The sequence below is a fragment of the Nocardioides sp. NPDC000445 genome (genome assembly GCF_040300245.1).
GTDB lineage: Bacteria > Actinomycetota > Actinomycetes > Propionibacteriales > Nocardioidaceae > Nocardioides.
Map to the genome: position 1 here is coordinate 1 of NZ_JBEPDH010000025.1, position 57,671 is coordinate 57,671.

At 70.4% G+C, this 57,671-nt stretch carries 47 protein-coding genes (1 of these 47 running past the window's edge); 17 read left to right on the forward strand and 30 right to left on the reverse strand.

Translation table 11 applies throughout. The features are described 5' to 3' along the window. Positions 1–92 precede the first annotated feature (92 nt). The 4 genes from ABT304_RS26510 to ABT304_RS26525 form a co-directional block, all read right to left on the reverse strand. Positions 93–1,004, reverse strand: coding sequence for a glycosyltransferase family 2 protein (locus tag ABT304_RS26510; protein WP_350719805.1), 912 nt, complete (start codon positions 1,002–1,004; stop codon positions 93–95). Positions 1,005–1,014: 10 nt separating this feature from the next. Continuing rightward, positions 1,015–2,655, reverse strand: a complete 1,641-nt coding sequence (locus ABT304_RS26515) for a hypothetical protein (protein WP_350719807.1) — start codon at positions 2,653–2,655, stop codon at positions 1,015–1,017. A gap of 11 nt (positions 2,656–2,666) precedes the next feature. After that, entirely contained in the window at positions 2,667–3,287 is a 621-nt protein-coding gene (locus ABT304_RS26520; protein ID WP_350719809.1) for a hypothetical protein, read from the reverse strand. Between the two features lie 119 nt (positions 3,288–3,406). Further along, complete coding sequence (locus tag ABT304_RS26525) at positions 3,407–5,704, reverse strand: phage tail protein (RefSeq protein ID WP_350719811.1); 2,298 nt, start codon at positions 5,702–5,704, stop codon at positions 3,407–3,409. 179 nt (positions 5,705–5,883) lie between these two features. Here ABT304_RS26525 and ABT304_RS26530 point away from each other — a divergent pair, with 179 nt between their 5' ends. Further along, positions 5,884–7,038, forward strand: coding sequence for a right-handed parallel beta-helix repeat-containing protein (locus ABT304_RS26530; protein ID WP_350719813.1), 1,155 nt, complete (start codon positions 5,884–5,886; stop codon positions 7,036–7,038). Here the strand turns inward: ABT304_RS26530 and ABT304_RS26535 are convergent. Both ABT304_RS26535 and ABT304_RS26540 read right to left on the reverse strand, forming a co-directional pair. Continuing rightward, positions 7,025–8,509 (reverse strand): lipopolysaccharide biosynthesis protein, encoded by a 1,485-nt coding sequence (locus tag ABT304_RS26535; protein ID WP_350719815.1) that lies wholly within the window; start codon positions 8,507–8,509, stop codon positions 7,025–7,027. The two genes, ABT304_RS26530 and ABT304_RS26535, sit on opposite strands and share 14 nt — an antisense overlap. Then, entirely contained in the window at positions 8,506–9,627 is a 1,122-nt protein-coding gene (locus ABT304_RS26540) for a glycosyltransferase family 4 protein (RefSeq protein WP_350719817.1), read from the reverse strand. Before ABT304_RS26540 ends, ABT304_RS26535 begins: the two co-directional genes overlap by 4 nt. A gap of 170 nt (positions 9,628–9,797) precedes the next feature. Here ABT304_RS26540 and ABT304_RS26545 point away from each other — a divergent pair, with 170 nt between their 5' ends. Continuing rightward, positions 9,798–10,565: a CDP-alcohol phosphatidyltransferase family protein gene (locus tag ABT304_RS26545; protein WP_350719819.1), complete on the forward strand. Its 768-nt coding sequence runs from the start codon at positions 9,798–9,800 to the stop codon at positions 10,563–10,565. Next, positions 10,562–12,460, forward strand: coding sequence for a glycosyltransferase (locus ABT304_RS26550; protein WP_350719820.1), 1,899 nt, complete (start codon positions 10,562–10,564; stop codon positions 12,458–12,460). The genes ABT304_RS26545 and ABT304_RS26550 overlap by 4 nt, the downstream gene beginning before the upstream one ends. A gap of 659 nt (positions 12,461–13,119) precedes the next feature. On the opposite strand, the gene ABT304_RS26555 is transcribed toward ABT304_RS26550, so the two are convergent. After that, positions 13,120–14,394, reverse strand: coding sequence for an HNH endonuclease signature motif containing protein (locus ABT304_RS26555; RefSeq protein ID WP_350719821.1), 1,275 nt, complete (start codon positions 14,392–14,394; stop codon positions 13,120–13,122). 500 nt (positions 14,395–14,894) lie between these two features. Between ABT304_RS26555 and ABT304_RS26560 the strand changes: the two genes are divergently transcribed. After that, positions 14,895–16,085 (forward strand): MFS transporter, encoded by a 1,191-nt coding sequence (locus ABT304_RS26560; protein ID WP_350719823.1) that lies wholly within the window; start codon positions 14,895–14,897, stop codon positions 16,083–16,085. Here the strand turns inward: ABT304_RS26560 and ABT304_RS26565 are convergent. Both ABT304_RS26565 and ABT304_RS26570 read right to left on the reverse strand, forming a co-directional pair. Beyond that, positions 16,082–17,200: a DUF1972 domain-containing protein gene (locus ABT304_RS26565; RefSeq protein WP_350719825.1), complete on the reverse strand. Its 1,119-nt coding sequence runs from the start codon at positions 17,198–17,200 to the stop codon at positions 16,082–16,084. The two genes, ABT304_RS26560 and ABT304_RS26565, sit on opposite strands and share 4 nt — an antisense overlap. A 117-nt stretch (positions 17,201–17,317) precedes the next feature. Continuing rightward, positions 17,318–18,616, reverse strand: coding sequence for a glycosyltransferase family 4 protein (locus ABT304_RS26570; protein WP_350719827.1), 1,299 nt, complete (start codon positions 18,614–18,616; stop codon positions 17,318–17,320). 152 nt (positions 18,617–18,768) lie between these two features. Between ABT304_RS26570 and ABT304_RS26575 the strand changes: the two genes are divergently transcribed. Then, positions 18,769–20,151 carry an AMP-binding protein gene (locus ABT304_RS26575; protein WP_350719829.1) on the forward strand — a complete coding sequence of 461 codons (1,383 nt, stop codon included), beginning with the start codon at positions 18,769–18,771 and terminating at the stop codon, positions 20,149–20,151. 166 nt (positions 20,152–20,317) lie between these two features. Here the strand turns inward: ABT304_RS26575 and ABT304_RS26580 are convergent, their stop codons facing one another. From ABT304_RS26580 to ABT304_RS26595, 4 genes are read right to left on the reverse strand one after another with little or no spacing between them, the layout of a single operon-like run. Further along, positions 20,318–20,584: an acyl carrier protein gene (locus tag ABT304_RS26580; RefSeq protein WP_350719830.1), complete on the reverse strand. Its 267-nt coding sequence runs from the start codon at positions 20,582–20,584 to the stop codon at positions 20,318–20,320. Positions 20,585–20,617: 33 nt separating this feature from the next. Beyond that, positions 20,618–21,820: a pyridoxal-dependent decarboxylase, exosortase A system-associated gene (locus ABT304_RS26585; RefSeq protein WP_350719832.1), complete on the reverse strand. Its 1,203-nt coding sequence runs from the start codon at positions 21,818–21,820 to the stop codon at positions 20,618–20,620. Between the two features lies 1 nt (position 21,821). Next, entirely contained in the window at positions 21,822–22,673 is an 852-nt protein-coding gene (locus tag ABT304_RS26590; protein ID WP_350719834.1) for a GNAT family N-acetyltransferase, read from the reverse strand. Then, on the reverse strand, positions 22,670–23,608 hold the full coding sequence (locus ABT304_RS26595; protein WP_350719836.1) for a glycosyltransferase: 939 nt from the start codon (positions 23,606–23,608) through the stop codon (positions 22,670–22,672). Before ABT304_RS26595 ends, ABT304_RS26590 begins: the two co-directional genes overlap by 4 nt. 122 nt (positions 23,609–23,730) lie before the next feature. On the opposite strand from ABT304_RS26595, the gene ABT304_RS26600 reads away from it, so the two are divergent. From ABT304_RS26600 to ABT304_RS26610, 3 genes are all read left to right on the forward strand, one after another. After that, positions 23,731–24,396, forward strand: coding sequence for a polysaccharide deacetylase family protein (locus tag ABT304_RS26600; protein ID WP_350719838.1), 666 nt, complete (start codon positions 23,731–23,733; stop codon positions 24,394–24,396). A gap of 124 nt (positions 24,397–24,520) precedes the next feature. After that, on the forward strand, positions 24,521–25,579 hold the full coding sequence (locus ABT304_RS26605) for a hypothetical protein (RefSeq protein WP_350719840.1): 1,059 nt from the start codon (positions 24,521–24,523) through the stop codon (positions 25,577–25,579). A 113-nt stretch (positions 25,580–25,692) separates the two neighbouring features. Then, a complete protein-coding gene (locus tag ABT304_RS26610) occupies positions 25,693–27,270 on the forward strand; it encodes a DUF4082 domain-containing protein (RefSeq protein ID WP_350719842.1) in 1,578 nt (525 codons plus the stop codon). On the opposite strand, the gene ABT304_RS26615 is transcribed toward ABT304_RS26610, so the two are convergent. Together ABT304_RS26615 and ABT304_RS26620 are read right to left on the reverse strand one after the other, a co-directional pair. After that, complete coding sequence (locus ABT304_RS26615; RefSeq protein WP_350719844.1) at positions 27,205–28,530, reverse strand: O-antigen ligase family protein; 1,326 nt, start codon at positions 28,528–28,530, stop codon at positions 27,205–27,207. The genes ABT304_RS26610 and ABT304_RS26615 overlap by 66 nt on opposite strands. A gap of 10 nt (positions 28,531–28,540) precedes the next feature. After that, on the reverse strand, positions 28,541–29,278 hold the full coding sequence (locus ABT304_RS26620) for a YveK family protein (protein WP_350719845.1): 738 nt from the start codon (positions 29,276–29,278) through the stop codon (positions 28,541–28,543). A gap of 120 nt (positions 29,279–29,398) precedes the next feature. On the opposite strand from ABT304_RS26620, the gene ABT304_RS26625 reads away from it, so the two are divergent. Genes ABT304_RS26625 through ABT304_RS26635 form a run of 3 tightly spaced genes read left to right on the forward strand, consistent with a single transcriptional unit; the run spans position 29,399 to position 33,093 of the window. Beyond that, a complete protein-coding gene (locus ABT304_RS26625; RefSeq protein WP_350719847.1) occupies positions 29,399–30,073 on the forward strand; it encodes a hypothetical protein in 675 nt (224 codons plus the stop codon). Then, the gene (locus ABT304_RS26630) at positions 30,066–31,538 is read left to right on the forward strand and encodes an oligosaccharide flippase family protein (RefSeq protein WP_350719849.1); all 1,473 of its coding nucleotides are present in this window, start codon (positions 30,066–30,068) and stop codon (positions 31,536–31,538) included. Before ABT304_RS26625 ends, ABT304_RS26630 begins: the two co-directional genes overlap by 8 nt. Further along, entirely contained in the window at positions 31,531–33,093 is a 1,563-nt protein-coding gene (locus tag ABT304_RS26635) for a glycosyltransferase family protein (protein WP_350719851.1), read from the forward strand. The genes ABT304_RS26630 and ABT304_RS26635 overlap by 8 nt, the downstream gene beginning before the upstream one ends. Before the next feature lie 33 nt (positions 33,094–33,126). Here the strand turns inward: ABT304_RS26635 and ABT304_RS26640 are convergent, their stop codons facing one another. The 10 genes from ABT304_RS26640 to ABT304_RS26685 form a co-directional block, all read right to left on the reverse strand. Beyond that, a complete protein-coding gene (locus ABT304_RS26640) occupies positions 33,127–34,320 on the reverse strand; it encodes a glycosyltransferase (protein WP_350719853.1) in 1,194 nt (397 codons plus the stop codon). Next, entirely contained in the window at positions 34,313–35,422 is a 1,110-nt protein-coding gene (locus ABT304_RS26645) for a DegT/DnrJ/EryC1/StrS family aminotransferase (protein WP_350719855.1), read from the reverse strand. Before ABT304_RS26645 ends, ABT304_RS26640 begins: the two co-directional genes overlap by 8 nt. Beyond that, on the reverse strand, positions 35,419–36,072 hold the full coding sequence (locus ABT304_RS26650) for an LbetaH domain-containing protein (RefSeq protein ID WP_350719856.1): 654 nt from the start codon (positions 36,070–36,072) through the stop codon (positions 35,419–35,421). The genes ABT304_RS26645 and ABT304_RS26650 overlap by 4 nt, the downstream gene beginning before the upstream one ends. Beyond that, complete coding sequence (locus tag ABT304_RS26655; protein WP_350719857.1) at positions 36,069–37,202, reverse strand: DegT/DnrJ/EryC1/StrS family aminotransferase; 1,134 nt, start codon at positions 37,200–37,202, stop codon at positions 36,069–36,071. Before ABT304_RS26655 ends, ABT304_RS26650 begins: the two co-directional genes overlap by 4 nt. Further along, the gene (locus ABT304_RS26660; protein ID WP_350719859.1) at positions 37,199–38,215 is read right to left on the reverse strand and encodes an NAD-dependent epimerase/dehydratase family protein; all 1,017 of its coding nucleotides are present in this window, start codon (positions 38,213–38,215) and stop codon (positions 37,199–37,201) included. The genes ABT304_RS26655 and ABT304_RS26660 overlap by 4 nt, the downstream gene beginning before the upstream one ends. Next, positions 38,212–39,282 (reverse strand): Gfo/Idh/MocA family protein, encoded by a 1,071-nt coding sequence (locus tag ABT304_RS26665; protein WP_350719861.1) that lies wholly within the window; start codon positions 39,280–39,282, stop codon positions 38,212–38,214. Before ABT304_RS26665 ends, ABT304_RS26660 begins: the two co-directional genes overlap by 4 nt. Before the next feature lie 81 nt (positions 39,283–39,363). Then, the gene (locus ABT304_RS26670) at positions 39,364–44,118 is read right to left on the reverse strand and encodes a DUF4082 domain-containing protein (RefSeq protein ID WP_350719863.1); all 4,755 of its coding nucleotides are present in this window, start codon (positions 44,116–44,118) and stop codon (positions 39,364–39,366) included. Positions 44,119–44,137: 19 nt separating this feature from the next. After that, positions 44,138–44,980: a glycosyltransferase family 2 protein gene (locus ABT304_RS26675; RefSeq protein WP_350719864.1), complete on the reverse strand. Its 843-nt coding sequence runs from the start codon at positions 44,978–44,980 to the stop codon at positions 44,138–44,140. Beyond that, positions 44,977–45,708, reverse strand: a complete 732-nt coding sequence (locus ABT304_RS26680; RefSeq protein ID WP_350719866.1) for a serine O-acetyltransferase — start codon at positions 45,706–45,708, stop codon at positions 44,977–44,979. Before ABT304_RS26680 ends, ABT304_RS26675 begins: the two co-directional genes overlap by 4 nt. 10 nt (positions 45,709–45,718) lie before the next feature. Continuing rightward, entirely contained in the window at positions 45,719–45,994 is a 276-nt protein-coding gene (locus ABT304_RS26685) for an acyl carrier protein (RefSeq protein ID WP_160025076.1), read from the reverse strand. A 182-nt stretch (positions 45,995–46,176) separates the two neighbouring features. On the opposite strand from ABT304_RS26685, the gene asnB reads away from it, so the two are divergent. Genes asnB through ABT304_RS26705 form a run of 4 tightly spaced genes read left to right on the forward strand, consistent with a single transcriptional unit; the run spans position 46,177 to position 50,246 of the window. Then, positions 46,177–48,228, forward strand: a complete 2,052-nt coding sequence (asnB, locus tag ABT304_RS26690) for an asparagine synthase (glutamine-hydrolyzing) (RefSeq protein WP_350719868.1) — start codon at positions 46,177–46,179, stop codon at positions 48,226–48,228. Continuing rightward, positions 48,225–49,244, forward strand: a complete 1,020-nt coding sequence (gene nadE / locus ABT304_RS26695) for an NAD(+) synthase (protein ID WP_350719870.1) — start codon at positions 48,225–48,227, stop codon at positions 49,242–49,244. Before asnB ends, nadE begins: the two co-directional genes overlap by 4 nt. A 16-nt stretch (positions 49,245–49,260) precedes the next feature. After that, a complete protein-coding gene (locus tag ABT304_RS26700) occupies positions 49,261–49,905 on the forward strand; it encodes an SRPBCC family protein (RefSeq protein WP_350719872.1) in 645 nt (214 codons plus the stop codon). 5 nt (positions 49,906–49,910) lie between these two features. Beyond that, positions 49,911–50,246 (forward strand): ArsR/SmtB family transcription factor, encoded by a 336-nt coding sequence (locus ABT304_RS26705; RefSeq protein ID WP_350719874.1) that lies wholly within the window; start codon positions 49,911–49,913, stop codon positions 50,244–50,246. 921 nt (positions 50,247–51,167) lie between these two features. On the opposite strand, the gene ABT304_RS26710 is transcribed toward ABT304_RS26705, so the two are convergent. The 5 genes from ABT304_RS26710 to ABT304_RS26730 form a co-directional block, all read right to left on the reverse strand. Further along, positions 51,168–52,442, reverse strand: a complete 1,275-nt coding sequence (locus ABT304_RS26710; RefSeq protein ID WP_350719876.1) for an HNH endonuclease signature motif containing protein — start codon at positions 52,440–52,442, stop codon at positions 51,168–51,170. Positions 52,443–52,813: 371 nt separating this feature from the next. Continuing rightward, entirely contained in the window at positions 52,814–53,215 is a 402-nt protein-coding gene (locus tag ABT304_RS26715; protein ID WP_350719877.1) for a VOC family protein, read from the reverse strand. Then, on the reverse strand, positions 53,208–53,615 hold the full coding sequence (locus ABT304_RS26720; RefSeq protein ID WP_350719879.1) for a holo-ACP synthase: 408 nt from the start codon (positions 53,613–53,615) through the stop codon (positions 53,208–53,210). Before ABT304_RS26720 ends, ABT304_RS26715 begins: the two co-directional genes overlap by 8 nt. Positions 53,616–53,643: 28 nt before the next feature. After that, positions 53,644–54,519, reverse strand: coding sequence for an SGNH/GDSL hydrolase family protein (locus tag ABT304_RS26725; RefSeq protein WP_350719881.1), 876 nt, complete (start codon positions 54,517–54,519; stop codon positions 53,644–53,646). A 2-nt stretch (positions 54,520–54,521) separates the two neighbouring features. Beyond that, on the reverse strand, positions 54,522–56,093 hold the full coding sequence (locus ABT304_RS26730; RefSeq protein WP_350719883.1) for a class I adenylate-forming enzyme family protein: 1,572 nt from the start codon (positions 56,091–56,093) through the stop codon (positions 54,522–54,524). A 164-nt stretch (positions 56,094–56,257) separates the two neighbouring features. Between ABT304_RS26730 and ABT304_RS26735 the strand changes: the two genes are divergently transcribed. Together ABT304_RS26735 and ABT304_RS26740 are read left to right on the forward strand one after the other, a co-directional pair. After that, positions 56,258–56,920: a hypothetical protein gene (locus tag ABT304_RS26735; protein ID WP_350719885.1), complete on the forward strand. Its 663-nt coding sequence runs from the start codon at positions 56,258–56,260 to the stop codon at positions 56,918–56,920. A 4-nt stretch (positions 56,921–56,924) separates the two neighbouring features. After that, positions 56,925–57,671 carry the 5' portion of an MFS transporter gene (locus ABT304_RS26740; RefSeq protein ID WP_350719887.1) on the forward strand. It continues 495 nt past the right edge of the window, so only the first 747 of its 1,242 coding nucleotides appear in the window; the start codon lies at positions 56,925–56,927; its stop codon lies beyond the right edge, outside the window.

Here is a 57,671-nt window from a genome sequence, read left to right on the forward strand (position 1 = left end):
CGAGACCAACACGGTCCCATCGAGCGCGGATAGGACCGTGTTGGTCTCGACACGCCTCCGCCTAGCGGCTCCGGCGGCTCGACCAGCGAAGGCTAGCGGGCGTACTCGGCTACGTGGGAGCCCCAGGCGCCGCGGAGCATGCCCACGCCCCGGAGAAGAGTACGGGTGCCGCGGGCGTGGTGGGCCAACGAGCCGGTGAGGCGGCCGAGGACGATGCGGGAGGATCCGCCCAGAACTCGGATGAGACCGCGGGCAGTGGCGCGCAGCCTGGCGATCGGACGACGCCCGGGAGGCGCGAGATAGACCTGCACGCGGGAGTCGGAGTTGCCGATGCGGGACGCGCGGGCGCTCACCCAGGCCCGGGTCGCCCGGTCAGCAGGCACCAGGTCGCGGACGGGAGCCTCGTCGCACCACACGATCCGTCCACCGGCAGCTGACAGGGTGCGGGTGAAGACGGTGTCGGAGCCGCCCGACAGGCCGAAGCCGAGGTCGAAGCGGAGCGCGCCGACCTGAGCCATGTCGAGGAGCAGGTTGTTGGTCGCTGCGGTGGTGACGACGGTGCCGGTGGCGTGCCGCAGACGTACGAAGAAGCCACCCGCGGTGATCCAGGGATCAGGCTCTGCAGCGAAGGTGGAGAGAACCGGCCCGACGACGGCCGCGGCGCCCGTCTGCTCCCAGCACGCGAGCAGGGTCGCCAGCCACTTCTCCGAGGGCTGCTCGTCGTCGTCGATGAACACGACGACTGCGTCGGGACCGGCCTCATCAAGCGCCCGGTTGCGAGCGGCGGCGATGCCGGGGGTGGGCTCGTGCACATACCGCACACGTACGTCTCCCCCGGCCGCCTCGGCCACAGCACCAGACGCGCTCGGCTGCTCGTCGTTGTCGACCACGAGCAGCCGGGCACCAGGAACCAGATCGAGCTGGGCCCGGAGCATGCCGATGGCCTCGGCCAACCCCTCGGGGCGCCGATAGGTGAGCATGCATACCCAGACCGGCCTCGTCATTCCACTGACTTCACTTGATCGTGACCGTCACCCAGTCGGAGCGGGAGATGTTGCCGAGCGGGTCCACTGCCTCGATCTTGTACTTCTGCGCCGAGCCACTGGCGCGGCCGGTGTCGGTGAAGGTCATCGCGGTGTGCTTCCAGAACGGTGCGGAGACCTTCACGGTCTTGATCGGCGTGGAGTCGAGCGACCCGCGGTAGAGCTTGTAGGTGACGGTCGCGTTGTCCTTGTCGGGGTTGCCCGGCCACTTCAGCGTGGCCTTGCCCGCCGACGGCGAGGAGCCGGTCAGGGCCCACTTCGCGCCCTTCAGCGTCGGGCCGACCTTGTTGGGCGCGATGTCCTTGACGGCGAACCGCACCAGGCCCTGCTGGGCGACGCCGTTGACCTTGAGGAACTCACCGCCGTACAGCACGTAGCTGGCGTTCGCGGTCACGGTCCAGGTCGACTGCTTGGCGCTGGTGTAGGTGCCGTTGGTCCACTTGGGGTACCACTCCAGGAACTCCGGACGCGGGGTGCCGGGGTGGTCGGGGTAGCCGTACTTGTCGTCAGCGATGTTGGTGCCGCGTACGTCCTGGGTGGTGGCGGTGGCGTGGTACCAGGCCCGCGGCTTGGTCTCCGGGAAGCCACCGGAGGTGTCGCAGCCGTGCTTGTGGCTGGCCTGGTAGACGACAGCGGAGGTCGGCCAGACGGCGTAGGTGTCGCCGTGGCAGTCCTCGAGCCAGGTCAGCTTGCCGGTGGCCCAGCCGGCCTTGAAGGAGCCCTCGGAGTTGCCGCCGCTGCCGTAGTCGTAGCCGGTGCCGTAGAAGCTGGTGCCGTCGGACTCCAGGGAGAGGATCGCCGCCTCGGTGCCGCCGTTGCGGATCTCGGAGTTGACCGGCAGTGCCAGCGACTTGCCCGAGGAGACCTCGATCCGGGCCAGACCGTAGCCCGGGTTGGAGGAGCCGTTGACGCTGGTGAACGCTCCGCCGATCACGATCTTGGTGCCGTCGGAGGAGGCGACGATGTCGTTGACGTTGCCGCCGGCGAGCTTGGGGTTCATCGGCAGCAGGCCGGTGCCGGTGTCGCCGGGCTTGACGGCGGCCACCTTCGTCCGTGCCGTGTTGTCGGCGGAGGTGAACACGCCGCCGTAGAAGACCGCGCTGGAGGTGACCGCGACCGCGTTGGTGGTCGAGTTGAAGATCGGCCGGAAGCTGGTGACCTTCCCGGTCGCGAGGTCGATCGCCGCGCCCCGGTAGCGGTTGACGCCGTCGACCTGGGTGAAGCCGCCCGCGACGTAGAGGAGCTTCTTGTCGGGCGAGAGCGCCATGTCCTTGACCTGGCCGTTGAACTTCGGCGCGAAGGTGGTGATCAGCTTCCCGGTCGAGAGCCGGTAGGCGAGCATGTGGGACCGCGGTGACTCACTGGTGCCGGCCGCGGCTCCGGCCGGGCGCGCCGAGGTGAAGTTGCCGCCGACGTAGACGATGTCGCCGACGATCACCTGCTTCCAGGCGACGCCGTTGATCTGCACGGTGGGAAGTACGTCGGCAGCGACGGTCTTCGGCAGGTCGGGATCGGTCGGCGCGGTGTCCGCGGATGCGGAGGTCGTCGCCAGGGTCAGGCTCGTTGCCACGAGCGCCAGCACAGCCAGGATCGGCTTCATCACATCTCTCATCGTGGGGAGGGTTATCGCTGGGGACGGCCCTTGAAGACCACCACGTCGGCGCCGTTGCCCAGATCGAGCTCGACGCGTACGGGGCGGGCTTCCTCGGGGATCTGGAAGACGTAGACGCCCTTGGCGGACTCGCCGTCGGCGACCGAGGCCGGGAACGGCACCTCGCCGTCGGAGGCGACGCTGACCGCCGGGGTGCGCTCGGGCCCGTAGTAGGCGTTGACCACACCGAGCGCCAGGTCGAGCTTCTTCCCGGTCTGGTTCTTCACCTTCACGGTGATCGCAAGCGCAGGGCCGCCGATCTCGCCGGGCAGGCTCGCCGTGGCCTGGACCGAGTCGATCCTGGCCAGCCGCGCCGTCACGCCCGGGGCCGAGGTCGCCTCGGCCTTCAGGCCGACCGCGCGGTTGTCGCCCGACGGCTTTCCCGGCTCCGACTCCTCCGACTCCTCCGACTCGGAGGACTTCTCCGACGGGGTCGCCGTCGAGGAGGGCGCCGCGGCCACCGTCGAGTCCGACCCGGGGTCAGCCGGGCCGGACGGGTGACGCACGATGAGCACGACCGCGACGCTCACCAGGACGAGGGCAGCGACGGCTGCCGCGACGTACATCCTCGAGCGCGGGACTTGACTGAGCATGGGGGATCTTCCGCGGGCGGGTCGGACAAAGGCATCGATTCAAAGACGTTGGATTAAAGCCCAAGCCGGACGCCCGTGGGGGGATCCGGACGCCTACTCCCCAAGATCGGGTATGCCTCCTACGGCTCGATCACCTTCAGGTCGTCGTAGCCGACCAGGACCGGCGTCGTGCCGATCGTCGAGGCGCCGAAGCTGCGCAGCATGACCCCGCCGGCGACCTGGTTCGCGAGGGTCGAGTCGGAGAGCTCGTACGTCCAGCCCGACGGCTCCGCGGAGCCCGCCGGCCACACCTTGGTGCGCACGGTCGCCGGGGCGGTGCCGGTGACCTGGAGGCGGACCTTCAGCCGGTCGCCGGGCGCGACGCTCAGGCCCGGGACGACGTTGGCGCCGACGACCGGGGTGCCGCTGCGTACGAGATGGATGCCGACGGTGCCGTCCGGGTTGAACCGGAGCCGCGAGGCGTAGTGGTTGGTGCCGGAGACGCGGGCGCCGAGGATCGACCAGACGTAGCCCGCGTCGGGCAGCCGGGAGGCTCCGACGCTGACGGTCGCGTCGACGTCGGTCGCCGAGACCTCCTCGAGCCGGGACTCGGTTGTCCCACCCGGGGTGACCGAGTGCCAGCCGCGACCCTCGGAGACCGAGAAGTTGCCGGCGGTGCCGGTGGTGCGGGTCCAGGTGCCACCGGTCTCGGCCGTGCCCCAGCCGCTCGCCTCGGCACGTCCGAAGGTGTCCTCGGCCACGATGCCCTCGGCCGGAGGTGCCGGCTCGCCGGCGACGTCGACGGTGACCCACTCGGTGGGCGACTGGTTGCCGAAGGCGTCCTCGGCGATGACACGGTAGCTCTGGGTGGTGCCCGGCGGCGCCGCGGTGTCGAGGAAGCTCTGCGTGGTCTGCTTCCAGAACGCCGCGGTGACAGGCTTGGTGTGGATCGGGGCGACATCGGTCGAGCCGCGGTAGACCTTGTAGGTCACCGTCGCGTTGTCCATGTCGGCGTTGCCGGGCCAGGTCAGCTTGACCTGGCCGTCGGCCGGCGAGGTCGCGGTGAGCCCGAACTCCGCGCCGGACATGGCCGGACCGACGTCGTTGGGGGCGATCGTGTCGACCGCGAATCGCGCCAGACCCTGCTGGGCGATCCCGTTGATCTTGAGGAACTCGCCGCCGTAGACGACGTAGTCGGCGTTGGCCGTCACCGTCCAGGGCGCCTGGTTGGCACCGGTGAAGGTGCCGGGGGTCCACTTCGGGTACCACTCCAGGAACTCCGGGCGCGGCGTGCCGGGGTGGTCGGGGTAGCCGTAGATGTCGCGGGTGTTGGTGCCGCGTACGTCCTGGGTGACCGCGGTGGAGTGCTGGAAGCTGCGCGGGCTGGTCTCCGGGAAGCCGCCGGAGTTGCCGCAGTAGTGCTTGTGGCTGGCCTGGTAGACGACGTCTGCGGTCGGCCAGATCGAGTAGGTGTCGCCGTGGCAGTCCTCGAGCCAGGTCAGGCTGCCGGTGGCCCAGTCGGCCTTGAAGGTGCCCTCGGAGTTGCCGCCGCTGCCGTAGTGGTAGCCGCTGCCGTAGAAGCTGCTGCCGTCGCTCTCCAGCGAGAGGACCGCGGAGTTGCTGCCGGCGTCGCGGAACTCGGAGTTGACCGGCAGCGCCATCGAGGCACCGTTCGCGACCTTGATCCGGGCCAGGCCGTAGCCCGGGTTGGAGGATCCGTTGACCCGGGTGAAGTTGCCACCGATCACGATGTCGGCGCCGTCGGGCGAGACCACGATGTCCTGCACGGAACCGTTGGAGACCGTCGGGTTCATCGGCAGCAGCTGGGTGCCGGTGTCGCCGGGCCGGACCGCGGCCAGCTTCGTACGCGCGGTGTTGTCGGCCGAGGTGAACACGCCGCCGTAGTAGACCGCGTCGGCGGTCGCCGCGACCGCGTTGGTGGTCGAGTTGAAGATCGGGCGGAAGCTGGTCAGCGCCCCGGTGGCCAGGTTGATCGCCGCGCCGCGGTAGCGGTTGACGCCGTTCACCTGGGTGAAGCTGCCGGCGACGTAGAGCAGCGTCTTGTCGGGCGAGAGCGCCATGTCCTTGACCTGGCCGTTGAAGCTCGGCGCGAAGCCGGGGATCAGCTCGCCGGTCGAGAGCCGGTAGGCCAGCATGTTGGACCGCGGCGTCTCATCCGTCCCCGCCGCAGCGCCGGCCGGGCGAGCCGAGGTGAAGTTGCCGCCGACGTAGACGATGTCGCCGACGATCACCTGCTTCCAGGCGACCCCGTCGATCTGCACCGTCGGGAGTACGTCGGCCGAGACCGTCTCCGGCAGCTCCGGGTCGACCGGAGCCGTGTCCGCCGTCGCCCCTCCCGACATGACCAGGCTGCTCACCCCGAGAACAGCTGCGACTGCCCCCGCCGCCAGCAGACGCCACTCGTGAATCCGCGTCATCATCCATCCCTGCGCAAGGCGGCCACCTCGGCCGCGACACGGCAGTGTCGCGGACACACACGGTCATCCGCCCGTCAATCGCGCTTCTGATCCCCTGAATCGGGTATGTGTGGGGACGCAAGCACCCAACGCTCGCAAACTGCATGGTTCAGGGGGCAGACTCCCACACCATCAGTTGGATGCAGAGTCCACAGGAAGGCGTACGTCTCTTGGCTGTCCCGTCCCGGGTCCTCCTCCTCGGTATCTCCACGGTCGCCACCGTGGTCGCGCTGGGCTCGACCTACGCGCTGACCTCCGGCCCCGCCGAGGAGCCCACGCCGCGTGCGGAGAGGAACTACGGCGATCTGCCGCCCGACGACTTCGGCGGACCGGTGACGCTGACGCCATCCCCTTCGCCGTCGGTCTCTCCCTCTGCGTCCTCGACGCAGACGGCCAAGCCCTCGGAGGGCGCGGACCCGAAGAAGCGGCCCACGGACTCGGCGAAGCCGAACCGTTCCGGCGACCGCCCGGGCGAGCAGGGGCCACGCGAGGGCGAGCCGCTCAGCTCACCACCCGCGGGCGGCGCTCCGGCGTCCGGGGACACCGGCGTACCTCCGAAGAAGAAGCTGCGCGTCCACCGCGGCGACCTGATCATCAGGACCCCCGGGAAGGTGGTCGACGGCCTGGAGGTGCACGGCCGGGTCAGCGTCGAGGCGCCGAACGTGACGATCCGCAACACCAAGGTGATCGTGCCGACCGGCTCGGAGACCGCCGGGATCTCCAACAACAACGGCAACGGCGCCGGGATGCTGGTCAGCAACGTCGAGGTGCTGGCCGAGAGCGCCGCACCGGGCGTCAACGGCGTGGTCGGCCGCGACTTCACCCTGGAGGACTCGGAGATCCACCACGTCACCGACCAGGTCCACATCACCGGCAGCAACGTGACGGTGCGCGACAACTGGTTCCACGACAACTACCACTTCGAGCGCGATCCCTACCAGGGCGGCGGTGCCTCCCACGACGACTCGATCCAGATCATCGGCGGCAGCAACATCACGATCGCGGACAACCGCTTCACCGGCGCCTACAACGCCGGTGTGCAGATCACTCAGAGCATCGACGACGTCAACGGGGTCACGATCCGCGACAACCTCCTCGGCGGAGGCGGCTGCACCGTCAACATCGCCGAGAAGGGCCGGGGCCCGATCCGTGGCACGGTGATCCGCGACAACCGGTTCCTCAGCGACCAGCGCATCGACGGCTGCGCGATCATCCACCCGTCCTCGACGAAGATCACCCACTCCGGCAACGTCTGGGACGACTCCGGCCGCCCGGTGGCCCTCAGCCGCGGCTGACCTTCCGCGCCAGCGCGCCCCTCACGGTCACCACCAGCGACAGCACGTCGCGCCGGATCGGCGGGACGAGCAGAAGCAGTGCGTACGCCGCGGCCCCGGCCACCACGCAGACGGGCACCGTCACCGCGGGGTGCTGCCCGTGGAGGGCTTCGGCGGTGACGTACGCAGCGGCGGCGACCGACCCGGCGACGGTCAGGATGCGGGCGGCACCGAGGTAGAGCGGGCCGACGCGGAGGCGGGTGCGGCGGGAGATCCACCACAGCGACAGCGGCCACTCCAGGAGATGGGCGGTCGCGTAGCCGACCGCGACGCCGGTGATCCCGTACTGCACCCCGACGAGCACGCAGACGACCTTCAGGACGGAGGCCACCAGGGTGTAGTGGCGCAGCTCGGTGGTCAGCCCGTGGGCGAGATAGACCCAGTAGCCGACGTAGGCCAGCGTCTGGAACAGGCCGGCGCAGGCGAGCAGGGCGAAGACACCGGCGACGTCCCAGCCGGGTCCGAGGAAGAGAGCGCAGACCGGTGCGGCGGCGCCCGCGACCAGGCCGAGCCCGGCGCCGAGGCTGTAGCCGAGCGCGACCTGGCCGCGCTGCACGAACCGCTGGGTCAGCGCCGGGTTGTCGCGGATCCGGCTCAGCACCGGCAGCGCCACGGTCGTGGTGGGGCCGCGCAACTGGACCAGTGGGTTCATCAGCAGCTGCCACGCGCGGTTGTAGGAGCCGAGCTGGTCGGCACCCAGGCGGGTGCCGATGAGCACGGAGTCGATGTTGCTGGCGGCGTAGTTGATCAGCTGGGTTCCGGCCAGTGACCAGCCGAAACGCAGGAACCCGCCCATCTCCACGCCGCGCCGCGGGCGCCCGGGGAGCCAGCCGGCGAACGCCGCGACGGCGACCAGGGCGACCGCGCCCTGGACCAGCTGCTGGACGACGAGGGCCCAGTAGCCGGCGCCGTTGGCTGCTGCGTACGCCGCGATCCCGAGGGCCAGCAGCGGCGCCAGGGTGGTGGCCACGGCGAGCCTCGCGAAGAGCATCCGGCGGGTGAGGTCGGCGCGGTACTGCGCGCCCATGCCGTTGAGGACGAAGATCCCCGCCATCGCGGCGGTCAGGGCTGTCAGGGCCGGCTCGTCGTAGAGGGCGGCGACGAGCGGGGCGGCCGCGATGACGACGAGCGCGAGGCCGACGCCGAGGGCGGTGTTGAGCCACCACAGGTTCGACTGCTGCGCCCGGGTGAGCACCTTGGCCTGGATCGCGGCGGTCGAGAGCCCGAGGTCGCGGAAGATCTCGGCGACCGCGACGACCGCCAGCACCATCGCGACCAGGCCGTAGTCCCGAGGGCTGAGCAGCCGCGACAGCACCGCGACGGAGGCGACCTGGACCAGGATGCGTACGCCCTGGCCGCCGAGCACGACCATCCCGCCGCGCGCGGCGCTCCTGCCCAGGCCCCTCTGTGAGGTCTGCTCCTCCAGGCTCACCCGAGGACCTCGGCCGCGATCTCCTCGCGGTAGCGCTCGGCGCCGAAACGCTCCTCGGCGTCCTTGCGTCCGGCGGCGGCGAGCTCGGCGGCGAGAGCGGGATCGGTGGCGAGCCGCTGGATCGCGCCGGCGAGGTCGTTCGCGTCATCGGGGGTCACGAGGAGGCCGGTCTCGCCGTGGATCACGATCTCGGCCAGGCCCTGCACCCGGCTCGCGATCAGCGGGCGCTCGGCGAGCAGTGCCTCGACCGCGACGTTGCCGAAGGGCTCGACGCGCGAGGGCACCAGCACGACGTCGGCCTGCTCGAGCTCGCCCGCGGGCTCGGCGACGTAACCCAGGAACTCGACCGAGCCCACCAGATCGGCGTCGGCCGCCCGGTCGCGGAGCTCCTGTTCGAACCACTCATAGCCCGCGAACACCGACCCGCACACCCGCAGCCGCGCGTCGATCCCCCGGCGGCGCACCTCGGCGAGCGCCTCGAGGGCCACGTCGGTCCCCTTGCGCGGCGAGAGCCGCCCGACCAGCACCAGCCGCAGCGTCTCGTTCGGCCTCCGGCTGCGTGCTGCCGCCACGGACTCCGGCCCCGGGACGCCGTTGTAGACGACGGTCGTACGCCGCTCCAGCACCTTCACCGTGTGCGTGAGGACGTCGCGGGATGCCCGCGAGTTGGCCACCACACGGGTGGCCAGCAGGAGCGGAGCGGTCAGGGCGAGGCGTACGGGCTTCGGCTGGTCGTCCTCGGCCTCGTGCACGTGACAGACGACGGGGACGCGGGCCGCGCGCGCGACGACGATCCACCACGGGATCGTCACGGTGTTGACCAGCAGCCGGCTCGGCCGGACCTGCCGCCACAACCGCGCCACACGGACCCAGAAGACCATCAGCGCCGCGGCCAGCCGGACCAGTCCGACGGGGCTGAGGTAGGCCTTGCGCAGCACCGGGAAGGCCATCACCTCGACGCTCGCGCCGGCGGCCTCGAGCAGCGGGAGGAGCGGCCCGCGATCGGGTACGACGACGGTGATCCGCTGTCCCGCCTGGTGCAGCCCACGCACCGTCTCGACCAGCTGAAGATCGGAGCCGTAGACGTCCGGCGACGGGTGGGCGACCAACAAACGCATGATGGGCAACGGTATGTCACCGGGACGGCCCGGGCCGAAGGTCCTGACAAAGTCCTACCCAGATCTGGGGAGTGGACGCGCTTCGTGCCCTACGACGATCGAGGGTCACCTAAGGTCCGCATGTCCAACCCTCCCCCACGTATGCACGTATGAGCGAAGCAGGATCGAGCATGGCCGCGACCGGCGCCGAACGCGCCTCAGCCGGGTTCCGTGCACATCTGGAGGCGCTGGCTCAGGCACAGAAGCCCTCGCTCAACACCGCGGCCTACTCGCGGCTGGTCAACCGGCCCGCCGGCCGGGTCGTCGCCGCGGCCGCGCACACCATCGGCGCGAGCCCCAACCAGGTGACGGCGGTGAGCGCGACGCTCTCGGCGGCCGGCCTGGCGGTGCTCGCGCTGGTCGAGCCGCGCTGGTGGACCGGGATCCTGGTCGCGGTGCTGCTGGCCGCGGGCTATGTGCTCGACTCCTCCGACGGGCAGCTCGCCCGCCTGCGTGGCGGCGGGTCGCGCTCGGGCGAGTGGCTCGACCACACCATCGACTGCTTCAAGACCGCCAGCCTGCATCTGGCGGTGCTGGTGTCCTGGTACCGCTTCGGTCCGGTCACCGACGGCTGGCTGCTGGTGCCGCTGGGCTTCGAGGTGGTTGCCGTGGTGACGTACTTCGGGCTGATCCTGATGCCGACGCTGCGCCCGGCCCCTGTGACCGGGCCTCCCGGATCGCCCGCATCGGTCCACGAGAACCCGCTGCGCAAGTGGGCGCTGCTGCCGATGGACTACGGCGCGCAGTGCTGGATCTTCGTGCTGCTCGGCTTCGGGGCGCTCTTCACCTGGGTCTACGCCCTCGTCTTCGTCTGCAACGCCGCAGCGCTGGCCATCGCGCTGCGGAAGTGGTGGCGTGAGCTGCGCGTGCTCGACGGCTCGGTCGAGGTCTCGTCGTGAGCGAGCTCTCCCGTCTGGCCGTGGTGGTGGTCAGCTATGGCGATCCCGCCCTGCTGGAGCGGCACACGACCCAGGTCGCCGCCGCGCTCGGGCTCGCGAGGATCGTCGTCGTCGACAACCACTCGACCGACGCCCATCGCGACGCGGTCCGGCAGCTCTGCGCCCGCGAGGGCTGGACCGGCGTCTTCCCCTGCACCAACACGGGCTTCGGCGCCGGCTGCAACCTGGGCGCCGCGGTCGCGCTGGCCGAGGGCGCCGAGGTGCTGCTCTTCCTCAACCCGGATGCCACGATCGAGGCGGAGTCGGCCGTACGCCTCATGGCCGCTGTCGAGGCCGAGCCGCTCCTGCTCGCCGGGCCGACGGTGCTCGGCCCGGACGGCGAGGTGGCCTCCGCGGGTCTCGATCTCGGCCTGGACACCGGGGTGATGCGCCCTTGGCGGCGCCGCTCCGAGCACCCGGGGGCCGAGACGCTCCCGTGGGTCACCGGCGCCTGTTTCGCGGTCACGCGTGAGCTGTGGGAGCGGCTTTCCGGCTTCGACGAGCGCTACTTCCTCTACTGGGAGGACGTCGACCTGTGCGCGCGGGTCGAGGCGCTCGGCGGCCGGGTCGCGGTCATCGAGGGGGCCACGGCGATCCACTCCGGCGGCGGCACCCAGCGCCTGGAGGGTGCCCGCGCCAAGTCGCCGGCCTACTACTACTTCAACATCCGCAACCGCGCCCTCTTCGCGCGGACCTGGCTCAGCCCGGAGCGGCAGCGGGCCTGGCGTCGCGGGGCGGTCGGGGCTGCGTACGAGATCCTGATGCGAGGTGGCCGCCGACAGCTCCTGCACCCGATACGACCGGTCTCCGCGGTCCTGCGCGGGCTGCGGGACGGGCGCCGCGACCGCCCGGTCCGGGTCCTAGAGTCGGCCCGGGAACTGCGCGCGACGACCAACCCCTACATCGTCCAGCTCATCGAGACCCTGGAGCGGCGCGACGACACCGAGGTCGTGCTGTTCGGCTTCGCCCGGGCGATCGTTGGCCGCTACGACGTCTTCCACGTGCACTGGCCCGAGCTGCTGGTGACGTCGGCACGTACGCCGCTGCGCCGGCTGGCCCGCCGCCTCCTCACCACCGCGTTCATCACCCGTCTCCGGCTGACCCGGACCCCGGTCGTACGCACCTGGCACAACCTCGTCCGGCCCGACGGCCTCAGCCGCTGGGACCACCGGCTCCTCGACGCCCTCGAGCGCCGCACCCGGCATGTCATCCGGCTCACCGACCAGACCGCTCCCCCGCTCGACGTACCGACCTCGACGATCGTCCACGCCCACTACCGCGACTGGTTCGAGCCGGCGACCGAGGCACTCGAACCCATCGAGCAGGACGACAGGCGGGTGCTCTACTTCGGCCTGATCAAGCCCTACAAGGGCGTCGAGCAGCTCCTGGAGGCAGTAGCCGACAGCCCCGAGGCAGACCTCGACGTACGCCTCGTCGGCTCCCCCTCCGACCCCGCCCTCGCCGACCGCGTCCGCGCTGCCGTAGCCGCCGACGCCCGGATCAGCGCCGACCTGAGCTACGCCGACGACCCCACCCTGGCCGCCGAGATCGCCGCCGCCACGTTGGTGGTACTGCCCTACAAGGCCATGCACAACTCCGGCGCCCTCCTGCTCGCACTCTCCCTCGACACCCCGGTCCTGGCCCCCGACAACGAGGTCAACCGTCGCCTGGCCGAGGAGGTCGGCGAAGGCTGGCTCCATCTCTTCGAGGGCACCCTCACCATCGAGGACCTGGAGCGTGCGCTGAAGGCCGTCACCGCCAATCCGCCGGCTGGTCGTCCCGGTCTATCGGCGCGCGAATGGCCGGAGTCGGCCTCGCTCCACGCTGCGGCGTTTCGGGCTTCGTTGTATCCCTAGATCGTCGCGACGCTGGATTTCTTGGGTGGCGACGAGACGGGGTTGTACGTCGTCGACCGTCGGTCGTCGGCTGTTGCTGGGTGGTTGGGGTTTGCCGCCGACCCGTTCTTGGAGGGTGTTCTCGTCGAACCCCGGAGTCAAGGACGGCCTTCGGCCGCCGACTTCGCCGGTCGCCTTCGGCGATCCTTGACACCGGGATCCGTCGAGAATTTTGGCTGGCTATCGGGTCGGCGGCGGGGTCTGGCGCAGCGGATTCAGTTGGGTGCGGGGTTGGGGGCTGTGGCCGGTCGTGTGCGGGCGGATCGTGCCTCGTGGGTGCCTATGGCAGTGGGCGCGATCTTGTGAATGGTTCACAAGCGGGCCGTTGTTCTTGACCGGGTCGGGTTCGGTGGCGGCGGGGTAGCGCGTTTCCCACCGATCGGGAGAACTCCCCACGACCGCGCAGGTTCCCCATCCTCCGGATCGTGGGGAACCTTCACTGCAGTGGGGAAGTGTCCCCGCCAGCAGGGAACGGCGCGAGCGGAGTCCAGAAAAAGCTGACCCGAACACTCGTCGGGCACCAGGACGGGCGGCTTCGGCAAGAGCTGAAACCGAGTCGGTGGTTGGAGTCGTCAGGCCCGAGAGGCAGGACCCGGGTGAAGCGATTCCCGCCCCGCCGGTTAGGGGCGACGAGTGAACCTGATGGTCCCATCGGGTAGTCGCTCATGGGTATAGCCGGGTGCGTGGGCGAGGCGGTGATGATGCGGGCAAAGCAGCGCCCCGTCCTTCAGATCCGTCTTCCCGCCGGCGGCCCACGGGTCTAGATGGTGGGCATCGCACCATTCCGGTGGCATGTCACAACCCTCGGCCTGGCAACACTTCTGCTGCAACCGGAGCGCCTTGCGCTGGATCGGCTGGAAGAACCTGCTGCCCCGGCCTGCGTCGAGAACCTCACTGTCACCGCCGAGGACCCAGGGGATGATGGTGGCGTTGCACGCCAACTTGCGGGCCTCCGCAGCGGAGATCGTGGCCCCGTTGGTCTCGTCATAGCCCAGGGTCGCGATCCCGAGGTCCTTGCGGAGCTCCTCAAGGCTGATCACCACGTTGATGGTGGTCGCATCCCCGCCATGGCGGGGCAGGGCGGCCGGGTCGACGGTCTCCAACAGCCGCGAGAAGCCCTGACCCATCAACCGTTCCCACGGCGGCAACGGAGCCCCCTTGGCGACGAGCTGTTGTTTGCGGGGCTGGGCCCAGGCCTCGACCAGCCGCTTGAACCGCATCCCGATCGAGGTCGGCAGGACGCCGTCGAAGCCGACGGTGCCGTCGTGGTTGTCCCATACCCGTAGCGCGGTCTTCTGCTGAGCACGCTCTTCCTCGGCCAGGAGTGCTTTGGCCTCAGCCTCCTCGAACCGGGCGGGGTCGATCTCACGCAGGATCCGTCGTCCGACGATCCGGAGCTCGTTCGCGGTCAACCGGGTGGCGTAGTCAACGAGGAGCTTCTCGGCGAGGACCAGGTCTTCGCTGCTGGCGACCGGGTCGGTCTCGATCTTGTCGAGCGCCTGGGTGATCACCCGGGCCTTGTCCTGGGACACCACACCTTCGGCAAGGCCATCAGCAACGAGGCCGTACTTGGTCACCGCGGCCGCGAGCTTGATCTGCGACCGTGCCACGGCCTTGTCGACGAGCAGCTCGGCCCGCATCCACCCGGAGGCGTCCTTGGCGCCGGTCTCCTCGGCGATATCACCGGCCGCGGCGAGCACTCGCAGCTTCAATGCGGCTTGTTGGGCTTGGAGTTTCTCCAACCGCTCGAGGAGGTCCTTCTTCTGCCCGGTGCGCCAATAGGCGGGATCGGTCGAGAGGAGGTCGTGGAGGGCGGTCTCGATGGCGGCCAGGGCAGCGTCGATCGCGTCGCCGGGGTTGGTGCCCCAGTGGTCGATGTCGCGGCCGAGACTCATCGCTGTCCTCTCCTTCAGAGGTGTGCTGTGATGGGTCTGATTCTACGCTTTCACTCGCTCTGAATCCACTTATTTTCCCAGTTCAAACACCATTTTCGCGGTGAGCGAACGACCTAGCACCTGTGGATGGTAAGTGGCCCGAAGGGCCACCCTCACACCCGCTCAACGCCAACCCAAACGCGCAAGATTCCGCTGCGCCACACCCGGGCCGCCGCCCCGATAGCCAGCCAAGTTTTTTCTCGACGGGCCCCGGTGTCAAGGACCGCGAAGCGGCCGGCGAAGCCGGCGGCCGAAGGCCGTCCTTGACGCCGGGGTTCGGCGAGAAGACCCTCAAAGCAAGGGTCGGCGGCCCCGACCACCCTCCGAGCGAAACGTCCCGGCAGGGAGAGCCCTCGGCACCCCAAACCAGCGAAGCAACCGTGTTGGTCTCGACACGCCTCCGCCCAGCGGCTCCGGCGGCTCGACCAGCGGGAACACCAGTCCTTTACTAACCTGACAGCGTGCCCCCAGACCCCACACGCCCACCATTGTGGATCTCGGTCGCCTCGTTCGTGAGCAGCTTCGACCGGTTCGTGGTGAGCCCGATCCTGGTCCTGGTCGCGGCGACGTTCGAGGTCTCCGTGGGGCAGGCGGTGGCGATCGCGAGCGGCTACTACCTGGCGTACGGCCTCAGCCAGCCGCTGTGGGGTGCGCTCTCGGACAGGTTCGGAAGAGTCCGGCTGATGCAGGGGGCGCTGGTCGGGGCGGGGATCGCGGGACTCGTCTCGGCGGCGGCCCCGAACCTGATCACTCTCGTCGTGGTGCGAGTCGTCGCGGGAGCGTTCTTCGGGGCGATCGTGCCGACCTCACTGACGTACGTCGGGGACACCGTCTCCGCGACCCATCGGCAGCGGGCGCTCTCGGACCTGATGGCCGCGATGGCGGTCGGGACCGCGCTGGCCGCAGCGGCCGCGGGGATCACCGGACAGCTGGCCGGGTGGCGGGTCGTGTTCGCGGTGCCGGCGGTCGTGGCGCTGATCAGTGCCTGGGGCCTACGCTCGCTGGCGGAGCCGCCACGCGCGACGAACCAAGGAGTGGGGGCGTCGTTCCGGGCGGCGCTGAGCAACCGCTGGGTAGTGGTGGTCGGGCTGCTCGTCTTCGTCGAGGGCGGCCTGGTCCTGGGCGTACTCACCCTCCTCGCCCCTGCCCTGCAGGCTCAAGGTGTCGACGCGGCGCGAGCGGGGCTGGCGGCCGCTGCGTACGGCATCGCGGTCCTGCTCTCCTCGCAGGTCCTCAAGGCTCTCACCAGAAGGCTCCCGCGCTGGGCACTGATGGCGATCGGAGGCGTCGCTCTGACCGCCGGGTACGCCGCCGCGACCGTGACGGTCTCGGTGCCCACCATCGTCGGCATCGTCGTGATGCTCGGGATCACCTGGGCGTTCCTGCACACCTCGCTGCAGACCTGGGCCACCTCGATCGTCCCCGAGGCGCGTGGCACCGTCGTCGCCTGCTTCGCCGCGTCGCTCTTCATCGGCAGCTCCATCGCCGCCGTCATCGCCGGGCCGGCCGCGGACCACAACCAGTGGCACACCCTCTTCACGGCCTGCGCCGTCACCGCCGCGGTCCTCACCGTCGCCTGCGTCCTCGCGTACCGCGCCTACACCGCCCGTGAGACGGCACCGAGAGGCGCGGACATCGCCACCGACGTCTAGGAGCGCAGGTGGGCGCGGATGAGCTGCTCGTACTGGTCGGTGATCCGGCTCCAGGTGAACTCGGCGGAGTGACGGGCGCGGGCGTGGCCGGACAGCGACGCCGCCAGCTCGGGCTCGGACAGGAGCCGCTCCAAGGCCGCGACGATGCCCGCCTCGTCGGAGAAGTAGAGAGCGGCTTCGCCGGCGACCCAGCGGTTGTAGCGGTTGTCGTGCGCGATCACGGCGTTGCCGCAGCCGAGCGCCTCGACCAGGGACGGGTTGGTGCCGCCGACCTGATGACCGTGGACGTACGCCGCGGAGTGGAAGCGCAGGGCCGAGACGATGTCGGTGTCGTAGATCGCACCGAGGAAGACGACCTCGTCACTGGCCGCCTCCAGGACGGCGCGCTGGTAGTCGTCGGCGGGGTCGTAGTCACCCAGGACGACCAGCTTCCGGCCCCAGCGGCGACTGGAGAAGGCCCGGACGACCTCGAGGATGCTGTTCTCCGGCACCGGCCGGGCGACCACGGTGAGATACGAACCCGGCTCCAGCCCGTGGTCGAGCACTGCCCACTCGGGAGCGTCGACGACGCTGGGGGCGCCGTAGGCGATCGTGGTGATCTTCTCGGCCGGCACCCGGGTCGCCAGGTGGCGCGCGATCTCGGGGTGGTCGGCGATCAGGTGGTCACCCAGCCAGCAGGCTGCCCGCTCCTGGGTCCACAGGAACGCCTTCTCGGGGCCCGACCAGCGGGCCCGCTTCCACTCGATGCCGTCCATGTTGATGATGTTGGGGACGCGGCGGGAGCGCAGCACCGCGTTGAGGGCGCCGGTGTTGTAGCCGAACGTCACGCACACGCTGCCGTCGACCTCGGCCTCCCGGGCTGCGTGCCGCACCGCGCCGACATCGAACTCGATCGTCCCGCGCGGGCCGTCGTGCCGGGCCGGCACGTGGACGCGCTCGATGCCCTTCCACGAGTCGATCCGAAGATCCGCGTGCGGCTCGTCGTCCTGGCAGTAGACGACGACTCGCCAGCCGCGGTCGACCAGGTCCAGGCCGATGTTCTCCACCGCGGTCTCGAAGCCGCCGTGGGCCGCGGGCACGCCACGGGTGCCGAGCATCCGTACAGTGGGGGTCACGTGGGGTTGACTCCTAGTTTCTAGGAGCCGATGGCTCCTATTTTCAGCACAAGGAGCCATCCAAGGGGATCCGCAGGAGCAGCGGTCCCGAAGTAGGGGTCATATACCCCAAATCGGTTACGTCACCGCAGGTCCGCGGGTGAGCACGAACTGGCGCAGCGCGTCGGGGTCGTCCAGATCGACGTACTCGAACCCGTCGACCGCCGCCGGCGCCTCGCCGATCGCGCACATGGAGTCGTAGACCTGCACGTACGCCGCCGACTGCGGGCCCCAGTCGAGCACCTTCGCCGCGCGCTCCCGCGCCCGCAGGGCCAGCTCGACCCGGAGCTCGGGATCGTCCAGCAGCGACTCGACCGCGTCGGTGAACGCGGCCACGTCCCCGGAGGGAACGAAGAGGGCGGCGTCCTCGGCGGAGACCCGCGTCTCGACCAGGTCGAAGGAGACCGACGGCAGGGCGTACGCCATGTACTCCATGGTCTTGTTCATCGTCGAGACATCGTTGAGCGGCGTCTTCAGGTCAGGACACAGGCCGATGGCGGCGGCGCTGAGGTGCTGAGCGATCAGCGCCGCACCGGCCCGGCCGGTGAAGGTGACGACATCGTCGAGGCCCAGCTCGGTGCAGCGCCGCTTGAGATCCTCGAGGCAGTCGCCGAAGCCCATCAGCACCGCGTCGACATCGCGGCGGCCGCGACGGTGGACGAGCTCCTCCATCACCTCCAGCACCGTGTCGACGCCGTCCTGGGGACCCATGATCCCGAGGTAGACCAGGGTGTGGCGGTGGGCGTGGGGCTCCGGGTCGTGCGGCCGCACCGGACGCATCACCGAGGTGTCCGGTCCGCTGCGGACCACGGTCACGTCCTCGGGAGCCATCCCGCCGCGGGTGATCGCGACCTTCCGGTAGGACTCGTTGGTCGAGATGACCTGGTCGGCGGTGGCGTACGTCTGCTTCTCGAGCCAGCGCAGCGCAGCCAGCTGGGCGCGACCGGACAGGGACGTCGGGGTGCCGAACCGGGAGAGGAAGAGCTCGGGGTTGAGGTCGTGCTGGTCGAAGACGAACCGGACGCCACGGCGCTTCCAGATGCGAGCCAGCAGCCAGTAGGTGTCGGGCGGGTTGCACGCCTGCATGATCGCGAACGGACGGTCCCGCCAGACCTTGTTGGCCAGCAGCGCCGTACGGATCCAGCAGTAGACGAACTCGAGCAGGTAGCCGAGCACGCCGCGGGCCTGCGGCGCGGGCCGGTACTTGTAGATGCGTACGCCGCCGAGCTGCTGGCGCCCGGGATCGCCGGGGCCCTTCGGGCAGATCACGCTGACCTCGTAACCGCGCGCGACCAGCGCCTGGCACTCCAGCCAGACACGTCGGTCCAGCGGCACGGGGAGGTTCTGGACGATGATCAGCACGTGCGTCTTTGCCACGCCATGTCTCTGCTGGGCTGCGTTGACCATGTGAGAAGCGTTGAGGGTGCCGAGACCGGCTTGTCGGGCATGCGCGGCATATCCCCGAATCCGGGGATCGTGCGTGGCGACGCCGGTACCGGAGCGGCCGGCGGCTCCTAGCCTCGCATCCTGTGAACCCGCTGGCCGCGCGAATCCGATCCGTACGCACCCGACCCCGGTCGCAGGCCGTGATCGCGGACCGGCGTGCGTCGGTGGGTGCGGACGCGCTGGTCGGCGCGGCCGAGGAGCTGCGGCTGGCCCTCGTCGCGGCCGCCGGTGTCCCGCGGCCGCTGGTCGCGGTGTCGCTGCCGCTGTCCACCGACGCGGTCGTCGCGCTCGTGGCCGCGATCCTCGGTGATCTCTCGATCTGCTTCGTGGACCCGTCGGCGGCCGAGGAGCACCGCCGGTCCCTCCTCCAGGCGCTGCATCCCGACGTGGTGCTCGACCGGTCGGGGATCCGGGCCGTCGCCTCGTCGTCCTCCCGCGGGTCCCTGGAGGCCGGGTACGTCGCGATGTCCTCCGGCTCCACCGGCGGTGGCCCCAAGGGCGTGCTGTCGTCCTGGGCCGGCATCGACGCCTTCGTCCCGCACGGCGCGGCCGCGCTCGATCTCGACGCCTCCTCGGTGTGGGCCGAGGTCTCGCATCTCTCCTACGACCTGGCGATGACCAACCTGCTGGTCGCCCTGGCCGCAGGCTCCTCCCTCCACCTCTCCGGTTCGCTGGGCGACCGGCTCCGGCCGCTCGGCTTCTGCGCCCGCGTCGAGGCGACGCACCTGCGGCTGGCTCCTCGCTTCATCGACCTCGCGGCCGCCGAGCGCGTCGACGGAGCCCCGCGGAGCCTGCGGGTCTGGGGCTCCGGCGGCGACCGGCTCTCCGCCGCCGACGCCCAGCGCGTCTTCGACCTCGGGGTCGCGACGGTCGTCAACACGTACGGCACCAGCGAGACGATCGGCTTCGCCAGCGCCGCCCGGTTCGATGCCGGCGACGACCTCCATGCGGTCCACGGCGCGGTCGGCATCGGGCGTGGGGCGGTCGGGGCGTGGCGTACGTCGTTGCTCTCCGAGGCCGCGGACATGCTGGCCATCGAGTCGCCGCACCTGCCCGGCGGCTATCTCTTCGGCAACCCGAACGGCGAGTTCCCGCGCTGGGAGAGTCCGGAGCAGGTGCTCACCGGCGACCTCGGCGCCCGGCGCGGCGAGGAGCTCTTCTGCCTGGGCCGCGCGGGGCGTCGGGTGAAGCGCAGCGCCAGCTTCGTCGACCTGGACGCGCTCGACGCCGAGGTGAAGCAGGCCTTCGGCCTGGCCACCTACACCGCCGCCACCCCCGAGGGCGGCCTGGTCAGCCTCGTCGAGGGTCCTGAGGCTCACCTGGACGACCTCCGCCGGCGGCTCCCGACGGTCCTGCGTCCCGACTCGGTCCCGGACGTACTCGTCCCCGTCGCTCAGCTTCCCCGCCTCGGCAACGGCAAGATCGACCAGGCCGCCGCTCAGCTCCTCGCTGCCACCGCTGGTTGAGCCACGCTGGTCGAGCCACGCTAGTCGAGCCACGCTGGTCGAGCCGCGAGCGCCAGCGAGCGTGTCGAGACCAACACAGTCCCCTCGAGCGCCAGGTGACCGTGTTGGTCTCGACACGCCTCCGCCTAGCGGCTCCGGCGGCTCGACCAGCGGGGCCGACCAGCGATCAACCGATCTGCGCGCGCACGTACTCCGCCAAGGACCCGACGGACTCGAAGACCTCGGCGTTGATGTCGTCCTCGTCCATCTCGAACCCGAAACGTTCCTCCAGGACGGTGATCAGCTCGACGAGGGCGAGCGAGTCGAGCTCGGGCAGGGAGCCGAAGAGCAGGGTGTCCGCGCTCAGCGTGCCGGCGCTGTGATCGGTGCCGATCACCTCGGTGATCGCCTCGCCGACCCCGTCGAGGGTGGCTTCGGTGGTGTCGATGGTCATGGGGACTCCTTCGGGTTCAACGGGTTCAGGGGCTCAGACGAGGACTTCGAGCGGCGCCGGGTGGCTGAGGAAGGCGGTGGGGCTGGCGGTGAGGCCGTACGCCCCGGCCTGGTGGACCACGACGAGGTCGCCCACCTCGGCGCGCGGCAGGCTCACCTTGTCGCCGAGCAGGTCCAGGGGCGTGCAGAGGCAGCCGACGACCTGCACGGTCTCCTCCACAGCCTCCGCATCACCAGCAGCGGCGGCGACCGAGATCGGGTAGTTGCGGCGGATGACCTGGCCGAAGTTGCCGGAGGCGGCGAGCTGGTGGTGCATGCCGCCGTCGACGATCAGGAAGGTCTTGCCGCGGGAGATCTTGCGGTCGACGACCCTGGTCACATAGACCCCGGCCTCACCGACCAGATAGCGGCCGAGCTCGATGACGACCTGCGCGGACGGCAGCGCAGGACGTACCCGGGTGGCGAGCAGCTCCTCGAGGCGCGACCCGACCAGCGCGAGGTCGAGAGGCTGGTCCTGGGTGTAGTAGGGGATGCCGAAGCCGCCGCCGATGTTGAGGTAGGTCATCGCCTCGGGAAGGTCGCCGGAGAGGCGCAGGACCAGGTCGACGGTGCGTTCCTGAGCCTCCGCCAGAATCGACGCGTGCAGGTTCTGGGAGCCTGAGAAGACGTGGAATCCGGCCACCTCGACGTCGCGGTCGTGCAGCGTCTTGAGCAGCAGCGGCACCGTCTCGGCGTCGACCCCGAACTGCTGGGCGCCGCCGCCCATCCGCATCCCGGAGCCCTTGACCTCGAAGTCCGGGTTAACGCGCACCGCGACCCGCGGCCGGATCCCGAGCCGTTCGGCGGCCTCGACCAGACGGTCGGCCTCGAGCGGCGACTCGATCTCGACGAGCACCCCGGCCGCGACGGCCTGGGTCAGCTCGGCGACCGACTTCCCCGGTCCCGCGAAGCTCACCTCGCCCGGCGCCATCCCGGTGTCGAGCGCCACCCGCATCTCCGCTCCCGAGGCGACGTCGAGCGCGTCGACCGTGCGCGCCAGGTGCTGCACCACCGCGGGCATCGGGTTGGCCTTGACCGCATAGCTCAGGTGCACGTCCCCGGGCAGCGCCTCGCGCAACGAGGCGACCCGGGCGTCGATCGCGGCCCGGTCATAGGCGAAGAACGGCGTCGAGCCGACCCTCTCTGCCAGCAGCCGCACGGGTACGCCCCCGACGGCTATGGCCCCGACGTTCGGCATCTCACCACTCCAGACATGTCAGCTCGCTGTACAGGTAGTCGACCCGCGCCGGGTCGAGGGCGTCGCTGCGCAGCATCTTCGGCCGCGACCGCGAGAGCCGGTAGGAACCGCCCGGGGCCCCGCCCGCGACCCGGTGCTCGACCAGGGTCGCCGCGGCGCCGTGCTGGGTCAGCAGGTGCGAGGCCAGCCGCGGCGCGTGCCGCCGGAGCAGCTCCGGGTTGCTCGCGTAGAGGACCGAGGCGAAGGCGCGTACGCCCTTGCGGGTGTCCTTGCGGGCCACGACGTAGCAGTGCTCGGAGCTGGTGCTCAGCACCACGTGCCGGGCCGCCGCCGCGGCCCGGTGGTCGGCGTAGAGGTCCCGCTCCGCGCCCTGCAGCACCGAGTCCAGTACGTCGGGACGACTGCTCACCCGCACCCCACGCCCCGGCAGCGCCACCGCTGGGACCAGCGAGGTGGTCGTGTCCAGGTCGGTGAACTTGAGCTTCCGGTTGAGCGCGATCACGTTGCCCGAGGGCGAGAAGTCGGTGAACTCGTAGCCGGGCTGCTTGAGCAGCGTGGTCAGCAGCCGCAGCCCCTGGTGGCGGTGGCTGTCGAGGACGCACCAGGCGCCCAGGTTGCAGATCTGGAGCGTCTCCGAGCCAACCCGACGCTCGGAGTAGTAGGCGAGATAGGCGCCGACCACCCGCTCCCCCTCGGCGAGGAAGAACCCGTGGTTGGGCTGGGGTACGTCCCACGGCACCCGCAGCGCCTGGGTCCACTCCAGCTCCTGGACGCGCGGGTTCAGCTGCTCGTGCAGGAACGCCGAGACGGCCGGGAGGTCCTCGGCGGTGATCGGGGCGAGCACGGCCTTCATGCGCTCGCCACCCACTCCGGCCCACGCGGGGCGCTCATCCGGCGGGGGCTGACCAGGGTGCGTACGGCACGCCGCGACGTCTGCTTCCCCAGCAGCGCCCGGCTGCACTCGCGGGCCAGCACCATCAGCCAGTACGCAGCCCCTTGGACCCGCCCGCGACGGACCGTGAAGAGGCGTACCCGGTTGGCGACCAGGAGTGCCCACAGCCCCGGTGAGGTGGTGGACTCGCCCCCGAGGTGGACGGCGCGGGCCGCGGGCGCGAACCGCACCCGGAAGCCCCGGTCGCGGGCGCGCAGGTGGAACTCGGTCTCCTCGGAGTAGAGGAAGTAGGACTCGTCCCAGGGGCCGCACGCGCGCCAGCACTCGGCGCTGATCAGCTGCGTCGACCCCTCGGCCCAGTCGGTGTCCTGGCCGCGCTCGTACTCCGCCGGGTCGGCCACGATCTCCCCCGCCCACCGGACCCGGCCGGCGCGGTTGGCGCCCACCACGGCGTCGGCGAAGGCCCGCACCAGGCTCGGCGCGCCACGCATCGACTCGATCAGCCGGCCCTCGGCGTCGACCAGCCGGGGCACGGCCACGCCGACCCCGGGCACGAGCTCGCGCGCGAGCGCCGTGGCACAGCCCGGCTCGAGACGTACGTCCGGGTTGAGCACGAGCACCGCGTCGACGTCCGCATCCGCGGCGAAGGCGGCCGCGACACCCGCATTGATCCCGGCGGCGTAGCCGCCGTTGCGTCCGGTCTCGACGACGGTCGCGTCCGGCGCGAGGCGGCGCGCGGTCGCCACGGTGTCGTCGGCGGAGGCGTTGTCGGCGACCACCAGCCGCCACCCGAGCCCGGCGAGCCCACCCGGCAGAGAGCCGACGAGATCGGCCAGCAGGTGAGCGCTGTTGTAGGTCACCACCACGACGGCGACGGTGCGGATGGGGAGCGACACGTCACGAGTCTCAACGGCGTCCACCCCCGTCGGAGCCGCCTCCCGACCGCAGATCCCCCGTATGAGGTAGGCCTTCGCGCAGGTCGGCCGGACGAGGCCTCCGGATCCTTAGCGTGGAGGACATGCCCGCCCACGTGACCAACATCTGCTTCCACGGCATCGGCGAGCCCGAGCGCGAGCTGGAGCCGGGCGAGGACCGTTACTGGATCAGCAAGGACGCCTACGAGGACATCCTCGATGCCGTCGCCGGCCGCCCCGAGGTGAGGATCAGCTTCGACGACGGCAACCACTCCGACGTAGCCATCGGACTGCCGGGCCTGCAGGCCCGCGGCCTGACCGCGACGTTCTTCGTGCTGGCGGGACGGCTGGGGAAGCCGGGGAGCGTCGACCGTCTCGACGTCCGTCTCCTCCGGGTTGCGGGCATGCGGATCGGCACCCACGGCATGGACCACGTCAGCTGGCGCGGCCTCGATGCTGCGGGAGTACGCCGCGAGCTGATCCAGGCCCGCGAGCAGATCACCATGGCGGCCGGGGAGACCATCGACGAGGCGGCGCTCCCGCTCGGCCGCTACGACCGGGCCACGCTGCGTCACCTGCGCCGGCTGAGCTACCAGCACGTCTACACCAGCGACCGCGCCCAAGCGGTGGCCGGAGCCTGGCTGCAGCCGAGGTTCAGCATCACCGCGGAGGACGACGGGGCGAGCGTACGCAGCCACATCCTGACCGGACAGGGCATCGCCAGAAGGGTGGAACGCCAGGCTGCGGGCCTGGTCAAGAGGCTGCGCTGAACCTCTGCGCGGCCCCGAGAGAAGTAACCAGTTTGAAGGATGCCCCCGACCACGAGGTCGGGCAGTGTCGACACGACAGTGCCGACAAGACAATGGCCATCGAGACGCGAACGGGTGCGAACACATGCCAACCAAGCCAGGCCGGCGCCGTCGGATCGCGGTTGTGGGAGGGCTGGCTCTGCTGCTGGTCGCCATGACCTGGTTCCTGTGGCCCAACTCCAGCCCGGTACGCAACGTCGGCTCCGACTCGCTGCCGACGGTCAAGCCACCCGCGAGCGTGTCCCCCTCCCCCAGCCCTTCGGCTGACCCGAGTCCGTTGGTCTCCTCGGCCCCGCCGACACCGACCCCCGCGCCCTCTGCGACCCCGGAGCGTACGCAGTCCTCGACCGCCGCGCCACCGGCCAAGGGGTTCCCCACCCGTGAGTCGGCGGGCCTGCCCGCCGGCTGGAAGCCGAAGCGCACCGCGACCGGGGACTTCTGGATCCGGCACCGCGGAGCGGTCGTGGAGGACCTGCGGATCACCAACGGCGTCATCTACGTCACCGCGCCCGGTGTCACCCTGCGCCGCGTCGAGGCGATCGCCTCGGTCGTGGTCAACGACTACAACGACCAGTGCAACACCGGGCTGCGGATCGAGGACTCCGACTTCATCCGGAGCAGCGCCCCGACGACCGAGGAGGCCTGGCCGGCGGTCTCGGCAGGCGGCTACACGGTGGACAACGTCGTCATCGACGGCGTACCCGAGGGCCTCCGCGCCTCCAACAAGGAGCGCTGCGGCGGCATCGGGATCCAGGACTCCTTCATCCGGGTCACCTCCCCGGACGTGTGCAGCGACTGGCACGGCGACGGACTGCAGGGCTACGGCGGCGGCAAGGTCAAGGTACGCCGGACGGTGATGATCCTGGACGTCAAGAACGAGTGCCACGGCACCGCCCCGTTCTTCAACCCCGAAGGCCAGGGCAACGAATCGGTCGACATCGACGGTCTGGTCGTGGCGGGCGGCGGCTACCCGTTCCGCAACGGCATGCCCGGGCCGGTCCGCAACCTCTACGTGGTCGACCAGAGCTGGGTCTACAGCCCGCTCGACGTCGACTGCTCGGTGGTCACCGAGTGGAGCGCGGCCGTGGTCACCATGGACTCAGCGGGCCAGCCGGCCCCCATCCGCGACCTACCCTGCGAGTGACGTCTGGGCTGGAAAACCCGCCATTTATACCAAGTTTTGAGGTGCCGGGACCGTGAGGACCGTGCCTAGGGTCGATGCCGTTGCCCAGGTATCCCCCACGAACAGGTGCATTCATGCCCTCCCACCGCACGCCCAGCAGGTCTACCCGGTGGCGGCGCACCGCCTTCGCCAGCGTCCTCGTCACCCTCATCGCCGGCAGCGCCCTCTGGGCTTTCGGCACGGCGACCGCGCACCCGGAGACGGTCAGCCTTCTCCCCGACGACGCGGTCCCCGCGGTCCTGACGGACCCCGACTCCCGGCCGGTCGAGCTCGGGCTGCGGTTCCGGACCTCGGAGCCGGTCGAAGCGGTCGCGGTCCAGGTCTACCTGGGCCCGGACAACCACGGGCCGCACCAGGCGACCCTGTGGTCGGGACGGGGCCGCCCGCTCGCCCGCGTCCAGCTCGGCGGCGCGGCCGGCGACGGCCTGAGGGTCGCCGATCTCGACCGGCCGGTACGTCTTCAGCCAGGCCGCTCCTACGTCGTCTCCTACACCGCGCCCGGTGGTCACTACTCGACCGACGAGCACTTCTTCGACCGCCCGATCAGTAACGGTCCGCTCTCGGCCGGCGCGAACGCGGGTGTCTACAGCTACCGGCCGGGCGAGTTCCCCCGCTCGACGTACCGGGCCACGAACTACCAGGTCGACATCGTCGTGCGGCCGACCGGCTCTGGCGAGGAGCCGACGTCGACACCGACGCCATCCGAGAGTGCACCGTCCTCGAGCGCGCCCCCGTCCCAGAGTCCCAGCCCCTCGACGAGCGTCAGCCCGAGTGCGCCGGCGAGCTCGCCGACGGCTCCGTCGACCTCCCCGAGCTCCCCGACCAGCACTCCGACGACGTCCGCTCCGTCGCCCACCTCCGCCCCTCCGGCCGGTGGCTTCCCGACCCGCGCCTCGGCCGGGCTGCCGGACGGCTGGCAGCCGAAGCGGTCGGTGACCGGGACGTACACGATCAGTACGCCTGGGGCCGTCGTCGAGGACCTGCGCGTCACGAACGGGACGATCAACGTCACCGCCAAGAACGTGACCCTGCGCCGGGTGCAGGCGGTCGGCTCGGTGATCGTCAACTACGCCAGCGCCACCTGCGCGACCGGCCTCGTCATCGAAGACTCCGAGATCGTCCGTGGCACGGCCCCGACGACGGACGAAGCCTGGCCCGCGGTCACCTCGGGCGGCTACACGGCCCGCAACGTACTCATCGACGGGGTTCCGGAGGGCTTCCGGGCCCAGGGCAGGTCGGCGTGCGGCGGCGTCGCGATCCACGACTCCTACGTGCGTGTCGTCTCGCCCGACGTCTGCACCGACTGGCACGGTGACGGCATCCAGGGCTACGGCGGTGGGGCGCTCACCGTCCGGAAGACGGTCATCGACTTCGTCGACACCAACGGATGCGGCGGCACCGCCCCGTTCTTCTACCCCGACCAGGACAACACCTCCGTCGACATCGACGGCCTGATCGTGAGCGGCGGCGGCTACCCGTTCCGGCTCGGCACGCCGGGCACGGTGAGGAACCTGTACGTGGTCGACCGGAGCTGGGTCTTCGGGCCGCTCGACGTCAGATGCAGCCTGGTCACCCAGTGGCAGGCGTCAACCGCGACGCTGAACTCCGCCGGTCAGCCCGTCGTGGTGCGCAACCTGCCCTGCACGACCTGATCGATCCGTACGTTCCAGACGCGTGACCGCGCTCGCCAGCCCGAGCACCAGGAAGATCGTGCCCATCGTCATCGGGAAGGCGAACGCGTCGAAGAAGGCCAGCCCGGCGAAGCCGGCGGCGGCGGCGCCGATGAGCGCGACGACGAGGTCACGCGTCTTCGGGTCCTCGCAGGCGCGATAGACCCGGGCTAGCTGGATGAACGTCGCGACGACGAACGCCACGAAGAGAAGCACGCCGATGATCCCGATGCTCACCATCATCTGGAGGTACTGGTTGTCGAAGATGCGGTACTTCGGCAGGAACGTCCCCAGCCCGCGCCCGAAGAACGGGTTGCGGTCGACAAAGAACCAGGCCACCCCGTAGCTGTCGGTGCGCGAGGTGACGCTCGGGTCCTCCTCGGCACCGACGAACATCCCGGTCACCGAGTTGATGATCCGCGGCGCGACCAGGAACACCAGCCCCAGCCCGCCGACCGCGAGCCCCAGCACCATCGCGCGCTGCTTGCGTGACCAGCCGATCATGCAGACCGCGACCGCGATGGCGGCGCCGAGGTAGGCCGACCGGCTCGAGGAGGCGGCGATGATCATGCAGATCAGCACCACCGGGGTCCAGCGGACGAGCGGGTTGAGGTTGCGATGCTGGAAGCCGACGTGGAGCGCGATCGGCACCAGCATCCCCATCAGGGTGCCGTACTCGATCGGGCTGAGGGCGGTCCCGGCGGGACGTACGAGGCCGTTGCGCATCGCCAGCTCGACCGTCGTCATCGGGGTCAGGACGGGGATCGAGATCCGGTCGACGAAGATCTGCCGGGCGAAGAACTGGGCCAGGCCGAGGACCGCGAGGAAGCTGCCGCCCACGACCAGCCGCCACACCAGCACATGGACCCTGGCCATGCTCGGGATGGCGTCGCCGGCGAGCAGCAGCGTGCCCACCCAGGAGACCATCGCGAGGATCGCGACGTCGGCCGGGCTCACCTCGTCGCGGCTGATCGGACGTGACATCGCGATGACATAGGTGACTCCGACGCTGAACAGGAACAGCGCCAGCACCAGCCGCATCGGCTGCGGGGGCCGGTCGACCGGCAGCGGCCGGCCGATGCTCAGCAGCACCCAGAGCGCGAAGCTGCCCAGCCCCATCAGCATCGAGACCGAGCCGGCGCTGCCCAGCGGCCGGAAGACCAGCCAGGACGGGATCACGAAGACGGCGAACGTGTAGAGGCTCAGCCACGTCACCGCATCGACACCACGGCGTACGGCCATCGTTCCTGCCTCAGCCGTGGAGGCGCTGGACGACGTGGTCGTCGCCGCGGTCGCCGCGGTCGTCCTGGTCGTACCGGTCGTCCTCGTCGGGCTCGTCGTCGTAGGCGGCGTCCTGGGCGGCCAGCGACGCGGCCCGCTCCTCGCGGGCCAGGCGGCGGCGCAGCACGATCCCGTCGATCGCGTAGACCAGCACCGCGGTCATCGCGAGACCGAGCACGACGGCCATGATCCTCGCCCGCAGCGGACCGCTGCCGTCGATGGCGGCGGTCTCGTCCAGCGCGAGCGGGCGGGAGCGCAGCCGGGCGTTGCCCCTCGCGTTGACCTCGTCCTGCAGCCTGCCGAGAGTGTCGGGAATCGAGTCGGCGACGAAGTTCAACGCCTCGATGGCGTTGGCCTCGCTGTCCGCGCTGACGTCGATCGCGATCACCGGACCGCGCGTCGACTCCTCCATCGAGACCGTGACGGCAGCGCCTGGGGTGACCTCCGCGATCGCCTCCTGCGCGGGCGCGCTGGTGTAGTAGGCGACCACGACCCGCGCCGGCAGGTCGAGCCCACCGAGCCCCAGGAACGGGTTGCCGCCGGGGCCGACCGCGTTCTTGGAGGGGAGCATCAGGACCAGGCCCCGGGCGGTGTAGCTCGGCGCCACGAAGGCCGACGCGCTCCAGCCGAGCACGCCGGTCAGCAGGATGCCGACCACCGCGAGATACCACCGTCGACGGATCGCACCGACGAACTCCGACAAGACCATGCGGCCGAACGTACCCACCCAGGATCGGTGTGAGCCGACCTCGCCGACGTCCTACCCGATTTGGGCGATGACCCCGCTGACCTGGGCGGACTCGGCCCCTGCGGACCTAGCGTTCCGACCATGGCGCTGTGGGACCTGCTGCGGGCGATGGTCCGACGATGGCCGATCGTGGTGGTCGGCGCGATCATCACCCTCGCCGCCGCGAACTACGCGAGCCAGGACCGCAGCGTGTACTGGACTCGTACGGACCTGGTCTTCCTGGCTCCGAAGAACGCGCAGTACCCCAACGCGCTGCGGGCGACCTCCGAGGACCTGGTGATCACCGCCGGCGTGGTCGGCAAGCTCGTCGTCGGAACCCGGCAGATCCCGAAGTTCACCGCCACCGACGCGGGGCTGATCGGTATGGGCGTACGCGACGGGTGGACCGTCCGGCTGCCCGACACCGGCGGCCAGTGGGCGCCCAACTACACCGACCAATGGTTGATCATCGAGGTCGTCGGCTCCGACCCGGAGACCGTGCGCACCCGCAAGGAGCAGCTGGTCGAGGAGATGACGGCCGCGCTCGACCGGGTGCAGGACGAGTACCGGGTGGCCGAGGCGTTCCGGATGACGACCAAGGAGGCACCCGGCTCGACCGTCGTCTACCCCGTCGGCGGGAGCTCGAAGCGGGCGTTCGCCGTCTCCGGGCTGCTCGGCGCCGCCGCCACCCTCTACCTGGTCGTACGCATCGACCCGATCCTGCTGCGGCGCAAGGCGCGCCGCGCCGAGACGCCGCCGGAGACCGACCTTGGCTGAGACCCGCCCCCACACCGCCCTCGCCTGGAGCATCGCCAACACGGCGGTGACCAAGCTCGGCACGATGGTCGTCGGCATCCTCGTCGCGCGGCTGCTCGGGCCGGAGAGCTACGGGACGTACGCCGTCGCCTTCCTCGCCCTGATGGCGGTGCTGAGCTTCAACGAGCTCGGCGTGAGCCTCGCGGTGGTGCGCTGGAAGGACGACCCGCGCGAGATTGCCCCGACGGTGACCACGATCTCGGTCGCCGCCAGCCTGCTCATCGCCGCCGGGATGGTGATCGGGGCCGGCCCCTACGCGCGGGCGATGGGCGAGCCGGACGCGGCGGCGCTGGTTGCTCTCTTCGCGGTCCCGGTGGTGCTCAGCGGGATCAGCGCCACGCCCGCGGCGCTGCTGCAGCGCAACCTGATGCAGGGCAAGCGGATGCTCATCGACCAGATGGCCACGCTCGTGGCGGTGCCGGTCATGCTCGGGCTCGCGCTGGCCGGCGCCGGTCCGTACTCCCTGGTCATCGGTCATCTTCTCGGCGTATCCGTCACCACGGTGATGTTCCTGCGGATGTCGCCGCTGCCGTGGCGTCTGGGGCTCTCCCGGTCACACGCGGTCACGCTGCTTCGCTTCGGCGCCCCGCTGGCGGTGACGAGCATCCTGGTCTTCGCGGTCGGGTTCGCCGACCAGATCGTCATCGGCGGCATGCTGGGTGCGACCGCGCTCGGGTTCTACGTGGTCGCCTTCAACCTCTCCAGCTGGCCGGTCACGATGCTGTCGAAGCCGTTGCGGCAGGTCACGCCGGTGATCTTCGCTCGGCTGCAGCACGATCCCGTTGGTATGAGGCGGGCCTTCGCGCGGCTCTCCGCGCTGGTGCTGACCGTGACGCTCCCGGGCTGCTCGGCGCTGGCCGCGCTGGCGCCGGAGGTGATCGGGCTCGTCTACGGCGACGTCTGGCAGGCGGCCGCGGCACCGCTCCTCTGGCTCGGCGCGCTCGCCGTGCTGCGGATCTCCTTCGAGCTCGCCTACGACTTCCTGGTCATCGCCGGCTCGACGCGCAGCCTGATGACGATCCAGATCGTCTGGCTGATCGCCCTGGTGCCGGCGTTGCTGGCGGGGGCGGCGTGGGACGGCGTCGGCGGGGTCGGCCTGGCCACGTTCGCGGTCGGCCTCGTCGTCATCCTGCCGCTGCATCTCTTCTACCTCGCGCGGGCCGGGGTCGGGCTCGGTGGCCTCGCCGCCGGTGCCGCCCTGCCGGCTCTCGGCGCGCTCGCCGTCTGGACCGCGGCCGTCGGGATGCGCGTCGCGCAGCCGTCGGTCTGGGTGACCTGCGCGGTCACCGGCCTGGTGCTCGCCGCCGTGTGGGCGGTGCTGTTGCGACGCCGCCGCGAGGACGTCCGCTGGTTCCGCTCCGGCGCCGGTTCCTCCCCCACCCCCGGTGAGCCCTCCACGACACTGAACGAGGACGTCCATGTCTGACCGTCTCGACGACAACCACGAAACCCTGGAGGAGATGTACGCCGCCGCGGCAGCAGCTGCGAGGCGACGTCCGCGGCGCGCGGCCGCCCTGGCCCAGGCCGCGGCCGAGTTCGCCTGGGGCAACCACACCGGGTGGTTCGCGTACGAGCCCCTCGAGCTGCTGCTCACCGAGCTGGGCCGCTCGCTCCCGTCCGTGGCCGTGCCGACCCGGCCGCGGCGCACCCTGCACGTGGTCACGCAGATGTACCAGAGCGGCGGGCACACCCAGATCATCGCCGGCTGGACCGACCAGCTCGCCGACCGGTCCCACGAGATCGTCGCCACCCGGCAGATGACCTCGCCGGTGCCGGCCAAGATCGCCTCCCGGCTCGGGGACCGGGTCGGCCTGACGATGCTCGACACCACACCCGGGAGCCTGCTCCACCGCGCCGCCCGGCTGCGTGCGCTCGCCTCGACCGCCGACCTGGTGGTCTCCCACTGCCACCCCTTCGACGTGGTCCCCGCGCTCGCCTTCGCCGACCGCCGAGACCTGCCGCCCGTCGTCTACATCGACAACACCGACCACGTCTTCTGGGTCGGGGTGCGGGCCTATGACCGGGTCGTCCACCTGCGGCGCAGCGGCCAGGACCTCGCCCAGCACCGTCGCGGCCTGCCGATGGAGCGGTCGATCGTACGCAACCGGCCGCTGTCGGTCCGCGGCCGGACCAAGCGTCGCGAGACCGCGAAGCCGCAGTGGAACGTACGCGCCTCCGACGTGCTGGTCGTCACCGCGGCCGACTCGAGCAAGTTCCAGGGCGGCGACACCTACCTGGCGGCCGTCGAGGCCGCCGTGGCCGCCGAACCCCGCCTGCAGTGGCGGGTCGCCGGCCCCGACCCGGAGTCGGAGCCGTGGGCCGGGCTGGCGCGGCGTACGTCCGGGCGGATCCAGGCTGTCGGCATGCTCCCCGACGTGGCCCCGCTCCACCATGCCGCCGACGTCTACCTCGACTCGTTCCCGTTCGCGGGGCTCACCTCGCTGCTCGAGTCCGGCGGCCTCGGCAACCCCGTCGTCACCTTCCGCGGGCATCGGCCCGAGTGTGCGGTGTGGGGCTCGGACTCTCCCGGGATCGACCACCTGATGCTGCGCCCGAAGAGCGCCGACCAGCTGCGCGACACCCTCCTCGACCTGGTCCGCCGGCCGCGTGAACGGGTCTCGCGCGGCAGCGCCACCGCCCAGGCGATTCTCGAGTGTCACACCGGCCCCGGCTGGGTCGCGGACGCCGAGTCGCTCTACCTGACACCGCAGCGGCTCGGCGACGACCTGCTCGCCCCCGTTCGTGGCCGCGGCCATCTCGACCTGCTCACCGTCTCCGTCCAGGCGACCAACCCGTTCAGCCGTACCGGCGCCGACATCACCGCCGGCCTCCTCGGCGCGATGCCCCTCACCGACCGCATCTCCATGTGGCGCCAGACCCGCCGCGGCGGTGCCGGCCGCGTCCGCGACCTCGCCCCCGAGTGGGCTGCTGCTGCGGTTCGGGCGCGGCTGCGCCGCCGACCTGCAGGAATACCCGGTTAACCAGCCTCTACGAATTTCTCAGGCCTGCCCCGATCACCCCACGAAGAACGCCCGGTTGCGCGGTCGGCTCCACAGCGGCGCGAGAGCAGCCGGGTCGGCACCGAGGAGGAGCCAGAGGCCGGTGTCGCGGGCGAGGCCGACGACGTAGGGGCCGGTCGCGGTGGCGGCGAGGGGGGCGATCTCCTCGGGCCGCAGGCCGGAGACCAGGAGCAGCTCGGAGGGGGCGGTCGCGGCGACGGCGGCGACGACGCCGGGCCAGCGGAGGGTGGCGGCGGAGAAGGCGATGCCGTTGCGCTCCAGACCCTCGGCCTCGCCGACCGTGCCGTCGCGGGTGGGGTCGACGACGCGGATCGAGGAGCTGCCCGCGAGCCGGGCGACGTCGTCGACGAGCAGCCGGATGTCGGCGAGCACCACCTGACGCCCACGCGCGTGGCCCCGATCCTGCGGGACCCCGCGCAGCGAGCGCCTCACCCGGCGGGCCCGGACGGACTCGCCCCAGAACGTTCGCGCGCCCCGGCCTCGCCGGACGGTCCAGGAGGTGGTCCCGGCACCGTGCTCACCGGCCACGATCCCGCACGTGGTGCGGATGGGCACGAGGCTCGCGTAGGTGTGGCCGACGCTGCGATGCGCGACGTCGAGACGGGCGAGGTTGGTGGTCATGCTGTTGTGGGTCAGCGGGATGTCGACGGCGGCGGCGCGGCGTCCGGAGGCGCGCATGCGAAGGCAGTACTCCACGGCGTACGCGTGCCAGGCCAGGTCGGGCGACTCCGAGAGCGGCTCGCGCAGCACCTGTGAGCGGGTGACCATGAAGAGCACCTCGTCGAGGGAGTCGACGTCTACCGGGACCGAGGTGGAGCGGCCGAGCGGGACGACCCGGTCGCGCACCGCACCGACGACCTCGCCGCGGTGGTCGACTCCGACCGCCCCCAGCACCCCGAGCGAGGGGTCGGCGAGGAGCGTCGCGGCAGCAGCCTCGAGCGCGGGCAGCGAGTGCAGGTAGACGTCCTGGTGGACGAAGACGACGACCTCGTTGCGTGCCATCCGGGCGCCGTGGTTGAGCGCCGCACCGGCGCTCGCGAACGCACCCGAGACGTTGTCGACCGGGATCAGCTCGGTCTGCCGCGATGCTCCCGGAGCGGCCTTGATCGAGGCCGCCAGGCACGACTCCAGCACCGCCGGGTCGTTGTAGACACAGACGATCGAGACCGGTGTACGCACCTCACCCATGCCTCACCGCCGCGATGAGCACGTCGGCGACGTACTCCTGCTGCTCCGGGCTCAGGTGCGGGAACATCGGCAGCGACAGGATCTCGCCCGCCGCCCGCTCCGCGACCGGGAAGGAGCCCTCGCCGAACCCCAACGAGGCGTACGCCGCAGTCAGATGCACCGGGAACGGATAGTGGATCCCGGTGCCGATCCCGGCCTCCAGCAGCGCAGCCAGCACCCGGTCACGGTCACCGACCCGGACGACATAGAGATGCCAGACGTCGAGGTTGCCCGGCGCCGACTCGGGCACCCGGAGCCCAGGAACGCCGGAGAGAAGACGGTGGTAGCGGTCGGCGGCCTGCCGGCGCAGCTCGTTCCACTTCTCCAGACGGGCCAGTTTCGCGGCGAGCACGACGGCCTGGATCGTGTCGAGGCGGGAGTTCATCCCGACGACCTCGTGGACGTACTTGGTCTCCGAGCCATGGGCCGCGAGCAGCCGGACCATCCGCGCGATCTCCGGGTCGGAGGTCGTCACCGCGCCGGCGTCACCGGCAGCGCCGAGGTTCTTGCCGGGGTAGAAGCTGGTCGCCGCGACGGTGGCGAGCGAGCCGCTCGCTCGACCGTTCCGGCGCGCGCCCTGGGACTGCGCGGCATCCTCGATCACCGGGATCCCGGCGGCCGCCGCGAGCGGGAGCAGCTGCTCCACGAACGCGGTCTGCCCGAACAGGTGCACGGGCACGATCGCCTGCGTACGCGACGTGAGCGCCCGCTCCACCGCGACGGGATCGATCAACAGGTGTGACTCGTCGACGTCGACGGGCACCGGTACCGCCCCGATCCGGCTGGCCGCCTCGGCGGTCGCGATGAAGGTGTTGGCGGGCACGATCACCTCACCACCGGGCCGTACCCCGACGGCTCGCATCGCGAGCTCGAGCGCGTCGGTCCCGTTGCCGACGCCGACGCAATGGCCGGCTCCGACGTAGGCCGCATACTCCTTCTCGAAGGCCGTCACCTCCGGTCCTCCCACGAATGCAGTTCGCGAGAAGACGTGGTCCAGCCCGAGGCGTACCTCGTCCTCGATCTCCGACTGCTGCGACCCGAGGTCGACGAACGGCACCTTCACCAGATCAGCTCCTGACGTGAATTGAGACGGCGGGCGGGCACTCCGGCCCAGGTCTCCCCGGCGGGCAGGTCGTGGAGCAGGACCGCTCCCATGCCGAGGACGGAGTCGGCTCCGACGGTGGTGCGCTGACGCACCGAGGAGCTCATCCCGAGGTAGGCGGCCTCACCGATCACGACCTCGCCGCCGAGGGTCACCCCGGCGCAGATGGTCGCGTAGTCGCCGACGATGTCGTCGTGGGTGAGGACCGCGTTGGGCATCGCGACGACATGGCGCCCGACGCGTACACCGGCCGTCAGCACGACCCCGGCGAGCAGCACGGTCCCGGCACCGAGCTGGCAGCCGGCCGGCACCGACGCGGTGGGATGGACGATGGTCGCGTAGCGCTCCGGCGCCACCCCATAGCCGATCAGCCGGTTGTAGAGGCGTCGGCGCGTCGACCCGGCCCCGGCGCAGATGACCAGGTCGTCACCGCAGTCGGTGGCGACCTCGATCGGTCCGATGACCTTGACCCCGCCGGTTCCGTCGACCGAGCCGATCATCTGGCCCCAGCGCTCGCGGTCGTCGTCGACGGCGACGATCTCGTCGTACTCCGCCGCCGCCGCGACCTCCCCGGCGAGCCCGCTGGCCGCGACGAGAACCAGCGTGGTCATCGACGTCCTCCCCCCTGCCGGAGTACGTCGATGACCCGCGCCTGCTCCGAGTCCGAGATCTGGTGGAAGAGCGGCAGGATGAGCGTGTTGTCGGTGAGGTGCTCGGTGGCCGGGAGGCTGAGGGACGACGAGGCGTACGCAGGCTGCCGGTGCGACGCCATGATCCCGCGTCGCGCCGAGATCCCGGCCTCGGCCAGGGCGCTCAGCAGCCCCTCCCTGTCCAGCCCGTAGGGGTACCCCACCTCGATCCAGAACGACTGGAAGTTGCTGGTCCCCCAGGTCGGGTCCGCGACCGCCCGCAGCCCGCCGATCTCGGCGACCGACTTCGCGTAGACCGCGGCCAGCTCCCGGCGCCGGGCGACGACCTCGGGCAGCCGGTCGAGCTGCACCAGGCCGACAGCGGCCTGCAGGTCCGTCATCCGGAAGTTGAAGCCGACCTCGTCGTAGGACTCCGGCGGCGAGACCAGGCTGGCGTGCCGGTCGGCGGCGGAGACGCTCATCGCGTGCTCGCGCAGCCGGCGCGCCCGCTCGGCCAGGTCGGCGCGCGAGGTGGTGAGCATCCCGCCCTCGCCGGTGGTGAGGATCTTGCGCGGGTGGAAGGACCAGGCAGCGATCTCCGCTCCCGCACCCACGGGGCGACCGCGGTAGGTCGACCCGGCACCGCAGGCGGCGTCCTCGACGACCATGATGTCGAGCGGGTCGCAGACCTCCCGGATCGCGTCCAGGTCGACCGGAACCCCGCCCTGGTCGACCACGATCACCGCGGTGGTACGCGGCGTGAGGGCCTCCCGGACCGTCTCGGCGGTGAGGTTCCCGGTGACCGGCGAGACGTCCGCGAAGACCGGGCGGGCACCGACGTAGACCGCCGCGTTGGCGGTCGCGATGAACGAGAAGGACGGGACGACGACGTCGTCACCGGGGCTCACCCCCGCCACGACCAGCGCCAGATGGAGCGCCGTGGTGCAGCTCGAGGTGGCGACCGCGTGAGCGGCCTGCTGCGAGGAGGCGAAGCGGCGCTCGAACTCGGCCACACGCGGTCCCTGGGCGACCCAGCCGGAGCGGAGCACGTCGGCGACCGCCTCGACCTCCTCCTCGCCCAGCCAGGGCTGCATGACGTTGATCCGGTTCATGACGTACCTCCGCTGAGCTCGCGGCCGGCGGCGATCTCGGAGCGCAGCGGCGCCCACCACTCGACGAGCTGGCGCAGCCCCTCCTCGAGCCCGATCGTCGGGGACCAGCCCAGGTCCTCGCGGGCCGCGGAGATGGAGGCGAGCCGTCGGGTGACGCCGTTGACCGCTCGCTCCGGACCGTGCTCGACGCCGAGCGGCGAGTCCATCGCCCGCAGCAGCGCCTCGGCCAGCTCCAGCAGCGAGGTCTCGGTGCCGGAGGCGATGTTGTAGACGCCCTCCTTCACGTCCGAGGCCGCCGCCAGGATGTTGGCGCGGGCGATGTCGGGGACGCAGACGAAGTCCATCGTCTGGCGCCCGTCGCCGAAGATCAGCGGCGGCTTGCCGTCGGCGATCCGCTCCATCCACCGCACCAGCACCTCGGTGTAGGCGCCGTGGACGTCCATCCGGGGTCCGTAGACGTTGAAGTAGCGCAGCCCGACGTAGTCGAGCCCGTGCATCGCCCGGAAGGACCGCACCAGCCCCTCGTTGTAAGACTTCGCGGCCCCGTAGAGGGTGTCGTTGTTGTTGTGGTGGTGCCCCTCCGGCGTCGGGAACTCCTCGGCGAGCCCGAAGACCGAGGCCGAGGAGGCGTAGATCAGCTTGTCCACCCGCGCCTGCACGGCGGCCTCGACCACGTTGAAGGTGCCGTCGACGAGCACCTCGTTGGCCAGCCGGGGCTCCTCGGCGCACAGCGTGATCCGGATGGCGGCCTGGTGGAAGACGAGGTCCTTGCCGGCGGTGAGGTCGCCGACCAGGTCCCGGTCGCGGATGTCGCCCTCCACGAGCCGCACCCGACCGGTGGCGAGGGCGTCGTCGAGGTTGGCCTTGCGTCCCCGGATCAGGCTGTCGAGCACGTCGACGTGCGCGACCCCGGCGTCGAGGAGCTGGTCCACGATGGTGGAGGCGATCGTGCCCGCACCTCCGGTGACCAGGACGTTCGCACCGTTCAGTTTCGTGAGGTCGGGAGAGGTCATCGGATCAGCTCCAGGGTCGGGGTCTCGGCGGCCACCTCGACGAGGGCGCCACGGGCTCGGAGGCTGGTCTGGGCCGCCTCCAGGACGGAGAGGACACGGAGCCCGGCGGCCCCGTCGGTGCGCGGCGTACGGCCCTGCCGGATCGCCTCGGCGAACTCGCCGACCATCCGGGCGAGCGCCTCGTACTCGGGCAGCGCGGGCGCCCAGGTGTCACCCAGCCGGTAGGAGATCGTCGCGGCGGCGCGGTCGGCGATGTCCACGCTCTGCTGGACCAGGTCGACGCCGCGATCGAAGACGCTGAGCCGCTGTTGCGGGTTGAGGTCGTCCCAGACCAACGTACGCCGGCTCCCGCCGATCACCATCTGCCTGATCTTGGTGGGGCTGAGCCAGTTGACGTGGACATGGGCCATCGCCCCGCCCTCCAGCGGCAGCGTCAGGTAGCCGACGCAGGACTTGCCCGCCCGGAGCGGGTCGGCGCCGTGCGCGGCGACCCCGGTGGGGCGCAGCCCGCCGGGCAGGATGAAGTCGAGGATGGAGAGGTCGTGCGGAGCCAGGTCCCAGAAGACGTCGACGTCGGGCTGCACAAGCCCGAGGTTGATCCGCACCGAGTCGACGAACAGGATCTCACCGAGCGACCCGTCCTCGATCAGCTCGCGGATCTTCTGCACGACCGGTGTGTAGCAGTAGGTGTGGTCGGCCATCAGCACGAGATCGTTGGCGCGCGCGGCCTCGACCATGCTCCGCCCGGACTCCACGTCGTCGGCCAGCGGCTTCTCGACGAGCACGTGCTTCCCGGCCCGCAGCGCCCGCTCCACCAGCCCCCGGTGCGTCCGAGCCGGGGTGGCGATCGCGATCGCGTCCACGTCTTCCCGCGCGAGCACCTCGTCGAGGTCGGTCGTGGCCAGCACATCCGTGCCGCCGCCGATCACGTCCTGGGCCCGCGCGAGGTCCAGGTCGACCACCGCGACCAGCGACCAGTCCCGTGCGTTCCGGAAGTTGCGGACCAGGTTGGGCCCCCAGTAACCGGCCCCGACCACTGCCACGCCGAGCGGATCCCCATCAGTCATGACGACCATGAAATAGGCGCGGGCGAGGCTCCGAAGAGCCTCGCCGCACCTATCCCCGCAATTAGGGACCGCTCAGCCGGCCTAGGGCGACGCCGGGCGGAACCTCACGTCCACGAAGTAGTTCGTGGAGTTCCAGGATCGGTTCGGGAGCCCCCCTCCGGACCCGTACCGATACCTGCCGTTGGCTCCGCCCGGGGCCGTCAGTGGGCCGACCGTCCGCGACTGGGTGAGCGCCGCGGGCGTCGAGGCGTAGCGCCCGTTGGGCGCGTAGTAGGACACGACGTACGTCGCCCCTGGCGTGAGCGCGACCGGTGTCGGCAACGTGGCCGTCTGCCAGCCGATCGCGGTCTCGTTGGTGAAGGTCACCTGGGCGATCCGGGTGCCTGCCGAGTTCCACAGCGAGCCGGTGTGGGTGCCGGTGTTGCCGGTGCCCTTGTAGAACCGGATCGCGGTCACCGAGCCGGCCACCGACGTCCTGAAGGCCGTGCCGAGCTCGATCGGCATGATGTCGAGTGTCGAGGTGTTCTGCGGAGTCACACCGGTGAACAGCGACACCTCGGTCACCGCGGCTGGGACAGTCGTGAACGACCACGTCTGCGTGGGCAGGTTCGCCCCTTCGGTCGAGACCACACCCGAGACCGTCACCGACACCGTGGCCCCGGACGGCAGCGCCGCCGACGGGGTGAAGCGCAGCGTACGTCCGTCGCTGCTCAGCGCCGCCGAACCCGCCACCGAGGACCCGTTGGCCGTGACCGACATGTTCCAGCCGCTCGCGATCCCTGTCGAGAACGTGATCGACGGGGTCACCGAGGTCGCCACCTCTGTCGTTCCCGGTTCCGGAGTCTGCTCGGTGACCGAGATGGTCGGACCCGCCCGCTCGAAGACGACATCGGCGAAGTAGTTCGTCGACCCGAACGAGTACTGCGGGAACCCGCCCGCGGCACCGTAGAGATAGCGACCGTTGTTGCCCGCCGGAGCGGTCAGGTCACCCGAGGAGTAGGCGGTCGCGAAGAACTGCGACGTGGTCGCATAGTGCCCCTGCGGAGCCAGGTAGGAGACGATGTACGACACCCCTGCCTGCACCTCGACCGGACTGGACAAGGTGGCCTGCTGCCAGCCGGAGGCGGTCTCTCCGGTGAAGGTCACCTGGGCGAGGCGCTGGCCGGCCATGTTCCACAGCGACCCGACGTGGGTGCCGCCGTTGCCGGCTCCCTTGTAGAACCGGATCGCCGTCACCCGCCCGTCTCGGGTGGGACTGAACACCGTCCCGACCTCGACCGGAGAGCTGTCGTCCTGGGCCTCGACCGCGGGCACCACGTCACCGAAGAGCGTCTGGCTCGATGGTGTCTCCGCCGATCTGGTCCGGAACGTCCAGGTCTGTGTGGGCAGACTCGCCCCCTCGGTCGAGGTGACCCCGCTGAGCGTGACCGTCACGTCCGCGGATGCGGGCAGCGAGGAGGTCGGGTCGAAGGTGAGCGTCGTCCCGGAGTTGCTCAGCGTCGTCGTCCCCGGGATGGACTGGCCGCCCGAGGTCGCCGACATCGTGTAGCCGGAGCTGATCGCCGAGGAGAACGACGCCACGACGTTGCTCGAGCGCGGCACCTCGACCGCCCCGGGAACCGGGCTGCGCGAGGTCATCGTCAGCGTCGGCGCACCCTTCTCGAAGACGACGTCGACCATGTAGCTCGAGGGCGAGGTGGCCGCCGGGAAGCCGGTGCCATAGGCGTACGCCCCTGCCGTCGAGGTCACCCGCAACGGCGGCTTCGACAGGTCGGCCGACGCGAAGGCGTTCGGGGTGGCCGAGTAGTAGCCGTTGGTGCGGTAGGAGGCGATGTAGTCGGTGTTCGCCTGGATCTGCACCGGCTCGGCGAACGTCAGCGTCTGCCAGCCACTGGTCGTCTCGCCGGTGAAGGTGCCCTGGGCGAGCACCGCCCCGTTGGCCGACCACAGGGTGCCGGTGTGCGGGGCGGCGTTGTTGACGCCCTTGTAGAACTTGACCCCGGTGACGGTGCCGGCCACATCGGCGCGGAACCTGACGCCCAGCGTCAGCTGCGCGTTCTCCGGGTCCTGGAGGACCGTCGGTGTGGCGTCCTCGTCATAGAGCGAGCACGGGCAGACTCCTGCCGTGGCCGGCGGTTTGGCCGTACGGAACGACCACGTCTTCCCGGTCGAGACCGCCGTGCCGCCGCTGTCCTGCCCCGAGAGCGTGGCGGTGTAGGTGACGAACCCGGCGAGGTTGGCCGACGGGGTGAAGGTCACCGTCCTGGTCGTCGAGTCATAGGCCGTCGACCCGGCCACCACGTTGCCGAGGGAGTCGGTCAGCCGCAGCCCGACCGACGAGGCGACGACCGGCTTGGTGAAGCGGGCGCTCACCGTCGTATTGCGCGGGACCGAGGAGGAGTCGGCCAGCGGCCACTGGTTGGTGGCGGTCAGCGGCGAGTCGTCAGTGGTCGTGAACAGCACGTCCACGAAGTAGTTGGGGTTCTGGTAGGAGCTCGCCGGGAACTGCCCGGCATTCGCGTAGACCCCCGCCGGAGCGGCCCCGTAGCCACCCTCGACCTCGAACGGGTACGCCTCGAACCCCTGCGCAGCGAACGCCCAGGGCGCCACGGCGTAGTGTCCGGCCGGAGCCGTGTAGGAGACGGTGTACCTCGCCCCCGCGGCTACCGCGACCGGCTGGCTGAACGTCGCCGACTGCCAGCCACCACTCGACTCGTTGGTGAAGGTGACTTGGGCCAGCCGCTCGCCGCTGCTGCTCCACAGGGAGCCCACGTGGGTGCCGGTGTTGCCGGCGCCCTTGAAGAAGCGGACGCCCGCGACGTACCCGTCGGCCTGAGGGGTGAAGCGCAGGCCGAGCTCGGCGGCGCCGCCGTCGTTGGCCGACGGTGTCGCCGGGCTGGTGACCGCGTTCCATGTCGTCGGCACCTCCCGCTGCCCGAGGATGCTGCACGGGCAGGTCACGTTGAAGCTGCGGTTGACGGCGGTGCCGATGTTGGCGCTGTCGTCGACGGCGCGGACCCGCACCGGGGTGCTGCCGACCCCGGGCTGGACGTACGTCACCGACCAGGCGGTCGTCCCCGTGGCCGGGTGCCAGGAGGTCCCGTCGTCGAGGGAGTACTCGACTCCGGCGACCACGCCGCCGCCCGTGTCGGTCGCGGTGCCGGTGAGCGTCACCTTGGTGCCGTTGGGCTGTGTCGAGCCGGCAGCCGGCGACGTGATGGCGACCGACGGACCGGTCGTGTCGGTGGTCTTGGTCGCCGCGACCAGGCCGCTCATCAGCGTCGTCGGCTGGGCGTCCATGTCGGCCAGCAGGTTCACCTGCGCCTGCTGCATCCGGCGGTCGGCGGTCTCGTCGTGGTACGGGTTGTCGTGCTCGGAGTCGAGGCCCCAGGTCCACTGCACCGATCCCGCGCCGAAGACGAGCGCGCCGCTGGCGGCCCGGTAGAGCGTGAGTGCGTGGGTCGTGGTGCCGTCGCCCGTGGTCCGGCCGAAGTCGGTCATGTACTGGTTGTCGATGAACCCGGTGGTCTCCGACATCCGGATCAGGCCGGGTGGTCGGAACCCGTTGTCCTGGTCCTCGTCGGACTCATAGCCGACCGTGTGTGGCGCCAGCTCGGTCTGGTCGGCGGTCATCGAGGACAGCCCGGTGTTGCGCCACAGCCGCAGCCCGCCCTGGGACTTCTTCACCGTCACCGGCAGGTCGGTCAGGTTGGACATGAAGATGGTGCCGGTCAGGGAGTTCTCCGGCTTCCCGCCGCCCAGGCTCTTCGGGGTGTAGCGCGGGTCGCGCCAGGTGCCGGTCGACTCCGGGGCCGGGTCGAGCTTGGCCTGCGCCCAGGACTCCTTATAGGTGACCAGGGTCCGGTAGGGCGTGTTGGTGCCGTCCTTCGAGGCCTCGTAGCGGGTCCGCCAGTAGACCTCGTTGCCGCTGAGGAACTGCAGGTTCACGCCCGCGTCGCGGGCGGCCTCGACGTTGGCCCGCTGCTGCCCGCTCCAGTACTCGTCGTGCCCGACGCTGAGGAAGGTCTCGTGGTTGGTGAGCAGCCCGCCGTGACGGTCGGTGTCGATGCCGGAGATGTAGCTGACGTCGTAGCCGTTGCGCTCGAGGAACCGCACCAGCGGGTACTCGTTGGCGAAGAAGAAGTCGTGGGACGTCCCGCCGGAGCGGGTCGAGAACGGTCGGTTGTAGCTGAGCTTGTAGGCCCGGCCATTCCCACCGCCGGTGTAGAAGCTGGACCCGCCGTAGTTGTTGTAGGCCTGCCAGGTGGTGTCCGAGGTCTGGAAGACGACGTCGGAGTGGCTGTCGTCGTCGCGGACGATGAAGGTGATGTGGCTCGACTCGTTGGTGTCGGCGCGGTCGAGCTTGGCGACATAGACGCCCGAGACCGCGGTCGCCGGCACGTTCCAGGAGGCCGAGACCGCCCAGTTGCCGCAGTCGGTGATCTCGGTGGCGGTGTCGCGATAGCAGTTCGGCTGGTTCTGCGGCAGGTTCGCCGACGGGGTCACCGAGGTGATCCGACGGGCGCCGTCACCGCCGTAGTACCCCATCCGATAGATCGTGATCGTGTACGCCGAGGCATCGGTGTCGACCTTGAAGTCGATCCGGTTGCCCACGTCGACACTGATGTCGGTCGCGAACCCTTGGATCGAGCTGTCACCGGCGCCGGTGATGCCCCATTCGCTCGAGGGACTTCCTGGTTTGCTGTTCTCGCAGGCGATCGCATTGCCCTCAGGGCCACACGGGTCAGCACTGGCGCTCGTGGCGGTGACGAGCGAGATGACAGGGGTGACAAGAACAACTCCGAGCAACGCGGCCAGTCCCGTTCGCAGCTTCACAGTCGTGCTCCTTCTCGGATCAGGCTCGCGAGCTCTCGTCGCGTAACCAGGTGGTGTAGTCGCCGGTCCGGACCGCTCTGCGGGAGAGCATCCGGGCGACGAGGGTGACTGTCATGAAGACCGGAACCCGAAGTCCGATCGCAGGCTGACGCAGCCCGAGCTTGAGGAGATCCGAGAACGAGGTGGATCCGTACCGCGCCCCATGGGCGTCGGCTTGAGCGTTGCCGGTCGCGACGCGGATCCTGCGTCTGACCAGGTCTTTCACCGTACGCGGCGGCCGCACGACCACGGTCGCGTCGGTGACCACCCGGCGCTCGGCGGGCATGAACAGCTCCGAGGCGACGAGGTCGTCGTTCATCAGGCTCGCCCCCGGACCGGTGGTGCCGGCGACCCGGGCCTGGCCCTCGGCGGTGAGGCAGAAGGCGCCGCGGCCGAACAGGCCGCTGCGTACGGCGGGGAGGGCCTGCCACACGCGGTAGTAGGCACGGACCGGCCAGGAGGAGTGCTCGGTCGGGATGCTCCGCCCGGGTGCGACGGCCAGCACCCCGTCCTCGTCGAGCGCGTCGACCAGCCGGAGCAGGTCGGCGCCGGTGAGGCGTACGTCGGCATCGAGGTGAAGCCGCGGATAGGTCGTGGCCGAGGCGTTGCCGACCTCGACCGCGCGCGCCTTGGAGGCCTCGGCGATCTCCAGGACGCGTACGCCCGGGACCTTCCGGGCCACCGCGGCGGTGTCGTCGGTGCAGCCGTTGCACACGACCACCACCTCGACGGCACCCTCGGGGATGCCGCCGAGCAGGGCCGTCAGGTTCTCCGACAGCCCCTTGGCCTCGTTGTGCGCCGGCACCACGACGCTCGCGATCACGACCCACCCCTGCCGGTCGAGCCGCCGGAGCCGCTAGGCGGAGGCGTGTCGAGACCAACACGGTCCTTATCGAGCGCTGAGGGGACCGTGTTGGTCTCGACACGCTCGGCCGCAGGCGGCCTCGCGGCTCGACCTGCGGGGGCGACGACGAAGTTGATCATGTTGCTGTTGTCGTAGTCCTTGGCGATGACCCGGCCGGGGTTGCCGCAGACGAGGCTGTGGGGCGGGACGTCCTTCGAGAGCACCGTCCCGGCGGAGATCGTGCAGCCGTCGCCGACCGTGATCGCGCCGGTGATCACCGCGCCGGGACCGATCCAGACGTCGTCGCCGATCGTGGGCAGACCCTGGTCGCCGTCGGCGATGCGCTGGCCGATGGTGACGTTCTGGTGGAGGACGCAGTTGCTGCCGACCACGGCCGGGCCGACGATGATCCCCGAGCGGTGCATGAGCAGCAGCCCGGGCCCGATGTCGGCACGCCGGAAGATGTCGGCGTGGTGGACGCGGATGTTGCGCCGGTTCCAGAACCAGTAGACCCCCAGCGCGAGCACGCCGAGCAGGCGGTTGCGGGTGCGCAGCCGGGTCGCCCAGCGTCCGAAGCGGTAGCAGGCGACGCAGTGCAGCTCGTAGTCGAAGAGCCAGAACCGCAGCCTGGACAGCCAGGACGTACGCGGACCGTCGAGGACGATCGCGTACATCTTGGCCAGGTCGACCTCGAAGTCGCCTGTCACCCGGGCACCGTCAACTAGCAAGGCGCTCTCGTTCCTGGGCCGCTGTCTTCCGGCCGACGTACGCCACCAGGTTGGCGACGCCGTCGAGGTTCTCGGGCACGGTCTCGGCCTCGTCCACGGAGATCTCGAACTCCGCCTCGAGGAACTCGATGAGCTCCAGGATCCCGGTCGAATCGATCACGCCCGACTCGACCAGCGACTCCGACGGCCCGGGCAACCGGGTCTCATCACCCAGCAGCAGGCTGTCCAGGATGAAGCCTTCGATCGTGCGCTGTACGTCCGCCATCACATCTCCCTGTTTGTGAACGGTCTACGAATGCCCCTCCGTTCTGTCAGCCGAAGCGGCTCGGGAGCAGAAATCGGGCCCGGAGATGCCGACATTGGGTGATAAACGGGGCGATCCCGGTGCCCTGGCATACCTGCGCGAGCAAACCTTCGGGCACCGTCCGGGATCGATCGAGGAGCGCCATGTGCGGGATCTGTGGGGTGCTGAGCAGCACCGAGGCGCCTGACCCTGCCCTCGTACGGGACATGCTGGGCGCTCTCGCCCACCGTGGCCCCGACGGCAGCGGCTACTACCGCGACGAGCGGGTCGCGCTCGGCCACACCCGGCTGGCGATCGTGGACACGGTCGGCGGCACCCAGCCGATGGCCGGCCGCTCCTGCCGAGCCTCCGGCGAGAGCGAGCAGGTCTGGGTCACCTTCAACGGCGAGATCTTCAACCACGTCGAGCTCGCCGCCCAGCTCCGCTCCCGCGGCCACGTCTTTGACACCCGCTCGGACACCGAGGTCATCGTGCACGCCTGGGAGGAGTGGGGGCCGGGCTGCTTCGATCGGTTCAACGGCCAGTGGGCGCTGGCGATCTGGGACCGCCGGACGGAAACGCTCGTCCTCTCCCGGGACCGCTTCGGCGTCCGCCCGCTCTTCTACACCCGCGCTGCCGGCCAGCTGCTCTTCGCCTCCGAAGTCAAGGCCCTGTACGCCTCCCCCGACGTCCCGCGCGAGCTCGACCCGGCCGGGCTGGACCAGGTGCTGACGCTGTGGTCGGCGGTCGCGCCGCGCACCGTCTTCCGGGACATCGTGCAGGTGCCGCCGGGCTCGTACCTGACCTTCAGGGAGGGCGTCGAGGTCGAGCGTCGCTACTGGGCGCCCTCGTTCCCACCGGCGGGAGCCGAGGAGCTCACCGATCTGGAGGCCAACGCCGAGGCGCTGCGTACGACGCTGATGGCGGCCACCCGGCTGCGGTTCGAGCGCAGCGACGTGCCCGTGGCCGCGTACCTGTCCGGCGGGATCGACTCCGCGGTCACGGCAGGGGCGATCGCCGCCGGCAGGATCGACCACAGCGCGTCGGCGCCCTTGCATACGTTCTCGCTGCGGTTCGCCGAGGCGGAGTTCGACGAGGGCGGCTTCCAGGCGCTGATGGCCGAGCGCCTCGGCACCGTCCACCACGACGTCGTGGTCAGCGAGCGCGACATCGCCGACGTCTTCCCCCAGGTCGTACGCCACGCCGAGTCGCCGCTGCTGCGGACCGCCCCGGCGCCGATGTTCCTGCTGTCTCGGCTCGTCCGGGAGGCCGGCTTCAAGGTGGTCGTCACCGGCGAGGGCGCCGACGAGGTGCTCGGTGGCTACGACATCTTCCGCGAGGCCAAGATCCGGGATCTGTGGCTTCGGGACCCGGCGGCCGCCGAGGCGGCGGTCGAGCAGCTCTACCCGTGGATGCACCGCTCCCCCAACCAGGCGCCGGCGTTCGCCCGCAGCTTCTTCTCGCGCAACCTCTCGGCCGACGACCTGGCGATGTCGCACCGGCCGCGGTGGGACTCCACGGCGGTGCTGGCCTCGATGCTGCGGCCCGAGATCCGGTCGGTCGGGGGCAGCGCGGCCGGCGTCGTCGACGCAATGCCCGCCGCGGCCGCCTCGTGGGACCCGGTCGCGCGCGCCCAGTGGCTGGAGATGACGACCCTGCTGCCCGGCTACATCCTGGCCTCCCAGGGCGACCGGATGCTGATGGGCAACTCGGTCGAGGGCCGGTTCCCGTTCCTCGACCCGCACGTCGCCGAGCTCGCCGGCCGAGTCCCGGCCGAGCACAAGATCCACGGCATGGACGAGAAGCACCTGCTCAAGCGGGCCTTCGCCGACCTGGTGCCCGAGCAGATCCTGCGCCGCCCCAAGCAGCCCTACCGGGCGCCCGACGCGGCCGCGTTCTTCGCCGGCGGCACCCCGGACTGGGTCTTCGACGTCACCTCCGACTCCGCGCTGGAGGCCGCCGGGGTCTTCCGACCGGAGCTCGTCCAGCGGCTGCTGGAGAAGGCCCGGCGAACGGACGGCCGGGGCCTGGGCAACACCGACAACATGCGCCTGGTCGCCGTCCTGTCCACCCAGCTGCTGCACAGCGAGCTGCTCGCCGCACCGACCTCATCGGCCGCACCGACCTCATCGGCCGCACCGCCGGCCCCGCTCACCGTCTTCGACACCACTCTCGGGACCACCAGCCTCGAGCCCACCGGAAGGACCTCAGCATGACCACGACCAGCTCAAGAACGAGCCCCGCCGCAGCGTACGGACTGGAGACCCTCAGCTTCGACGAGGAGGCGGAGGCGAACCGGATCGGCGAGACGATCCGCCGCTATCTGGTGGCCAACAAGCGCAAGGGCATCGTGCTCGGCGTCTCCGGCGGGATCGACTCCAGCGTGGTCGCCGCGCTGGCGGTCAAGGCGCTGGGCCCGGATCGGGTCTTCGCGCTGCACATGCCCGAGCAGGAGTCCTCCGACGACACGATCGGGTTCAGCACGAAGCTGACCGACGCCCTGGGGATCGACTCGGTCCTCGAGGACATCTCCCCGGTCCTCGTCGGCCTCGGCGCCTACCAGCGGCGCGACGACGCGATCCGGCGGGTCGTGCCGGCGTACGGGCCGGGGTGGAAGTCGAAGATCGTGCTGCCTAGCGTGGTCGACTCCGACGCGTTCCGGCTCTTCTCGGTCGTCGTCGAGGACCCGTCCGGCGCGCAGAGCACGCACCGTCTGACCACCGAGGCCTACCTGGAGATCGTGGCCGCGACGAACTTCAAGCAGCGTGCCCGCAAGGCGCTGGAGTACTTCCACGCCGACCGGCTCAACTACGCCGTCGCCGGCACCCCCAACCGGCTCGAGTACGACCAGGGCTTCTTCGTGAAGCTCGGTGACGGTGCCGCCGACGTGAAGCCGATCGCACATCTCTACAAGTCGCAGGTCTACGCGATGGCCGCCCATCTCGGCGTACCCGAGGAGATCCAGGCCCGCCCCTCGACCACCGACACCTACTCGTTGGAGCAGTCGCAGGAGGAGTTCTACTTCTCGCTGCCCTACCAGCGGATGGACCTGTGCCTCTACGGGCTCAACCACGACGTCCCGACCGCCGCGGTCGCCGAGGCCACCGGGCTCACCGACGAGCAGGTCGAGCGCGTCTACCGCGACATCGAGCAGAAGCGGCGCACCACGGCCTACTTCCACGCGGCGCCTGTGCTCGTCGAGGAGGTTCCATTGAATATCAAGACTTCTTGATATAACGTCGGGAGGCATGAGCACACCACCCTTCATCCCTGCCGACCACCTCGGCGCCGTCAACCGCGCCCTGACCACCACGACCCGCGGCGGTGAGGAGCTCCGCGTGCTCGTCGTCGAGCGCAGCTACGACGCCGAGCCCGACGAGGTCTGGGACGCGCTGACCACCAAGGAGCGCATTCCGCGCTGGCTGATGCCGGTCACCGGAGACTTCGAGGTCGGCGGCCGCTACCAGCTCGAGGGCAACGCCGGCGGCGAGATCCTCGCCTGCGACCGCCCGAAGCTCCTCTCGATCACCTGGGCCTACGGCGACATGATGTCCTGGGTCGACGCGACCCTGACCGCCACCGGCGGCCGTACGCTGCTCCGCCTCGAGCACTCCGCACCCGTCCCGCCGGAGCAGTGGAAGGAGTTCGGCCCCAGTGCCGTCGGCATCGGCTGGGAGCAGATGCTGCTCGGCCTGGCCCTCCACCTCTCCGCCCCCGAGGCCGAGAAGATGGACCCGATGTCCCCCGACTCTCTGCCCGCGATGATCGAGCACACCCAGGGCTCCGCCGCCGCCTGGGTCGAGGCCGACATCGCCTTCGGCACCTCCCCCGACCAGGCCCGCGCCGCCGGCGAGCGCTGCGTCGCCGCCTACACCGCGATGCCGGAGCAGTAGCCGCGTTGCACGCCTTCGACGTCCTCGGCGATCCCGTACGCCGCCGCATCCTCGAGCTCCTAGCCGACGACGACCTCACCTCCGGGCAGATCGTCGAGACCATCTCCGCCGAGTTCGGCATCCGCCAGCCCGCCGTCTCCATGCAGCTCAAGGTCCTGCGCGAGCACGGCTTCGCCAACGTACGCCCCGACGGCACCCGCCGCATCTACTCCCTCGACACCGGCCCCATGGCCGAGGTCGACGCCTGGCTCACCCCCTTCCGCCGCTTCTGGACCCAACACCTCGACGCTCTCGACACCGAGATTCGACGGGGGCGTCGGAAGGGTTCTACGGGGGACTGAAGCCGCATGAGGGACCGGCCGCCGACCCGTTACGGAGGGTGTTCTCGCCGAACCCCGGAGTCAAGGACGGCCTTCGGCCGCCGGCTTCGCCGGCCGCTTCGCGGTCCTTGACACCGGGCTCCGTCGAGAATTTTGGCTGGCTATCGGGTCGGCGGCGGGGTCTGGCGCAGCGGATTCAGTTGGGCACGGGCTTGGGGCCGTGGACTTGGTCGTGCGCCGGCGGATCGTGCTTCGCGGGTGCCTATGGCAGTGGGCGCGATCTTGTGAATGCTTCACAAGCCGGGCCGTTGTTCATGACCGAGGTGAGTTCGGTGCCGGTCGGGTCACGAGTTTCCCACTGATCGGGAGAGTTGCCCATGGGCGTGGAGGTTCCCATGCTCCGGTGCCATCTCTCGGGACAGCGGTGACAGTTCTGCCTCACGACATCGGTGACAGTTCCGGTGGTCTTGGTGGTGACACTTCGTTTCGAGCTGGGCGGGCTCAGTCACCTTGCGGGTAGGCGGCTCGACTTCCCGGGTGTCGAAAAACCAGCCTGACGATGCCCGTGTCCGTCTCGCGATCTCGCTGTGGCCCGACGACGCGCCGCGTGGGGCGGTGACCACGTTCTTCGCCGAACACGGAATCCCGTCACCGATGTCTTGAACGCCGACACAACCGTCACCAATGTCCTGAGACATGACGCAAGCGTCACCGATGTCTTGAGACATCACATCCCCACGCTCCGGAGCATGGGGAATCTTCGCTGCGGTGAGGAAGTGTCCTTGCCGGTGGGGAGCGGCGGGCGTGGAGTCGAGCAAGGGTGCCTGGAACGCTCATTTGGGTTACCGGGACAGGCACCCTTCAGGGAGAGCTGAGACCGGTCGACGGTTGGGGTTCTCGCCTTGCGATCAAGACCCGGTGAAGTGATTCCTGCCCGGCCGGTTAGGGGCGGCGGGTGAACCTGATGGTGCCGTCGGGTAGTCGCTCATGGGTATAGCCGGGTGCGTGGGCCAGGCGGTGATGATGGGGACAGAGCAGCGCCCCGTCCTTCAGATCCGTCTTGCCACCTGCGGCCCACGGTTCTAGATGGTGGGCGTCGCACCATTCCGGTGGCATGTCACAGCCCTCGGCCTGGCAGCACTTCTGTTGCAACCGGAGTGCCTTGCGTTGGATGGGCTGGAAGAACCTGCTGCCCCGACCGGCGTCGAGGACCTCACTGTCGCCGCCGAGGACCCAGGGGATGATGGTGGCGTTGCACGCCATCCGCCTCGCCTCGGCCGCGGAGATGGTGGTGCCGTTGGTCTCGTCATAGCCCAGGGTGGCGATGCCGAGGTCCTTGCGGAGCTCCTCCAGGGAGATGACCACGTTGATGGTGGTCGCATCCCCACCGTGACGGGGCAACGCGGCGGGGTCGATCGTCTCCAACAGGCGGGTGAAGCCTTGGCCCATCAGTCGTTCCCACGGCGGTAGCGGGGCACCCTTGCCGACGAGTTGTTGTTTGCGGGGTTGGGCCCAGGCCTCGACCAGCCGCTTGAACCGCATCCCGATCGAGGTCGGCAGGACCCCGTCGAACCCAATGGTGCCGTCGTGGTTGTCCCAGACTCGTAGCGCGGTCTTCTGCTGAGCACGCTCCTCTTCGGCGAGGAGGGCTTTGGCTTCGGCGTCGTCGAACCGGGCCGGGTCGATCTCACGCAGGATCCGTCTCCCGACGATCCGCAGTTCGTTGGCGGTCAACTGGGTGGCGTAGTCAACGAGCAGCTTCTCGGCCAACACCAGGTCCTCGCCGCTGGCGACGGGGTTGGTCTCGATCTTGTCGAGCGCCTGGGTGATCACCCGCGCTTTGTCCTGGGACACCACACCTTCAGCGAGGCCGGTGGCGACGAGGTCGTACTTGGTGACCGCTGCCGCGAGCTTGATCTGGGAACGAGCCACGGCTTTGTCGACGAGCAGTTCGGTCCGCATCCAGGCGGATGCGTCCTTGTCACCGGTCTCCTCGGCGATGTCGGCAGCAGTCGCGAGCACCCTCAGCTTCAACGCGGCTTGTTGGGTCTGGAGCTTCTCCAACCGCTCGAGCAGGTCCTTCTTCTGCCCGGTGCGCCAGTAGGCAGGATCAGCCGAGAGCAGGTCGTGAACGGCGGTCTCGATGGCCTGCAAGGCAGCGTCGATCGCCTCGCCGGGGCTGGTGCCCCAGGGGTCGATCGAGCGGCCGAGACTCATCGCTGTCCTCTCCTCGGAGGTGTGCTGTGATGGGTCTGATTCTACGCTCCGCGCCTCGATCACGCCATCTATTTTCCCTGATCAGAGCCTCTTTTCGCGGTGAGCGAACGACCTCGAATCTGTGGATGGTAAATGGCCCGAAGGGCCACCCTCACACCTCTCAACGCCAGCCCAAACGCGTACGAATCTCTCCGCGCCACACCCGGGCCGCCGCCCCGATAGCCAGCCAAATCTCTTCTCGACGGGCGCCGGTGTCAAGGACCGCGAAGCGGCCGGCGAAGCCGGCGGCCGCAGGCCGTCCTTGACTCCGAGGTTCGGCGAGAAGACCCTCAAAGCAAGGGTCGGCGGCCCACCCCAACCCCGAAAGAACCTCAGCGGATCCGAGCCCGACGCCGATCAGTAGTGATGAGCTCGACATTGATCCCAGCAGCCCGGACGAACGCGATGAGCTCGTCGTCGAACATCTCCCCCGGCTGAGGCGGACTGAGCGTACGAGCCCCGGCGACCCCGAGCTCGACCAGAGTCGACTCGAGATCAGGTGCCATGAAGGCCAGGTGATGGAGACCGTACGCATGCGGCCCAGGAGTCACCGGAGTGATGAGTTTGATGGCGATCGAGTCGGGCTTCTCCAGGAAGACCCCGGAGACCCCGTGGCGGGTGTTGACGACCGGGTCCGTGACGCGGCGGTAGCCGAAGAGCCGCTCGAAGGCGTCAGCGGTGCGGAGCAGGTCGCGGACCTGGATACCGATGTGGTCGAGTCGGAGGTCAGGCATCGTCACCTCGCATCGGAGCACCTTCGGCGACGGCGGTGGCGATGGCCATCCGAGGCCCGGGAACGGTGGCGACGCGGACCGCGGTGACTCCGGCGAGAGCCGCGAGGTCGGCCGCGGGGCCGTCGAGAGAGACCGAGAGAGACCCGGGAGCATCCTCGAGCACGGTGATCCCGCGCCACGGCAGCGGCCCGGACCATTCGCCGGGACCGAGGGCCTTCCAGACGGCCTCCTTGGCGGCGTACCTCATCGCGAAGGCCGTGGCGGGGGTCGTGGCGGCCATGCACTGGGCGATCTCGGCGTCGGTGAACCAGCGCACCGCGAAGCCGGAACCGCGCATCGCCAGGAGCCGAGCGAAGCGCCTGATGTCGGCGACGTCGATGCCGACCCCCTGCAGGCTCATCGCACGCTCATCGCCCTGTGTCAGCACCTCAGGCAACCGGACTGTGGGTCGCCACCATCTTGAGCAGCTCGGCGGCGACGGCCTCCGAGCCGGCCTCGTTGAGATGACCGCGGTCGAAGGTCAGGTTCTTGTTGAGCACGTAGTAGGTGGTGCCGTCCTGGCTGCGCTCCCCGGTGCCCTCGGCCTCGGCGGCGGCGATGTCGACGAGGCGGCCGGTGGAGCCGTACTTCTCCCGGATCATCGCGTTGTAGCGCTCCCGGGCGATGTTGTCGGCCGGCCCCATCTCGTCGTCGCGACCCAGGGCCGCCTTGACCTTGGACTTCCAGTTGCGGTCCGCGGTGAGCGGCACGGTCGTGTAGAGGAAACGTACGTCGGGATGGGCCGCCTCGACCTCGTCCATCATCGACACATAGGCGTCGAAGACGGCCTGCACGTCGGTGGAGGCGGTGATGTCGACGTAGCAGAGCTTCATCAGCGCCACGTCGACGTCCTTCCCGGCAGGGCTGTCCACCAGCTTCGTGAACGCGGCGAACTTGCTGAGCGGTTCCTCGTTCACCCCGATGTAGGCATGCCGCATCGTCGCGGCCTCCGCCTCAGTCATGCTGGCAGCGGAGATCTCGGGACCCGTCACATCGGCCATGGCCGGCGCCGGCATCGAGGCATCTGCGTACACCTTCGAGACCCCGTCGAGGATGTTCATCCCGACGGAGTTGTGCCCGAAGAGAACTTTGGTCTGCCCCACGACCTGCAGCTCGGACTCGCTGGGCTCTGCGATCGCGACCTGCTCGTTCATCCCTGGACTCCTCAGCAACCATGCCGCGGCCAGCGCGACCGCGACCACCAGCAATCCTGCGCACACTCCGGCCAGCACCTTCACCGGACCGGACACCTTCCTCTTCGACATCCTCAACCCACCTTGACCCCTTCGAAGCCGGCATCATCCGCATCATCGACGTCGTCGTCCTGTCCCTCGGCCGGCTCCTGGGCCAGCCGCAGACACATCGCGCGTACGTCGCGCTTGATGACCTTCCCGTTCGCGTTCATCGGCAGCGCGTCGACGAAGCGGACGACCTCGGGCACCATGTGCTTCGAGAGCCGCTCGCGACAGTGCGCGATCACGTCGGCGCCGCGCAGCCCCGACCCGCGGCGCCGCACAACCACCAGCTCGACCCGCTCGCCGGCGGCATCGTCCGGGAGCCCGACCGCGGCCGCCGCCACCACGTCCGGCAGATAGAGAGCCGCGGACTCGACGTCCTGGCTCGCGATCCGGTGCCCCCACGACTTGATGAAGTCCTCGACCCGGTCGACCACGTAGATGTAGCCGTCCTCGTCGACCTTTGCCAGATCTCCCGTACGCAGCATCCCGCCGGGCATCTTGCGGGCCGTCGCCTCGGGGTCGTCGAGATAGCCGGGCGAGATGTTCGCGCCGCTGGCCCAGATCTCGCCGACCTCACCGGGGGCGACGTGCACCCCGTCGCGGTCGAGCACGCGCAGGTCCACGCCCGGGATGCCCCGGCCGATCGACCCCGGTCGCAGGGAGACCTGCTCGGGCGGGAGGTAGGAGAGCCGAGCGGTGGCCTCGGTCGCGCCGTACATCACGAAGACCCGCGCCTGCGGCTGGGCCCGCGCCATCTGCTCCACCAGAGCCGGGGCCAGCCGGCCGCCGGCCTGCTGGATCGTCCGCAGCGACGGCAGCGCCGTGCTGCCGAAGGTGCTGTTGCGCAGCAGCATCCCGAAGGTCGACGGCACACCGGCGAAGCCGGTGCAGCGTGCGGACGCCATCCGATCCACCACCGCCTGCGGGAAGACGAACGTGGGCTGGATGATCATCGCGGCACCGGCACGCAGATGGGTGTGCAGGAGCGAGAGCCCGAAGACGTAGGTGAACGGCAGCACGACCAGCATCCGGTCCTCGGACGTGATGCCGAGGTAGCCGAGGATCGAGGTCGTGTTCGCCTGGATGTTGCGGTGGGTGATCCGCACCGCGCGGGGGTCGCCGGTGGTGCCGGAGGTGAACATGTAGAGCGCGTCCTGGTCCGGGTCGACCTCGACCGCGTCGGACAGCTCCACCGGCGTCGCTCGCTGCTTCGGGACCAGCCGCTCCTTCCGCTCGACCACGACCGGGAGGCTCCTGGGCAGGCTCAGCCGCAGCGCCTCGGCCTGGGCCCGGCCCACCAGCAGCGCGTCGGCGCCGACCCAGCGCGCCCGGGCCACCACCTCCTCGGTCGGCAGCGTGACGGCCAGCGGCACCACGATCAGCCCCATCCGGAGCGCCGCGAGATAGGCCGAGGTCCAGAACAGCCCGTTGGGCGCCATGATCCCGACCGGCGTGCCCGGATTCAGACCGAGCACGGAGAGCCGTCCCATGAGCACGGACACGCTGGCTCGCAGCTCTTCGAAGGTGTACTCGCGACCCGCTTCGGCGAGCGCGATCGAATCCTCGGGCGCGTGCTCGAGAAGAAAGTCGGCTGTGTTCAACGTGGCCCGTCCCCCGGGATGCTTGGGCCGGGACCGTTCCCGGCTACGGCAACGTCGCATGCCTCACCTCGACCGGCGGTGGGCCGCTCGGCAGGCTGCCTGAAATTGAGTACGCGACCCACCCATCGGTCCCGACTCGACTCCGCTACGCGTCGACTGGTCCCGTGAACCTCAAGCGCCTTCTCATGTTCGTGCTGCTCGGCGTGCTCGTCGGCGTCGCGATCTTCTGGATGCCGGGGCGCTTCGCCGACTCCTCGTCCGGCAAGGACGGGGGCGGCTCGACCTCGGCGTCCCAGACGGGCTCGCCGGGAGCGGGCCCCAGCTCGGACTCGAGCGCCGGGTCCGGGTCCGGCCGGAAGTCGGAGTCGGATCCCGAGCCCGCGACCGAGGCGCTGCCGGAGGCGGCCTCGACGCCGAGCGAGTCGGGCCTGCCCGGACTCACCGAGAAGCCGCGTACGAAGACGGCCGCGCTGATCACGGAGCCGCTGCCCAAGCAGGCGGTCCGCAAGGGAACCCTCGTGGCCGGCTACCCCGCAGCGCTCGAACCCCCGTCCCGCACCACGGTCGACGTCTCCAGCGTCTCACCCGCCAAGGGCGCGCTCCAGGTCGCGCTGACCGCGAGCTGCCGGAAGCCCTGCGACGTACTGCGTCACTTCCGGACCCGCCTCGCGCAGCATGGCTTCAAGGAGGTCACGACCACATCGGTCGAGAACACTCCCGCGATGTCGATGCACCGAGGCGACGAGACGGTGAGCGTCACGGTCACCCACACCGGCCGTCGCAACGTCGACTTCACCCTCTACTCCGTCCTCCACACGAAGACCTGAGCCGGTGTACCTGTCTCTCAGCGACCGTCCCACCTCGAGTGCCGAGCCGCGGCAGACCGGCGGGCGGGTCTCCCGAACCGTCGTCACCCTCGGCATCGTCAGCCTGCTGACCGACATCTCCTCGGAGTCGGTCTCGGCGATCCTGCCGCTCTACCTGACCGCGGTGGTCGGGCTCTCGCCGGTGGCGTACGGACTCATCGACGGGCTCTACCAGGGCGTCTCCTCGCTGGTTCGGATCGCCGCAGGGTGGGCGGCCGACCGCACCGACCGGCCGCAGCCGGTGGCGCTGGCCGGCTACGCGATGAGCGCGGTCGCGCGGCTCGGCCTGATCTTCGCCGGCGGCTTCGGGACGATCTCGGCGGCGATCTCGCTGGACCGGGTCGGCAAGGGCGTACGCACGGCTCCGCGCGACGCGATGATCGCCGCCTCCAGCGACCCGGCGCACCTCGGCCGCAGCTTCGGTGTCCACCGGGCGCTGGACACGATCGGGGCGACGCTCGGGCCGCTGCTGGCGTTCGTGATCCTGTGGCGGATCGCCGACGGCTACGACACCGTGCTGGTCGTCTCGCTCGGCTTCGCGGTGCTCGGGGTGGCGACGATGGCGTGCTTCGTGCCGTTCCGCACCGGCGCCGTCCGCCGGACCGCTCCCCGACGCAGCGAGCCGCGCCCCAAGGTGCGTTGGTGCACCGTGCTCACGCCCGGTCTCGCGCGGGTGACCGGGGTGTCCGCCGTACTCGCCCTGCTCACCATC

Bases quoted from the DNA above. Each gene is read 5' to 3' on its own strand.
- ABT304_RS26650 (WP_350719856.1), bottom strand. From the start codon at position 36,072: ATGACCACGCTGGTTCTCGTCGCGGCCAGCGGGCTCGCCGGGGAGGTC.
- ABT304_RS26685 (WP_160025076.1), bottom strand. From the start codon at position 45,994: ATGGCGGACGTACAGCGCACGATCGAAGGCTTCATCCTGGACAGCCTG.
- ABT304_RS26625 (WP_350719847.1), top strand. From the start codon at position 29,399: ATGGCGCTGTGGGACCTGCTGCGGGCGATGGTCCGACGATGGCCGATC.
- ABT304_RS26520 (WP_350719809.1), bottom strand. From the start codon at position 3,287: ATGCTCAGTCAAGTCCCGCGCTCGAGGATGTACGTCGCGGCAGCCGTC.
- ABT304_RS26665 (WP_350719861.1), bottom strand. From the start codon at position 39,282: ATGACTGATGGGGATCCGCTCGGCGTGGCAGTGGTCGGGGCCGGTTAC.
- ABT304_RS26660 (WP_350719859.1), bottom strand. From the start codon at position 38,215: ATGACCTCTCCCGACCTCACGAAACTGAACGGTGCGAACGTCCTGGTC.
- ABT304_RS26700 (WP_350719872.1), top strand. From the start codon at position 49,261: ATGAGCACACCACCCTTCATCCCTGCCGACCACCTCGGCGCCGTCAAC.
- ABT304_RS26555 (WP_350719821.1), bottom strand. From the start codon at position 14,394: ATGAGTCTCGGCCGCGACATCGACCACTGGGGCACCAACCCCGGCGAC.
- ABT304_RS26635 (WP_350719851.1), top strand. From the start codon at position 31,531: ATGTCTGACCGTCTCGACGACAACCACGAAACCCTGGAGGAGATGTAC.
- ABT304_RS26530 (WP_350719813.1), top strand. From the start codon at position 5,884: ATGCAGAGTCCACAGGAAGGCGTACGTCTCTTGGCTGTCCCGTCCCGG.
- ABT304_RS26545 (WP_350719819.1), top strand. From the start codon at position 9,798: ATGGCCGCGACCGGCGCCGAACGCGCCTCAGCCGGGTTCCGTGCACAT.
- ABT304_RS26720 (WP_350719879.1), bottom strand. From the start codon at position 53,615: ATGAGCCTGCAGGGGGTCGGCATCGACGTCGCCGACATCAGGCGCTTC.
- ABT304_RS26715 (WP_350719877.1), bottom strand. From the start codon at position 53,215: ATGCCTGACCTCCGACTCGACCACATCGGTATCCAGGTCCGCGACCTG.
- ABT304_RS26620 (WP_350719845.1), bottom strand. From the start codon at position 29,278: ATGGTCTTGTCGGAGTTCGTCGGTGCGATCCGTCGACGGTGGTATCTC.
- ABT304_RS26515 (WP_350719807.1), bottom strand. From the start codon at position 2,655: ATGAGAGATGTGATGAAGCCGATCCTGGCTGTGCTGGCGCTCGTGGCA.
- ABT304_RS26725 (WP_350719881.1), bottom strand. From the start codon at position 54,519: ATGTCGAAGAGGAAGGTGTCCGGTCCGGTGAAGGTGCTGGCCGGAGTG.
- asnB (WP_350719868.1), top strand. From the start codon at position 46,177: ATGTGCGGGATCTGTGGGGTGCTGAGCAGCACCGAGGCGCCTGACCCT.
- ABT304_RS26610 (WP_350719842.1), top strand. From the start codon at position 25,693: ATGCCCTCCCACCGCACGCCCAGCAGGTCTACCCGGTGGCGGCGCACC.
- ABT304_RS26605 (WP_350719840.1), top strand. From the start codon at position 24,521: ATGCCAACCAAGCCAGGCCGGCGCCGTCGGATCGCGGTTGTGGGAGGG.
- ABT304_RS26580 (WP_350719830.1), bottom strand. From the start codon at position 20,584: ATGACCATCGACACCACCGAAGCCACCCTCGACGGGGTCGGCGAGGCG.
- ABT304_RS26585 (WP_350719832.1), bottom strand. From the start codon at position 21,820: ATGCCGAACGTCGGGGCCATAGCCGTCGGGGGCGTACCCGTGCGGCTG.
- ABT304_RS26590 (WP_350719834.1), bottom strand. From the start codon at position 22,673: ATGAAGGCCGTGCTCGCCCCGATCACCGCCGAGGACCTCCCGGCCGTC.
- ABT304_RS26615 (WP_350719844.1), bottom strand. From the start codon at position 28,530: ATGGCCGTACGCCGTGGTGTCGATGCGGTGACGTGGCTGAGCCTCTAC.
- ABT304_RS26640 (WP_350719853.1), bottom strand. From the start codon at position 34,320: ATGGGTGAGGTGCGTACACCGGTCTCGATCGTCTGTGTCTACAACGAC.
- ABT304_RS26655 (WP_350719857.1), bottom strand. From the start codon at position 37,202: ATGAACCGGATCAACGTCATGCAGCCCTGGCTGGGCGAGGAGGAGGTC.
- ABT304_RS26600 (WP_350719838.1), top strand. From the start codon at position 23,731: ATGCCCGCCCACGTGACCAACATCTGCTTCCACGGCATCGGCGAGCCC.
- ABT304_RS26540 (WP_350719817.1), bottom strand. From the start codon at position 9,627: ATGCGTTTGTTGGTCGCCCACCCGTCGCCGGACGTCTACGGCTCCGAT.
- ABT304_RS26510 (WP_350719805.1), bottom strand. From the start codon at position 1,004: ATGACGAGGCCGGTCTGGGTATGCATGCTCACCTATCGGCGCCCCGAG.
- nadE (WP_350719870.1), top strand. From the start codon at position 48,225: ATGACCACGACCAGCTCAAGAACGAGCCCCGCCGCAGCGTACGGACTG.
- ABT304_RS26525 (WP_350719811.1), bottom strand. From the start codon at position 5,704: ATGACGCGGATTCACGAGTGGCGTCTGCTGGCGGCGGGGGCAGTCGCA.
- ABT304_RS26710 (WP_350719876.1), bottom strand. From the start codon at position 52,442: ATGAGTCTCGGCCGCTCGATCGACCCCTGGGGCACCAGCCCCGGCGAG.